General features: G+C 68.5%; 38 protein-coding genes, 1 tRNA gene and 2 pseudogenes (1 of these 41 cut by a window edge). 21 read left to right on the forward strand and 20 right to left on the reverse strand.

The window, feature by feature from the left end:
- The 5 genes from LCL61_RS34700 to LCL61_RS34720 form a co-directional block, all read left to right on the forward strand.
- Window positions 1-1,973, forward strand: partial view of an excinuclease ABC subunit UvrA gene (locus LCL61_RS34700; protein WP_340683660.1) — the 3' portion only. 289 nt of this gene lie to the left of the window's left edge; only the last 1,973 of its 2,262 coding nucleotides appear in the window; its start codon lies off the left edge, out of view; it ends in the stop codon at window positions 1,971-1,973.
- A 229-nt stretch (window positions 1,974-2,202) separates the two neighbouring features.
- Complete coding sequence (locus LCL61_RS34705) at window positions 2,203-3,336, forward strand: metallophosphoesterase (RefSeq protein WP_340683661.1); 1,134 nt, start codon at window positions 2,203-2,205, stop codon at window positions 3,334-3,336.
- A 124-nt stretch (window positions 3,337-3,460) separates the two neighbouring features.
- Window positions 3,461-4,105 (forward strand): DUF998 domain-containing protein, encoded by a 645-nt coding sequence (locus tag LCL61_RS34710; RefSeq protein WP_340683662.1) that lies wholly within the window; start codon window positions 3,461-3,463, stop codon window positions 4,103-4,105.
- Between the two features lie 23 nt (window positions 4,106-4,128).
- On the forward strand, window positions 4,129-4,926 hold the full coding sequence (locus LCL61_RS34715; protein ID WP_340683663.1) for an alpha/beta hydrolase: 798 nt from the start codon (window positions 4,129-4,131) through the stop codon (window positions 4,924-4,926).
- Between the two features lie 13 nt (window positions 4,927-4,939).
- Window positions 4,940-5,485 carry an O-acetyl-ADP-ribose deacetylase gene (locus LCL61_RS34720; RefSeq protein ID WP_340683664.1) on the forward strand — a complete coding sequence of 182 codons (546 nt, stop codon included), beginning with the start codon at window positions 4,940-4,942 and terminating at the stop codon, window positions 5,483-5,485.
- A 26-nt stretch (window positions 5,486-5,511) separates the two neighbouring features.
- On the opposite strand, the gene LCL61_RS34725 is transcribed toward LCL61_RS34720, so the two are convergent.
- The gene (locus LCL61_RS34725) at window positions 5,512-6,495 is read right to left on the reverse strand and encodes a hypothetical protein (RefSeq protein WP_340683665.1); all 984 of its coding nucleotides are present in this window, start codon (window positions 6,493-6,495) and stop codon (window positions 5,512-5,514) included.
- A gap of 42 nt (window positions 6,496-6,537) precedes the next feature.
- Between LCL61_RS34725 and eno the strand changes: the two are divergent.
- Window positions 6,538-6,954, forward strand: a pseudogene (gene eno, locus LCL61_RS34730) (phosphopyruvate hydratase); the annotation flags it as partial.
- A 6-nt stretch (window positions 6,955-6,960) separates the two neighbouring features.
- Here the strand turns inward: eno and LCL61_RS34735 are convergent.
- Window positions 6,961-8,547: a discoidin domain-containing protein gene (locus LCL61_RS34735; protein WP_340683666.1), complete on the reverse strand. Its 1,587-nt coding sequence runs from the start codon at window positions 8,545-8,547 to the stop codon at window positions 6,961-6,963.
- Window positions 8,548-8,693: 146 nt separating this feature from the next.
- Here LCL61_RS34735 and LCL61_RS34740 point away from each other — a divergent pair, with 146 nt between their 5' ends.
- A complete protein-coding gene (locus tag LCL61_RS34740; RefSeq protein WP_340683667.1) occupies window positions 8,694-9,338 on the forward strand; it encodes an HAD-IA family hydrolase in 645 nt (214 codons plus the stop codon).
- Here LCL61_RS34740 and LCL61_RS34745 read toward each other — a convergent pair.
- Window positions 9,328-9,795: an NUDIX domain-containing protein gene (locus LCL61_RS34745; protein WP_340683668.1), complete on the reverse strand. Its 468-nt coding sequence runs from the start codon at window positions 9,793-9,795 to the stop codon at window positions 9,328-9,330. The genes LCL61_RS34740 and LCL61_RS34745 overlap by 11 nt on opposite strands.
- 141 nt (window positions 9,796-9,936) lie before the next feature.
- On the opposite strand from LCL61_RS34745, the gene LCL61_RS34750 reads away from it, so the two are divergent.
- Both LCL61_RS34750 and LCL61_RS34755 read left to right on the forward strand, forming a co-directional pair.
- A complete protein-coding gene (locus LCL61_RS34750; protein ID WP_340683669.1) occupies window positions 9,937-10,377 on the forward strand; it encodes a DoxX family protein in 441 nt (146 codons plus the stop codon).
- A 196-nt stretch (window positions 10,378-10,573) separates the two neighbouring features.
- A complete protein-coding gene (locus tag LCL61_RS34755; protein WP_340683670.1) occupies window positions 10,574-10,999 on the forward strand; it encodes a DoxX family protein in 426 nt (141 codons plus the stop codon).
- 84 nt (window positions 11,000-11,083) lie between these two features.
- On the opposite strand, the gene LCL61_RS34760 is transcribed toward LCL61_RS34755, so the two are convergent.
- From LCL61_RS34760 to LCL61_RS34790, 7 genes are all read right to left on the reverse strand, one after another.
- Window positions 11,084-11,689, reverse strand: a complete 606-nt coding sequence (locus LCL61_RS34760; protein WP_026466899.1) for a GTP-binding protein — start codon at window positions 11,687-11,689, stop codon at window positions 11,084-11,086.
- Window positions 11,670-12,041, reverse strand: a complete 372-nt coding sequence (locus LCL61_RS34765; RefSeq protein WP_034315285.1) for a DUF742 domain-containing protein — start codon at window positions 12,039-12,041, stop codon at window positions 11,670-11,672. The genes LCL61_RS34760 and LCL61_RS34765 overlap by 20 nt, the downstream gene beginning before the upstream one ends.
- Window positions 12,038-12,448 (reverse strand): roadblock/LC7 domain-containing protein, encoded by a 411-nt coding sequence (locus tag LCL61_RS34770; protein WP_037341577.1) that lies wholly within the window; start codon window positions 12,446-12,448, stop codon window positions 12,038-12,040. The genes LCL61_RS34765 and LCL61_RS34770 overlap by 4 nt, the downstream gene beginning before the upstream one ends.
- Window positions 12,449-14,947, reverse strand: coding sequence for a sensor histidine kinase (locus LCL61_RS34775; protein WP_340683671.1), 2,499 nt, complete (start codon window positions 14,945-14,947; stop codon window positions 12,449-12,451). It lies immediately after the preceding gene.
- A gap of 393 nt (window positions 14,948-15,340) precedes the next feature.
- Window positions 15,341-15,670, reverse strand: coding sequence for a hypothetical protein (locus LCL61_RS34780; RefSeq protein WP_340683672.1), 330 nt, complete (start codon window positions 15,668-15,670; stop codon window positions 15,341-15,343).
- Between the two features lie 232 nt (window positions 15,671-15,902).
- The gene (locus tag LCL61_RS34785) at window positions 15,903-17,093 is read right to left on the reverse strand and encodes a kynureninase (RefSeq protein ID WP_340683673.1); all 1,191 of its coding nucleotides are present in this window, start codon (window positions 17,091-17,093) and stop codon (window positions 15,903-15,905) included.
- Window positions 17,077-17,724 (reverse strand): transcriptional regulator, encoded by a 648-nt coding sequence (locus LCL61_RS34790; RefSeq protein WP_340683674.1) that lies wholly within the window; start codon window positions 17,722-17,724, stop codon window positions 17,077-17,079. The genes LCL61_RS34785 and LCL61_RS34790 overlap by 17 nt, the downstream gene beginning before the upstream one ends.
- Before the next feature lie 149 nt (window positions 17,725-17,873).
- Between LCL61_RS34790 and LCL61_RS34795 the strand changes: the two genes are divergently transcribed.
- Both LCL61_RS34795 and LCL61_RS34800 read left to right on the forward strand, forming a co-directional pair.
- The gene (locus LCL61_RS34795) at window positions 17,874-19,736 is read left to right on the forward strand and encodes an AMP-dependent synthetase/ligase (RefSeq protein WP_340683675.1); all 1,863 of its coding nucleotides are present in this window, start codon (window positions 17,874-17,876) and stop codon (window positions 19,734-19,736) included.
- 262 nt (window positions 19,737-19,998) lie between these two features.
- Window positions 19,999-20,655, forward strand: coding sequence for a maleylpyruvate isomerase N-terminal domain-containing protein (locus LCL61_RS34800; RefSeq protein ID WP_340683676.1), 657 nt, complete (start codon window positions 19,999-20,001; stop codon window positions 20,653-20,655).
- Between the two features lie 28 nt (window positions 20,656-20,683).
- On the opposite strand, the gene LCL61_RS34805 is transcribed toward LCL61_RS34800, so the two are convergent.
- On the reverse strand, window positions 20,684-21,577 hold the full coding sequence (locus tag LCL61_RS34805) for an SDR family oxidoreductase (RefSeq protein ID WP_340683677.1): 894 nt from the start codon (window positions 21,575-21,577) through the stop codon (window positions 20,684-20,686).
- Between the two features lie 371 nt (window positions 21,578-21,948).
- Between LCL61_RS34805 and LCL61_RS34810 the strand changes: the two genes are divergently transcribed.
- The 5 genes from LCL61_RS34810 (at window position 21,949) to LCL61_RS34830 (ending at window position 29,864) form a co-directional block, all read left to right on the forward strand.
- Window positions 21,949-23,163 (forward strand): MFS transporter, encoded by a 1,215-nt coding sequence (locus LCL61_RS34810; protein WP_340683678.1) that lies wholly within the window; start codon window positions 21,949-21,951, stop codon window positions 23,161-23,163.
- A gap of 428 nt (window positions 23,164-23,591) precedes the next feature.
- Window positions 23,592-25,037, forward strand: coding sequence for a GGDEF domain-containing protein (locus tag LCL61_RS34815; RefSeq protein ID WP_340683679.1), 1,446 nt, complete (start codon window positions 23,592-23,594; stop codon window positions 25,035-25,037).
- A 151-nt stretch (window positions 25,038-25,188) separates the two neighbouring features.
- Complete coding sequence (locus LCL61_RS34820; RefSeq protein WP_340683680.1) at window positions 25,189-27,351, forward strand: phospholipase A2; 2,163 nt, start codon at window positions 25,189-25,191, stop codon at window positions 27,349-27,351.
- A gap of 378 nt (window positions 27,352-27,729) precedes the next feature.
- The gene (locus LCL61_RS34825; protein ID WP_340688745.1) at window positions 27,730-29,136 is read left to right on the forward strand and encodes an LCP family protein; all 1,407 of its coding nucleotides are present in this window, start codon (window positions 27,730-27,732) and stop codon (window positions 29,134-29,136) included.
- A gap of 257 nt (window positions 29,137-29,393) precedes the next feature.
- Entirely contained in the window at window positions 29,394-29,864 is a 471-nt protein-coding gene (locus LCL61_RS34830; protein WP_340683681.1) for a helix-turn-helix domain-containing protein, read from the forward strand.
- Window positions 29,865-30,098: 234 nt separating this feature from the next.
- Here the strand turns inward: LCL61_RS34830 and LCL61_RS34835 are convergent, their stop codons facing one another.
- On the reverse strand, window positions 30,099-31,559 hold the full coding sequence (locus LCL61_RS34835; protein WP_340683682.1) for an NAD(P)/FAD-dependent oxidoreductase: 1,461 nt from the start codon (window positions 31,557-31,559) through the stop codon (window positions 30,099-30,101).
- A gap of 122 nt (window positions 31,560-31,681) precedes the next feature.
- Here LCL61_RS34835 and LCL61_RS34840 point away from each other — a divergent pair, with 122 nt between their 5' ends.
- Window positions 31,682-32,239 carry a TetR/AcrR family transcriptional regulator gene (locus tag LCL61_RS34840; protein WP_192744090.1) on the forward strand — a complete coding sequence of 186 codons (558 nt, stop codon included), beginning with the start codon at window positions 31,682-31,684 and terminating at the stop codon, window positions 32,237-32,239.
- Between the two features lie 233 nt (window positions 32,240-32,472).
- Window positions 32,473-32,883 (forward strand): hypothetical protein, encoded by a 411-nt coding sequence (locus LCL61_RS34845; protein ID WP_199745356.1) that lies wholly within the window; start codon window positions 32,473-32,475, stop codon window positions 32,881-32,883.
- A gap of 3 nt (window positions 32,884-32,886) precedes the next feature.
- Here the strand turns inward: LCL61_RS34845 and LCL61_RS34850 are convergent, their stop codons facing one another.
- Entirely contained in the window at window positions 32,887-33,108 is a 222-nt protein-coding gene (locus LCL61_RS34850; RefSeq protein ID WP_005165704.1) for a DUF3618 domain-containing protein, read from the reverse strand.
- Window positions 33,109-33,232: 124 nt separating this feature from the next.
- On the opposite strand from LCL61_RS34850, the gene LCL61_RS34855 reads away from it, so the two are divergent.
- A tRNA-Leu gene (locus LCL61_RS34855) sits at window positions 33,233-33,306 on the forward strand.
- 63 nt (window positions 33,307-33,369) lie between these two features.
- Here the strand turns inward: LCL61_RS34855 and LCL61_RS34860 are convergent.
- The 6 genes from LCL61_RS34860 to LCL61_RS34885 are packed head-to-tail and all read right to left on the reverse strand — an operon-like array spanning window position 33,370 to window position 38,729.
- Window positions 33,370-34,809 (reverse strand): ATP-binding protein, encoded by a 1,440-nt coding sequence (locus tag LCL61_RS34860; RefSeq protein ID WP_340683683.1) that lies wholly within the window; start codon window positions 34,807-34,809, stop codon window positions 33,370-33,372.
- A 54-nt stretch (window positions 34,810-34,863) separates the two neighbouring features.
- The gene (locus LCL61_RS34865; protein ID WP_340683684.1) at window positions 34,864-35,475 is read right to left on the reverse strand and encodes a dihydrofolate reductase family protein; all 612 of its coding nucleotides are present in this window, start codon (window positions 35,473-35,475) and stop codon (window positions 34,864-34,866) included.
- Between the two features lie 5 nt (window positions 35,476-35,480).
- The gene (locus tag LCL61_RS34870) at window positions 35,481-36,281 is read right to left on the reverse strand and encodes a metalloregulator ArsR/SmtB family transcription factor (protein ID WP_340683685.1); all 801 of its coding nucleotides are present in this window, start codon (window positions 36,279-36,281) and stop codon (window positions 35,481-35,483) included.
- Window positions 36,282-36,313: 32 nt separating this feature from the next.
- On the reverse strand, window positions 36,314-37,321 hold the full coding sequence (locus tag LCL61_RS34875) for a methyltransferase (RefSeq protein WP_340683686.1): 1,008 nt from the start codon (window positions 37,319-37,321) through the stop codon (window positions 36,314-36,316).
- Between the two features lie 32 nt (window positions 37,322-37,353).
- On the reverse strand, window positions 37,354-37,941 hold the full coding sequence (locus tag LCL61_RS34880) for a short chain dehydrogenase (RefSeq protein ID WP_340683687.1): 588 nt from the start codon (window positions 37,939-37,941) through the stop codon (window positions 37,354-37,356).
- 14 nt (window positions 37,942-37,955) lie between these two features.
- Window positions 37,956-38,729, reverse strand: coding sequence for an aminotransferase class IV family protein (locus LCL61_RS34885; protein WP_340683688.1), 774 nt, complete (start codon window positions 38,727-38,729; stop codon window positions 37,956-37,958).
- Window positions 38,730-38,783: 54 nt separating this feature from the next.
- Here LCL61_RS34885 and LCL61_RS34890 point away from each other — a divergent pair, with 54 nt between their 5' ends.
- The gene (locus tag LCL61_RS34890) at window positions 38,784-39,293 is read left to right on the forward strand and encodes a DinB family protein (RefSeq protein WP_340683689.1); all 510 of its coding nucleotides are present in this window, start codon (window positions 38,784-38,786) and stop codon (window positions 39,291-39,293) included.
- On the opposite strand, the pseudogene dnaE reads toward LCL61_RS34890, so the two are convergent.
- Window positions 39,265-42,745, reverse strand: a pseudogene (gene dnaE / locus LCL61_RS34895) (DNA polymerase III subunit alpha). The gene LCL61_RS34890 and the pseudogene dnaE sit on opposite strands and share 29 nt — an antisense overlap.
- A 162-nt stretch (window positions 42,746-42,907) precedes the next feature.
- Between dnaE and LCL61_RS34900 the strand changes: the two are divergent.
- A complete protein-coding gene (locus LCL61_RS34900; protein ID WP_340683690.1) occupies window positions 42,908-43,843 on the forward strand; it encodes a LysR family transcriptional regulator in 936 nt (311 codons plus the stop codon).
- Window positions 43,844-43,899 lie beyond the last annotated feature (56 nt).

The raw sequence follows: 43,899 nt of genomic DNA on the forward strand, positions 1-43,899 counted from the left end.
TGGGCGCCAACTCCCGGTCCACGGTCGGCACCGCGACCGACGCGCACACGATGCTGCGGATCGTCTTCAGCAGGCTGGGAACGCCGCACGTGGGGACGTCGGGAGCGTTCAGCTTCAACCTTCCCGAGGGGATGTGCCCCGAATGCGAAGGGCTGGGCAAGGTCTCCAGCATCGCCATCGACCAGCTCGTCGACAAGGAACTTTCGCTCGACGAGGGAGCGATCACCGTCCCGAACTTCACGCCCGGCAGCTGGTACTGGAAGGGGCTGGCGGAGTCCGGTTTCGTCGATCCCGCGGTCAAGCTGAAGGACTACACCCCGCAGCAGTGGGAAGACTTCATGCACAAGCCCGCCACCAAGATGAAGCTCGGCGGGATGAACACCACCTACGAAGGCCTCCTGGTGAAGGTGCAGCGGCTGTTCCTGTCGAAGGACAAGGAAGCGACACAGCCGCACATCCGGGCCTTCGTGGACCGGGCGATCACCTTCCGGCGGTGCCCGGCGTGTGAAGGCGCGCGGCTCAACCAGGCGGCGCTGTCCTCGAAGATCGAGGGGCTGAACATCGCCGACTGCTCGTCGATGCAGATCAACGACCTTGCCGACTTCCTCCGCAAGATCGATGATCCGTCGGTCGGGCCGCTGATGCAGACCCTGCGCGGCACCCTCGACTCGCTCGTCGAGATCGGCCTCGGTTACCTGAGCCTCGACCGTGAATCGGGGACGCTGTCCGGCGGCGAGGCGCAGCGCGTGAAGATGGTGCGGCACCTGGGTTCCAGCCTCACCGACGTCACGTATGTCTTCGACGAACCGACCGTCGGGCTGCACCCGCACGACATCCAGCGGATGAACGGTCTCCTCCTGCTCTTGAAGGACAAGGGGAACACGGTGCTCGTGGTCGAGCACAAACCGGAGACGATCGAGATCGCCGACCACGTCGTCGACCTCGGCCCCGGCGCCGGGCCGAACGGCGGGCAGATCTGTTACACCGGTGACGTCGCCGGACTGCGCGCGTCCGGCACGCTGACCGGGCGGCACCTCGACCACCGGGCGCGGTTGCGCACCGACGTCCGCGTGGCACGCGGGCAGATCGAGATCCGGAACGCGACCCGGCACAACCTGCGCGGTGTCGACGTCGATATCCCGCTCGGGGTGCTGACGGTGGTCACCGGCGTCGCCGGTTCGGGCAAGAGCTCGCTCATCCACGGCTCACTGTCCACAAGGGACGACGTGGTGGTGCTCGACCAGTCGGCCATCCGCGGCTCGCGGCGAAGCAACCCGGCGACCTACACCGGCCTGCTCGACCCGATCCGCACCGCGTTCGCCAAGGCCAACGGCGTCAAGGCGGCCCTGTTCAGCGCGAACTCCGAAGGCGCCTGCCCGAAGTGCAAGGGCATCGGCCTGATCTACACGGACCTGGCGATGATGGCCGGCGTGGCGACGGTCTGCGAGGAATGCGAGGGCAAGCGGTTCACCGCCGAGGTGCTGACGTACAAGCTGCGGGGCAAGGACATCAGCGAGGTCCTCGCGATGCCCGTCGCCGAGGCGCGCGAGTTCTTCCCCTCGGGGCAGGCACGGACGATCCTGGACCGGCTTTCCGACGTCGGCCTCGGCTACCTCGGGCTCGGGCAGCCGCTCACGACCCTGTCCGGCGGGGAACGGCAGCGGATCAAGCTCGCCATCCGGATGGCGGAGAAGTCGGCGACGTACGTCCTCGACGAACCGACCACCGGCCTGCACCTCGCCGACGTCGACCAGCTGCTGGGCCTGCTGGACCGGCTCGTCGACGACGGGAACACGGTGGTGGTGATCGAGCATCACCAGGCGGTGATGGCGCACGCGGACTGGATCGTGGATCTCGGGCCGGGCGCGGGTTCGGACGGAGGTCAGGTGGTGTTCACGGGAACTCCGGCCGATCTGGTCGCCTCCGGTGACACGCTCACGGCGCGGCACCTTCGCGCTTACGTCGGCCGCTAGCGCGTCTGACCGGCGAGGGGCGAGGGCGGCGGGAAGCCGTCGGTTCAGGGGGTCGTGAGTGTTTTGGGTCGTTCTAACGACACTAAACACTCACGACCCCCTGAACCGACGCCGAACCGCAGCCAGGCGAGCCCCGGCACGTCCGCCGCGCGACGCCCATCTACGTACCTGAGACGCCCTCAGCGAAGACAGCGGTAGAGACCAATGGTCTGTTAGTCTGGCCGACATCATGCCCCGCATCCTTGTCCGCGTCGCCGCGCTGATCGCCGTTCTCGCCCTCCTGTTCGGAGTGCCGTGGTGGACGATCGTCGGCTCCCCCGCACTCCCGGTCGCGCTCGAAGTCCTCGGCACGGTCGTGTTCGCCACCGCTGCGATCGCCGTCCCCGCGTGCATGGTCCTCGGCCACGGCCCGTGGCAGCGTGATCTCGCGGCGAAGATCGGTGATCTCTCGCTCGGGTTGATCTGGCTGCTGTTCTCCTTGTCGATACTCGGAAACGTGCTGCGGCTCGTGCTCGTCGTGTCCGGAGTGGACAGTGCGGCGGGAATCGTGTCCGGCGTCGTCCTGGTCGTCTTCGCGGCGCTGGCGGCGTACGGGATGTTCGAGGCCCGGCGCGTGCCAAGGCTCAAAGAACTCGACGTCGTGCTCCCCCGCCTCGGCGCCGGGCTCGACGGTCTCCGCTTCGCGATCATCACCGACACCCACTTCGGCCCGCTGAACCGGACGACGTGGTCGGAGAAGGTCGTCGAAGTGGTGAACGAGCTCGACGCGGATGTCGTGGCCCACGCGGGCGACCTCGCCGACGGTACCGTCGCCAAGCGGCAGGAGCAGGTCGCGCCGCTCGGGAAGGTGCGGGCGAAGCTCGGCAAGTTCTACATCACCGGCAACCACGAGTACTTCGGCGAGGCGCAGGCCTGGCTCGACCACATGCGCGACCTCGGCTGGGAGACGCTGCACAACCGGCACGTGCCCGTCGGCCGCGGCGGGGACACGCTCGTCTTCGCCGGTATCGACGACCCGACCGGCGCCGCCTCCGGCCTGCCCGGCCACGGCCCCGACCTGCCCGCCGCGCTCGACGGCGTCCCCGCGAGCACTCCGGTCGTCCTGCTCGCCCACCAGCCGAAGCAGGTCAAGCAGGCCGCCGAAGCCGGTATCGATCTCCAGATCTCCGGGCACACCCACGGTGGCCAGATCTGGCCGTTCCATCTCCTGGTCCGGCTCGACCAGCCCGTACTGGCCGGGCTTTCGCGCCACGGCGAGCGCACGCAGCTCTACACGAGCCGCGGCACCGGCTTCTGGGGACCGCCGCTGCGCGTCTTCGCGCCGAGCGAGATCACTCTCCTGACCTTGCGAAACGGCAAGTAGTCACCGAGTCGCGACACCTCCGGCGTCGCACCATCCACCACCGACAAATTTTTTTGTCTTGACAACTGTGGCTTTCGGAGCGAAGGTTGTGCCAACGCACTCGCCGCCCCGAAAGGCCGAAACAATGACCATCACCGCCACCCGAACCCACGTCGCGCTCCCCACTCGCGCCCTGCTTGCCTGCGGCGCCGTCTCGGGCCCGCTGTACTTCCTGACCTCGCTCACCCAGGCCGCCGTGCGCGACGGCTTCGACCCGGCGAAGCACCCGGCGAGCATGCTGAGCAACGGCGACGCCGGCTGGATCCAGGTGACGAACTTCCTGGTCACCGGGGTCCTGATGATCGCGGGAGCGATCGGGCTGAGCCGGACGCTCGAATCGGGCAGAGGCAGCACGTGGGGGCCGCGGCTGCTGGGCGTCTTCGGCGTCAGCCTGCTGTTCGCCGCGGTCTTCAAGGCCGACCCCGGCAACGGCTTCCCGGTCGGCACCGGCCCCGCCACCCTCAGCACCGCGGGCGTCCTGCACATGGCCGCCGGCTCGATCGGTTTCCTGTCGCTGATCGTCGCTACCTTCGTGTTCGCGAGCCGCTTCTCCCGTGAGGGCAGCCGCGGCTGGGCCGTCTACTCCCGCGCCACCGGCATCGCGTTCTTCGCCGCCTTCGCCACGATGAGCTCCGGCAATGCGAACGCCGTCGTGATGCTCGCCTTCTGGGCCACCGTGATGCTGGCCTGGGGCTGGGTCACCGCCGTCATCCTCCGCGCCAACCGCTGAACACATCCAGGAGAATCACCACCATGAGCACCGTGACCTCGCAAGACGGCACCACCATCGCCTACACCCGCATCGGCTCCGGCCCCGCCGTCATCCTGGTCGACGGCGCGATGTGCCACCGGGAGTTCGGCCCGGCCACGCCGCTGGCCGCCGAACTGGCCGCGCACTTCACCGTCTACACCTACGACCGCCGCGGCCGCGGCGAAAGCGGCGACACCGCGCCGTTCTCCGTCGCCCGCGAGGTCGAGGACATCGCCGCGCTGATCAAGGAAGCGGGCGGGACCGCCTACGTCTACGGGATCTCGTCCGGCGCCGCGCTCGCCCTCGAAGCCGCGAAAGCCGGGCTCCCCATCACGAAACTGGCGGTCTACGAGCTCCCGCTGGTCGTCGACGACACCCGCCCGCCGGTCCCGGCCGACTACGCCGAACGGCTGGAGAAGGCCATCGCCACCGGCAAACCCGGCACCGCGATCAAGACGTTCATGCGGGAAGGCGTCCGTGTCCCGGCTCCGGTCGTCTTCATGATGCAGTTCATGCCGGCCTGGCCGAAGCTGAAGAAGGTCGCGCCGACCCTGCGCTACGACGCCGCCCTGTTCGACGGTCTGCACGACGGCACCCCGTTGCCCGAAGGCCACTGGGCGAGCGTGTCCGTGCCGACGCTGGTCATGGACGGTGGCAAGAGCCCCGCGTGGGTCCGCAACGGTGTCGCCGCGCTGGCGAAGGCGGTCCCCGGCGCCGAGCACCGCACGATCGAAGGCCAGACGCATATGCTCAAGCCGAAGGCCGTGGCCCCGGTCCTGATCGAGTACTTCACCGACTGACGGAGCGATCACGATGATCGAACTGGTCGAAGGCGACATCACCGAGCAACGGGTCGACGTCGTGGTCAACGCCGCGAACTCGTCACTGCTCGGGGGCGGCGGGGTGGACGGCGCGATCCACCGCCGCGGCGGGCCGGAGATCCTCGCCGAATGCCGGGCGCTGCGCGCGGGGCACTACGGCAAGGGACTGAAGACCGGAGAGGCGGTCGCCACCACGGCGGGCCGCCTCCCGGCGCGCTGGGTGGTGCACACCGTCGGGCCGGTGTGGTCCGATTCCGAAGACCGCTCCGCACTACTGGCGGCCTGCCACCGCAACTCCCTGCACGTGGCCGCCGATCTCGGCGCGCACACCGTGGCGTTCCCCGCGATCTCGACCGGGATCTACCGGTGGCCGGTCGAATCCGCGGCGGAGATCGCCCTCGAGACGGTGGTGAACACGCTCTCGGCCGGGTCGGGCTCCGTGGAACTGGTGCGGTTCGCGCTGTTCGGGAAGCCCGCTTACGACGTGTTCCGCGAGCAGGCGGAAGCCATGGGCCTCGTGAGTGGTAAGGACGGTTAGAACCGTCCCTACCACTCACGAGCCACCTACACACCCGCCGGCGAACTACCCTGCTCGACCACCACCCGGGCCGCCCCGCTCCCGTCCGCCGGAACCGCCCAGATCGCCGAGTCCACGCCGTACGCCACGGTCCGGTCGTCGAGCCAGGTCGCCTGGTCGTCCACGCTGCGCGTCTCGGCCAGCATGATCTCCTTCCCGGAGGCCAGATCGAGGACGGCGAGCCGCCACGGCGCCGCGAGGTCGGCGGAAACCTTCTTCTTGAAGGCGATCCGCTTCCCGTCCGGTGAGAGCGACGGGCATTCGACGTTCTCCCGGATCATCCTCGCGACGAGCTTCTCGTAGTCTGCCTCGACCAGGTACGTCTTCCCCTTCGTCCCCACGGTCGCGTAGAACCGCTTGCCGTCGGGGGTGAAGGTGATCCCCCAGTAGTTCACGTCGGACGAGTAGTACGGCTTGCCGTCGAGCAGGAGCCCCATCTCCTCGATGCTCTTCATCAGCTTCCCGGTCGTCAGGTTGAAGATCCCCGCCCTGGTCGAAAACCCGGTCTCCGCATAGGAATCCCCGTTGACGAACAGCGTCCAGTAGGCGAGCTTCCCGTCCGGCGAGACCCGGCCGCGGCTGGGGGTGCCGGGCAGTTCGATGCGGCGGATCTCCTTGAGGTCCTTGTCCAGCACGATGACGTCGGTCATCGGCGGCAGCACGCCGGGTTGCGCGGCCAGGCACAGCGCGGTCCCCGCCGAGGCGGCGAACCGGTCGCAGCTGAGGCCGGACACCTTCCTCGGCTCGCCGGGCCGGTCGACCGGGACGGTCGCCAGATGACCGAAGTCGGGGCCTTCGGCGGTGTTGCGGAACAGCAGCTGCCCCTTGGCCCGCACCGAAACCGGCTGCCCGGACACGACGGCGACGGAGTTGACGTCCGGGCCGCGGTCCCGGGAGACGACACCGTAGCCGACGGCCGCCGCGATCAGGACGACGACCGCCGCCACCACTCCCAGGATCCGCGTCCTCATGCGTGTGTCCGCAAAGGACGGAGCACGGCAGCGGCGACGACCACNGGCGGCTTCGCGCCCAGCTTGAAGAACAACCGCGAGGCGCTCGACCTGATCCTTCAGGCGATCGAGAAGGCCGGGTACGCCCCGGGCCGCGACGTCGCGCTCGCGCTCGACGTCGCCGCGACGGAGTTCTTCTCCGACGGCGCGTACACCTTCGAAGGCGCGAAGAAGAGCGCCGAGCAGATGTCGGCCTACTACGGCGAGCTCGTCCGCGACTACCCGCTCGTGTCCATCGAGGACCCGCTGAGCGAGGATGACTGGGACGGCTGGGTCCAGCTGACCACCGAGATCGGCGAGAAGGTCCAGCTGGTCGGCGACGACCTGTTCGTCACCAACCCGGACCGCCTCGAAGAGGGCATCACCCGCCGCGCCGCCAACGCGCTGCTGGTGAAGGTCAACCAGATCGGCACCCGATCGCGAGGATCAGTGGCAGGTGTAGGTGGGCGAGGAGTCGATGGTCTTGCCGTCGAGACCGATCAGCTGGGTCGAGAAGGCGTTGTCGGACATGTTCAGCTTGAGCACCCCGTAGGTCGAGATCGCCTTCGCCGTGGCCGGGTGCTCCGTCTTGACCGGGTACAGGCTCGCCCCGCCACCGCCGCCGATGATCTGCACCGGACCCGCGGGGTCCTTGTCGCCGTCGGCGTTCTGCGGGTAGAACCGCTCGTAGTGGTGGTCGTGCCCGTTGAGCACCAGGTCGACCTTGTTCTGGACCAGGGTCTCCCAGAGCGTGGCCATCTTGTCGTTGTCGCCGTGGTCGCCCGAGGTATAGCGCGGGTGATGGTAGTACGCGGCGACGCAGGGCTTCGTGTTGTTCTTCAGGTCCTGCTTGATCCAGTTCAGCTGCTCGTCGCTGATCGCGTTCGTGGCGAGGCCGGGCGAGAACTCCGTGCTGTCGATGGCGACGAAGTGCCAGTTGCCCATTTCCCAGCTGTAGTAGGTCTTCCCGTTCGGCGTCGCGATCTTGCCGAAGTACTGCTTGTAGGCGCCCAGCGGGGTGTGGTCGTAGGTCTCGTGGTTGCCGGGGACCGGGTGCATGATGTTCTTGTACTTGCCCCAGGTCTTGTCGAAGTACTTCGTGAAGTCCTCGATGTGGGCGTCGTCGTACTGGTTGTCGCCCATGGTGATGACCGCGGCCGGGTTCATCTGGCCGACCAGCGCGGCCGTCTTCGGGTGGACGCACGAAGACGACGAAGCGGTGCACTGTTCGGCGATGTCGCCGGAGGCGGCGAGGACGAACGACGAACCGCCCGCCTGTGTGGTCGCCTGGATCTGGTTGCTGGCCGCCGAGGTGTTGCCGGCGGCGTCCTTCGCGCGGACGGTGTACGTATACGCGGTCGACGCGCTCAGCCCGCTGTCGGTATAGGAAGCGCTTTCCGTAGTGCCGACGACCTGGCCGTTCCGCAGCACCTCGTAGCCGCTGACACCGACGTTGTCCGTCGAGCCGGTCCACGTCAGATCCACAGTGGACGAAGTGACCGAACCCGCCTTGAGATTCGTCGGCGCGGTGGGCGCCTGCGTGTCGCCGGAGGAGTCCGACGTCCCGTAAACCTGCATCTCCCAAAGGGAGTAGCCGTAGCTGGTGGCGCGTTTGGTGCCGACGAGGCGCAGGTATCGGCCGCGTGCGGCCAGCCCGGTGAGGTCGTCGGTCCCGCCGTTGCCGTTGGTGACGGACTTGATCGAGGTCCACGCCGAGCCGTCGCTGGAGACTTCCAGCCGGTACGCGGTGGCGTACGCCGCTTCCCAGTTCAGCTTGACCCGGTTGATGGCCGAGGGGCCGCCGAGATCGACGCGGATGAACTGCGGGTCCACGCCTTCCGCGCTCGCCCAGCGGGTGGTGCTCTTGCCGTCGACGGCGAGCGGACCGCCGTAGGAGGAGTTCTCCACCGAGGAGACGAGGACGGGTTTACCTTGGGACAAAAGGACATCAGCGGCTTGGGCGTTACCGCTGAGCAGCGTCGGCAACAGGATGACGGCCGCGCCTAGTGGCAGTAGTCGGGTTCGGGCCTTCACATCGATCTCCCCGGGAATCCGTGGCGGCGGGTTGAGAGGGACGGGTGCGCGGCGCTGCACTTCAAGCACTGTTCGTTTGGTAAGTTTCCTAACGAATGCGTACGGTAATCCGTGCCACTCAGTGAGTCAAGACGTAGACTCGTCCCATGACCGGCGCATTGATCTTCGACTTCGACGGGACGCTGGTCGACACCGAGGCGGCCGTCCTCGCGGCCTGGCAGGAGACCTTCCGCGCTCGCGGCGGCGAGCTCCCCCTCGACGTCTGGCACACCGTGATCGGGACGCAGAACACCGCCGTCGCGATGTTCGAACTGCTGGAGAAGAACGACGAGAACCTGGACAGGGTCGCGGTCCGCACCGGCGTCCGCGCCAGGGTCACCGAGCTGCTGGAGTCGGTGGGGCCACGTCCCGGCGTCGTGGAGTACCTCGCGGACGCGAAGGAGCACGGCCTGCGGCTGGCCATCGCGTCCAGTTCGACCGGCGACTGGGTCACCACGCACCTGAACCGCCTGGGCCTCGCGGACGCGTTCGAGGCCGTCCTCACCGGTGACCTCCACGAGGCGAAGCCGAGCCCGGACCTCTACCTTGCCGCGCTCGCCGCGCTGGACCTGCCCGCGGCCGAGGCGATCGCGTTCGAGGACTCACCGCACGGCGTCACCGCGGCGAAGGCCGCCGGGCTCGAATGCGTCGCCGTGCCGAACGCGATCACCGCGGTGCTGAACTTCGACCACGCCGACCTCGTACTGGGTTCGCTGGCCGACAAACCACTCGGCGAGTTACTCAGCCGTTGAGCAGTTCACCCAGCCGGACGAGGAACGGGCGCTGGCCTTTGAGCAGCTTCTCCTCCGCTTCGGCCAGCGCGAACCAGGCGACCCTGTCGACCTCCGGGAACTCCTGCGTCCGGCCCGACCGCGGCGGCCACTCCATCTCGAAGGTGCCCGGCACCACCTGAGCCGGGTCGAGGTCGCCCTCCACCGCCCAGACCGTCACGACCTTGCCGCCGGACTGCTTCACGACGCCGAGCGGGAGGTACTCCCCCTCGGGCGCCGGCAACCCCAGTTCCTCCTGGAACTCGCGCCGCGCCGCGGCCTCCGGTGCCTCGTCCGGCTCGTACTCGCCTTTGGGCACCGACCAGCCGCCCGCGTCCTTCTTCGCCCAGAACGGCCCGCCCATATGCCCGAGCAGCACCTCGGTCACCTCGCCCGACCTGCGGAAGAGCAGGATCCCGGCACTCGTCTTACCCGCCATGCCGTCCAGTCTGGCCTTGCTCCGACCGGGTGAGGTGACCGGCCCGCGAAAAAAATTTCCGTGAGGATGTCGATTCGCGCCGGGCTTGTCCGACGCGTTGTCAGAAGCCGCCCGACAGACACTCCCGGAAGGACCGGAACCATGACGCAGACCATCACCCCCGCCGAGACCACCGCCACCACCACCCCGCGTGCCGCCAAGGCACAGGGCGCGATCCAGTCCGCCGTCCGGATCGTCGTCTCGTTCCTCTTCCTCTGCCACGGTTTGCAGGGATTCGGCTTCTTCGGTGGCGTCGACGGCGCGGGCGGCTCGGTCGAGCTCGGTTCCTGGCCCGGCTGGTACGGCAGCGTGATCGAACTCGTCGGCGCCGCCTTCGTGCTGGTCGGCCTGTTCACCCGGCCGGTCGCGGTGCTCCTCTCCGGAGTCATGGCCTACGCCTACTTCACCGTGCACGCGCCGGAAGGCCTGCTGCCGCTGCAGAACATGGGCGAGCTGTCGACCCTCTACTGCTGGATCTTCCTGCTGATCGCCGCGATCGGCCCGGGCACCTACGCCCTCGACACCCTGCGCCGCCGCCGCTGAACGGAAAACGCGAGGCCCCTTTCCTGGAACCATTCCAGGAAAGGGGCCTTTTTATCGCGAACCTGTCGATTCGCTGTCAATAAACGGGGGCATACCATGGAATTACCCCCCGAAAGAAAGTTCCCTGCCGATGGGGGTATCCGGCATCCTCTATCGCATCAATGGTTTAGACCACCTTGAGCCGGAAGGATGCGTCATGACCCAGACAGCCGCCGCCACGACCACGGAAGTCGGCCCGGCCTCTCCCAAGTGGCAGGGACTGGCCCTCTCCGTCGTCCGCGTTGTGGTCTCGTTCCTCTTCCTCTGCCACGGTCTGCAGAAGATGGGCCTGTTCGACAAGCCCGCCGTACCGTTCGCCACCTGGCCGGGCTGGTACGCCGGGGTGATCGAAACGGTCGGCTCGCTGCTGATCCTGGCGGGCCTGTTCACCCGCCCGGTCGCGGTGCTGCTCTCGGGCACGATGGCGTACGCGTACTTCGTCGTACACCAGCCCGACGCGCTGCTGCCGTTGCAGAACAAGGGCGAGACGGCCGCGCTGTACTCCTGGATCTTCCTGCTGTTCGCGGTGGTGGGACCGGGCACCTACGCGCTCGACACCCTGCTCCGCCGCCGCAAATCCTGAGCCCCCGCCTCGGATGACATGAAGGACGCTTTCATCGCGAGATTCGCGATGAAAGCGTCCTTCATTGCACAACGGCGAGGGGCGTCAGCGGCCCTGTGGCAGCCCCGCGGCCAGGTCCGACAGCGCCAGCACGTGCTCCATCAGCACGGTCAGCACCTGCTTCGTCGACTCGCGTTCCCGCGCGTCGCACAGCAGCAGCGGGACGTCCATGCCGACGTCGAGCGCCTGCCGGACCTCCTCGGTGCCGTAACGGTAGGCGTTGTCGAAGCAGTTGACGGCGACGACGAACGGCAGTCCGCGGCGCTCGAAGAAGTCCACGGCCGCGAAGCAGCTGTCGAGCCGCCTAGTGTCGGCCAGCACGACCGCGCCCAGCGCGCCTTCGGCCAGCTCGTCCCACATGAACCAGAACCGGTCCTGTCCGGGCGTGCCGAACAGGTAAAGGATCAGCTCGGGGTTGATGGTGATCCGGCCGAAGTCGAGCGCCACCGTGGTGGTCGTCTTCTTCTCGACACCGGTGAGGTCGTCGACGCCCTCGGACGCCGCGGTGATGACCTCCTCGGTGCGCAGCGGGGGAACCTCGCTGACCGAACCGACCATCGTGGTCTTACCGACCCCGAACCCGCCGGCGATGAGGACCTTGACCGCGTTCGCGGTCAAGGATCGCCGGGGCTCAGAGTTTCCGGATGCCATCAAGAACCGCCTGGAGTACGTGTTTGTTGGGGGTGTCGGTGACCGGGGTCGCGGTGCGGAACAGCACGAGGTTCTGTTCGATGAGGTCGCTCAGCAGCACCTTCACCACCGGCAGCGGCAGGTCTATGCGCGCGGCGACCTCCGCGACGGAAGTCGGTCTCTGGCACAGGTTGAGGATCCGCCCGTACTCCGGCTCGAAGCCCGCCACCTCCTGCGAGGAGCGCATCGCGACCACCAGGGTGATCAGGTCGAGGCCGATCGTGTCCGAGCGGGTGCGCCCGCCCGTGACGGCGTACGACCGGACCAGCGGCCCGGCCTCCTCTTCGAACCACGACTCGTGCCGCCCGCTCATGGCGACGTGGGAGTCGCGGCGCGGGGCGCTGAGGTGAGCACCGCGCCGACCCGTTTGACCATCAGGTTCATCTCGTAGGCCACGAGGCCCATGTCCGCGTCCTCCTTCGCCAGCAGCGCGAGGCAGGCACCGCGGCCCGCCGCGGTGACGAACAGGAAGGCGTGGTCCATCTCGACCATGGTCTGGCGGACGTTGCCGCCACCGAAATGCCGTCCCGTGCCCCGCGCGAGGCTCTGGAACGCCGACGCGACCGCGGACAGGTGCTCACCGTCCTGCTCCGACAGGTTCCCGGACCGACCGATGAGCAGGCCGTCGGAGGACAGGACTACCGCCCTGTCGGCACCGCTGACGCGCTTGACCAGGTCATCCAGCAACCAGTCGAGTTCACTGACTCCCGCGTTGGCCATCTAGTCACGATCTCCGTACATGTCGAGGTCGGTGTAATCGTCGGTCGGTTCGGCGTCCCGCGCGCGGCGCGTGCCCTGCTGGAACGCGGCGAGGCGGTTCCTCGCCAGCTCGGGGGTGTCCTCGCGGACGTCCTCGCGCTGGGCGGCGGGCCGGTCCTCCATCAGCTGGGGGACCAGGTTCGCCTGACGGCGGCGCTGCGGCAGCGGTGGCCTGCCGGGCGCCTCGGGGCCGGGCCGCCGAGTCTGCGGCGGACGGCCGTCCTGCGGCCGGGTGTCGGCGGGCGGCCACGCCGGCGGCTGCGCCGGCTGCGGACGACCCTCGGCACGCACGGGCTCGGGGCGGATCGGCTCGGGCCGCGGAGTCTCCGGCCGGGGAACCCGTGGCGGACGTGGGGGCAACGGCGGCAACGCGGACCCGGGCTGTTCCGGGGCCTGCTGCTGGGGCTGCGGCGCGACCGGCATCGGCACGGGCAGCTCGGGCCGCTCCGCGGGGATCTCGGTGCGGTGGCGGGCACGACGGCCCGGAAGCAGCGGCGCGGCTTCCGGCACCTCGGTGCTCTCGGGGTCCACCTCGTCCTCCGGCTGATCAGACGGGACCGGCGCGAGCAGGTCGGTGCGGACGAGCACGATGGCCCTGGTGCCGCCGTACGCGGATTCGCGCAGGTGCACGGAGATCCCGTGCCGCGCGGCGAGGCGCGCGACCACGAACAGGCCCAGCCGTGGCTCGGCTGACAGGGCCATGATGCCGAAGTCCGGCGGATCGGCCAACATCGCGTTCAGCTCGGCGGCCTGTTCGGGCTCGATGCCGAGGCCCTGGTCCTCGACCTCGATCACGACACCCTTGCCGACCACGTTGCCCCGTAGCTCGACGCGCGACTGCGGCGGCGAGAAGGACGTCGCGTTGTCGATCAGCTCGGCGAGCAGGTGCACGAGGTCGCCGACGACCGGGCCCTGCACCGCCATCGCGGGCATCTTCGCCGTCTTCACCCTGGCGAAGTCCTCGGTCTCGGCCGAGGCGCCGCGGGTCAGCTCGGCCAGCGTCACCGGCTTGCGCCACTGACGGCCGGGCTGCCCGCCACCGAGGATGATCAGGTTCTCCGCGTTGCGGCGGGCGCGGGTGGAGAGGTGGTCCAGCTGGAAGAGCGTGTCCAGCTGCTCCGGGTCCTCCTGCTTGCGCTCGGCCTGGTCGAGCACCTTGAGCTGACGGTGCACGATGACCTGGCTGCGGTGCGCGATGTTGAGGAACACCGTCTTGGTGCCCTCACGGGTCCTGGCCTCTTCGACGGCGGCCGCGATGGCGGTCTGCTGCGCCTTGTTGAAGGCCTCGGCGACCTGGCCGATCTCGTCGTCGCCGTGGTCGAGGAAGTGGCCCTTGTCGTCGAGGTCGACGGGTTCACCCGCCCGCACGCGGTCCACCAGTTCCGGCAGCCGGATCTCGGCGACGTCGAGGGTGTCCTCGCGCAGCCGCGCCAGCCGTCCGATGAGCCGGTTCGACAGCCGCAGGGCGATGACGAACACGCCGATGGCCACCAGCAGCGCGAGGGCCGCAGCGATGGCCGAGGTGATCAGCGTCCGGTCGGCGTCGTCGACCGCCTGCGTCGTGGCCGTACCACTCTGCTCGACGAAGCCGCGCATCATCGCGTCGCTGACGCCGCGCGCGGCCTGCAGCCACGTCTGCTCGGGGATGGGGAGCGTGGCCTTGCTGTTCTGCAGGAAGGTGTTCTCGACCGTGGTGACGGCCTTCCACGGATCGCTCGCGACGAGCTGGTCGAACTTCGCCTTGACGTCCGGGAGCATCCGCGAGACCGACGACTCCAGCTGCGAACGGTAGGAACCGACCTCGGTCACGTAGGCGCGGTAGGTCTCGTCGGTGAAGCCGCCGCCGGCGACGGCCGCGGCGGCGAGGGCGTTCGCGCGCTGCATCTGGTCGATGGCGGTGAACAACGGGACCGCGGTGATCCGCTGATAGGCGTTCTCGGCGTTCGGCGCGTCCTGCGCCAGCCCGGTGAGGCCCTCGACGAACTGGTCGAGGATCTGGTTGTAGAAGGTGAAGGCGTCCAGCAGCGGAAGCTGGCCGGAGTCGGCCGACTGCCGGATCTGCGGCGTCTTCTGGAGAAGCCCGTTCAGCGTGGCGATGTTGCGCTGCACGCTGTCCGGCGAGTCACCGACGAACTTCTGAAGGTGCGCGGCGACGCCCTGGGCGGCGGCGTCGGTCTTGGCGCGCTGCTCGACGAGCGTGGCGTGCTGCGACCGGTCGCCGGCGAGCTCGCGCAGGGTCAGGCGCCGCTCTTCCTGCACCTGGACGAAGAAGGGGAGAGAGGGGGCTTCCGAGTCACGGATTCGCTGCGCGTAGTCACGGCCGTCGACCGCGTCGAAGATCAGGTACCCGCCGATCGCCAGACCGACCAGCATCAGCGCGATGCTCGGAATGAGCGCGATCGTCAGAACGCGCGAACGAATCGAAGAGCCGCGGCCTCGTCGAAGGGAATTCTGCTTCACCGTGGTCCGTTTTCCTTCCGGCAGTTTTTGGTGTCGGGTCGCCGGGGATTCCTACCCGCGGGATCCGATAGCCGGATCAACACAGCGTGGTCCGCTCCGCCCGCGAAGACGCTAGGAGACCCAAACGGGTGAGTCAAGTCCGGACGCGAAGGGTAGTCGCGTATGGCCGTGACCTGCTGACAAGAGGCAGCCGGACCAGGAAAGTCCACCACGTGGGACGGGGCACCCGGCTAAGTGACTCACCAGTAGATCACCTGGCGGTTTACCGCAGGCAGCGGCTTGATCGGCACTCTTCGGACTCGATCAAGTCACACCTCGGCGCGTTCGTGTCCGAGCCGGAAAGTCCACGAAAACTACACGCCGTGACCTCGCTCACGCTTTCGGACCAGAGCTTCACATACCGTTCGGTTTGCGAACGACATCACCGCGGAGCAACGCTGTCGTAACGCCCTTCGCGCCACGAAATCGAGAATTCCCGCCGCCCATTGCCGTCGATTCGACGAAATGATCTTCGTGGGCACCGCCGAGCTCGTCGTCGAGGAGCGCGTCGACCCTCCCGGAGGCGTCGCGAAGGATCCGGGCGCCCGCCCAGCACAAGGTCGCCACCCCGCAGACGAGGATCACGACGAGAGCGGTCTCGACCGGATACCGGGTACCGAATTCGTTGAGCAGAAAACCGGAGGCGGCACCGGACACGGCGACGGCGACATAGGTGAACGACATGGTCCCCTCCTTCTCCCGGCGCCGCGGTCCGCGCCTCGCCGGTAAGACGGGCGACGCGGATTTCCCTTACGCCACAGAGGAAGGATCTACGTCACACGCGCGGCGAGCGAATGTCGAGATTAACAGCGGATTCGCGAAAGATCGCGCGTTCTCCCCCGCCGGGGCGAGGTGATCACCTATTTGCCACGAATTCCCGAACAAGGTTCACCCTTTTCGCCACCGCCAGTATCACCTACCCGGCTCGGCTCCGGAGGTCCCGAAGCGTCTTCACGGCGCGAAGCACCTCGCCGTAGGTGGTGTAGAGCGGCGCCAGCCCGAACCGCAGCACATTGGGCGGACGGAAGTCGCCGATCACGCCGCGGTCGATCAAGGCCGCCATCGTCTTGGCCGCGTCGTCGTCGACGACCGAGATCTGGTGGCCGCGGTCTTCACCGCGCGGGGTCCGGATCGTCACGCCGTCGAGGAGTTCGTCCGCGCACCGGAAGAAGAACTCCCCGAGCGCGAGGCCCTTCTCCCGGAGCAGCCCGCGGTCCACGCCGTCCCAGACGTCGAGGGCCGCGTCCAGTGCCAGCAGCGAAAGGATGTCCGGCGTGCCCGCGCGGCCTCGCGCGATGCCCGCGTCCGCCTCGTACGCGCCCCGCATCGCGAACGGGTCGCGGTCGCCGGCCCAGCCCGCCAGCGGCTGCTCGAACCTGTCCAGCCACTTCGTTGCCACGTAAAGAAAAGCGGGCGAGCCCGGGCCACCGTTGAGGAATTTGTAGGTGCAGCCGACGGCGAGATCCACGCCCGCCGCGTCGAGCTCGACCGGCAGCGCGCCGACGCTGTGGCAGAGGTCCCAGAGCGCCAGTACCCCGGCGCGGTGAAGCGCCGCGGTCAGCCCGGCCATGTCGTGGGCGCGCCCGGTGACGTAGTCGACGTGGTTGATCAGCGCGACGGCCGTCCGTTCGCAGGCCTGGGCGGGCATGTCCTCGGCGACGACCCGGCGCACCGTGCGCCCGGTCAGCCGGGCGACCTCGTCGGCGATGTAGCCGTCGGTCGGGAAGGTGTCCGCGTCGACGAGGATCTCGTCGCGGCCGGGCTGGAGACGGGTGGCGGCGACCAGCGCCTTGAACAGGTTCACGCTGGTCGAATCCGCCACGACGAGCTGCCCCGGCGCGGCGCCCACCAGCGGCGCGATCCGTTCACCGACCCGCACCGGCGCCTCCCACCAGCCCTCCGACCAGGACCGGATGAGCCGCCCGCCCCATTGCTCGCGGACGACCGCGGCGACGCGTTCGGCCACGTGCTTCGGCGGGGCCCCCAGCGAGTTGCCGTCGAAATAGGCGATGTCCGCGTCGAGGTCGAATTCGTTTCGCTTGTGCGCCAAGGGATCGGCCGCGTCCAGCGCCGCGGCCTCGGCTACGAGGTCAGTCACGGCGACCATCGTCGGCGAGAGTGTTCCAGAAGTCCAGCTCGTACGCCTGGAACAGCCGCGCGTGGGTCCGAGCGTCCTTTTCGGACAGATCACCGGCGTCGAGCGCGGTCTGCACCGCTTGGACAGCCAGGTCTTCGAGCTCCGGTGACGGCGTGCCGAAGAAGTCGAAGAAGGCGCATGCCTCGTCGTCGAAGCCGTATCGCTCGCGCATCGCGGCGGCGATCGCGGCGCAGTACCGGCCGAAGGCGGCGAAGTTGGCGACGATCGCCACGATGACGTCCGCCGGCTCGCCGTTGAGCGCGAGCCAGGCGACGAACGACGGGTACGCCTGGCATCCCGCGCGCGGCTCGAAACCGGGCGGCTCTTCGGCGAGCGCCGCCAGCTTGCCGAGCGCCAGCCCCTCGCCGGAGGCCAACGCCGTGAAGAACTCCCGTGCCCGCTGCTCCCGGGAACGCGACGCGAGATGGAGGAAACTGCGCCAGTCGCTGCGGACGATCCGGTACTCCTCCGCGGCGATCGCGGCGAAGACCTCGCGCGGCGCCTCACCCGCCTCGACCAACGGGATGAGCCTGTTCTCGTCGTCGCGGGGCGCCAGCTCCGCCTGGACCGCGTCGATCAACTCGCGTGCCGAACCGGTCATCGTCGAGGCTCCTCCTGGTGCGGGACTGACGCGGTGAAAACGGGAAAGGTGGACATTTCGCGGAGCACGACCGTGGCCGCGATTCTCTATCCAGCACTGCCGACAGCCCTTACAGTGTGCCTGATCAGGCAGCATCGAGGAGGCCAGCGTTGACCACCCAGCCGACCGTCGCCGAGCAGATCGAAGGCCAGACCATCCCCGCCCTGCTTCACCGCAACGCCCAGGAGTTCGGTGACCTGCCGGCGGTCACGTCACTCGACATCGAGGGCAAGCCGACCCTGAACTGGGCCGAATTCCGCACCGCCATCGCGGAGGTTTCCCGAGGACTCGCCGGCCTCGGGCTCGGCGTCCGCGACCGGATGCTGATCATGGCGCCGAGCAGTCCGGACCACCTGATCGCCGATCTCGCCGCGGCCCATCTCGGCGCGATCCCCTGCACCGCGTACGCGACGCTCAGCCCGGAGCAGATCGGGTTCGTCGCCCGGCACAGCGCCGCCGGCGTCGTCGTCCTCGCCGGTGCCGACGAACTCGGCCGCTGGTCGCAGGTCCTTGACGACCTGCCAGCGCTGCGGCACGTCGTCCTGCTCGACGCGTCCGTGGTCCCCAAGGACGACAAGCGGTTCCTGTCGTTCGCCGAGCTGCGCGCGGCCGGCGCCGAAGCGCACGCGGCGGACCCGCAGGCGTTCGAGACCGCGTGGTCCGCGATCACCCCGGACGATCCGCTGTCGATGATCTACACCTCCGGCACCACCGGCGACCCCAAGGGTGTCGTGCTGTCGCACCGCAACGCGATCTACCAGGCCGTCGCCGTGCAGAAACTGCACGACTCCCCGATGCACGCCACGAACATCGCGTACCTGCCGCTCGCCCATATCGCCGAACGGGAACTGTCGATCTACATGCCGATCGTGTGGGCCGGGCACGTGCACACCGTCGCCGACCCGACGGGCGTCGTCGGCGCGCTGGGCCAGGTGCACCCGAAGAGCTTCTTCGGGGTCCCGCGGGTGTGGGAAAAGATGGTGGCCGGCCTCAAGAACCTGCTCGGCTCGCTGCCGGAGGACAAGCGGAACGGCCTGATCGCCGCGAACGAACTGCTGCAGCAGGGCTACAAACTGCGCAGTGACGGCAAGGAGTTGCCGCCGGAACTCGCCGAAAAGATCGCACGGACCGACGCGGCCGCGCTCGCGCCGGTGCGGGCGATGCTGGGCCTCGACCAGATCGAGGTCGCCTCCAGCGGTGCCGCCGCGCTGCCGGTGGAGATCCTGTACTTCATCGCCGGGCTCGGCGTCGAGATCCAGGAGGTCTGGGGGCTGTCCGAGACCACCGGCGCGGTCACCTCGAACACGCCGTCGGCGTTCAAGGCCGGTTCCGTCGGCCGTCCGCTGGAAGGCATCGAGGTGAAGGTCGCCGAAGACGGCGAGCTGCTCGTCCGCGGCGCGATCGTGTTCCTCGGCTACCTGCAGGCGGACGGCACGATCAAACCGGACGTCGACGCCGACGGCTGGCTCGCCACCGGCGACATCGGGACGATCGACGAACGCGGCTTCGTCACGATCACCGACCGCAAGAAGGAACTGATCATCACTTCGAGCGGCAAGAACATCGCCCCGACGAAGATCGAAGGTCTCCTGAAGGAACACCCGCTGATCGGGCAGGCCGTCGCGATCGGCGAGAAACGGCCGTACGTCACGGCGCTGATCGTCATCGACGACGAGATCGCGCCGGGCTGGGCGACCGCGAACGGCATCCAGCCGGCGGAAGGCGAATCGCTCGCCGACAACGCGGAGGTCCGCGCGGAGATCGAGAAGGCCGTCGAGGCGGCGAACGCGCGGCTGGCCAGGATCGAGCAGATCAAGCGGTACCACGTGATCCCCAAGGCGTGGACGCCGGAAAGCGGCGAGGTGACCCCGACCTTGAAGCTGAAGCGGCGGATCATCAACGACCGGTACGCGCCGACGATCGCGGACTTGTACGCGGCCGCTCCGGAACCCGCCCCCGCCGCCGGTTCCTGACGCGCGTGAAGGGCCCCTTCCCTCGGCTCAGCCGAGGGAAGGGGCCCTTCACGCGCCTTGAGCGGTAAGTCGTACGACAGGTGTACCTGGCCGGATCACGCGTGTCTGAAGCCGAAACTCGCGTGTCTCCCGCCGGAAGACACGGTGCGGCTCCGGCCTCGGCGTGATCGCCCTCCAAACACGCGAGTTCGCCCTCCAATCACGTGACGGAGAGCGCCGAAAGGAGTCGCGACCGGCGAGCGACCGCTGCTAACTTGCCGCCGTGGATCTCTTCTCCCGCTCCTGGGCGGCGCTCCTCGCCGCCGTCGCCGAAATCCCCGACGAAGACTTCGCCAAACCGTCCGGCTGCGCCGGCTGGCTGGTGCAGGACCTGGTGTGTCACCTGGTGATCGACGCCCAGGACGTCCTGATCACCCTCGCCACTCCCGCCGAGACGGATCCCACTCGCGACGCGGTCACCTACTGGGAGGTCGCCGAGAAGCCGCCCACCGGCGAAGACGACCTCGACGCACTGATCGTGCGGCTCGCCGCCGCCTACCAAGAGCCGCGGCTGCTCAAGTTCCACCTCGACGACGTCGGCTCCGCCGCGGGCCGCGCCGCCGGCCTGGCCGACCCGGCGACGCCGGTCGCCACCCGCGACATCGTCCTGACCGCGGGTGACTTCCTCTCCGCGTACGTCCTGGAGTGGACGCTGCACCACCTCGACCTGGTCGCGCATCTTCCGCACCTCGACGGCCCCTCCGCCGACAGCCTCGCCAGGACACGGCAGATCCTGGAGCAGCGCACCGGCGAAACGTTCCCGGCGTCGTTCTCCGACACGGACGCGCTGCTGGTCGGCACCGGCCGCCGTCAGCCGACGGACGCCGAGAAGGCCGAACTAGGCGACCTGGCCGCGAAGCTGCCGTTCGTCGTCGGCTAAGTCTCAGGTCAGCGGCCGACTCGCGTGATCAGGCCGTCCGGGTCGACTCCGTCCACTTGCGCAGCCGGGGCGGGACACGCTTTTCGAGGCCGTAGTTCTCCAGGTGCGCGCTGAAGACCTCGTCGAAGGCGCGCTGCACGGTCTCGGTGTCCCACACCGGCCGCTCGAGGATGGGCTGCTTCAGATACGGCTGCCCCATGACGTGCAGCTGCGGCCCGTTGCAGCGGATCATCTGCCCGGTGATCCCCTCGGATCCGGAGCCGAGCAGGAAGAGCACGACGGGCGCGATCCGCGACGGCGTCCGGTCCGGCGGGCAGGCCCGCAGCGACCGTTCGGATTTCCACACCATCCGGGTATGCGCGAGCGGGCAGACCGCGTTCACCCGGATCCCGCTCTCCTCCAGGTCGAGCGCCCACGAGTAGGTCAGCGAAGCGACGGCTCCCTTGCTGGCGGCGTACACGCCGAGCTTGCGCTGCCCGAGCGACGCCCCCGAAGAGATGTTGACGATCGAGCCCGGCTTGCCCCGCGCCACCATCGCCTTGATCGCGGCGAGCCCGGTGTACATGACGCCGAGGACGTTCACCTCGACCAGTTCGCGGGCCTGCTCGAAGTCGTCCTCCCACGGCAGCGCCTCGTAGTTCAGGCCCGCGTTGTTGACCAGCCCGTCGATCGCGCCGAACTCGGCGAGGCACAGGTCGACGATCTCCTGTGCCTGCTTCGGATCCGCGACGCTGTGCCCGCTGGCGACCGCCCTGCCCCCGAACCGGCGGATGTTCTCCGTCGTCCGTTCGGCCAGTTCGGCGTCGATGTCGTTGACCACGACGGCCCCGCCCGCCCTCGCGACGTGCACAGCGAACGCCTCGCCGAGGCCTCGCCCCGCCCCGGTCACGACGACGGCCTTGTCTTCGAGCAATCCGTTCATCGCCTTCACCCCTTTGACCCAGCCGGCCTCCACCTCCAGACCGGTCTCTACTCAGTGTTGGACCATTCGGCCCAACCGGAACGCCGGCGGCGGCGAACGGCGGCCCGGCTGCGCCGAGCGAGGGCGGGGCGATCGGCGCGCAGATACCCGCGGGCGAGTCAGGCCGACGTCACCCACCGGTCAGACGGCGTAGCCCGATCAGCTCAACAGGCGAAGGATTCAGCGGTCTTCTGTTGGCCTCCCTGTAGCCGGAGGCATACTGAACGTTGTCCGGCGGGACGAAAACTGTGACTCCCTCGGCGACCGCGTAACACGGCAGGCAAGAATGCGAGGGACGTAAGTTCACCCGATCGGGGGGAGGTGGTCACGCAGTGAAGACGAACGCGGCGCCGCGGATGACCGCCGCCCTGGCGAACCGCGAGTTCCGCGCACTCTGGCTCGCCGAGGTGCAGTCCCTCATCGGGGACCAGCTCACCATTGTCGCGCTGGCGATCCTCGTCTACGACCGGACAGGCTCCGCACTGCTTTCCGCGGTGGTCTACTCCCTCACCTTCCTTCCCGCGCTGGCCGGCGGTCTCGGCCTCTCCCAGCTGGCCGACCGGTACCCGAGGCGCACCGTCCTCGTCGTCTCGTCACTGATCCAAGGCGTGCTGATCGCGATCATGGCGATCCCCGGCACCCCGCTCGCCCTGCTGTGCGGGCTGGTGGTGCTGGCGCGGCTCGTGAACGCTCCCGGCAACGCGGCGCAGAACGCGCTGACCCGCGAGGTGTTCACCGACGACGACCTCTATCTCAAGAGCCAGGACATCAGGGGCATCTCGACCAACACCGCCATGCTGCTCGGCCTGGCGGGCGGCGGCCTGCTGGTGTCTCAGGTCGGGGCGAGCTGGGCACTGGCGCTGGACGCCGCGACGTTCTTGCTGAGCGCGGCCGTGGTCCGCTTCTCGGTCTCCCGGCGGGCGGCGGCGTCCGACGGCAACGGCAGCTGGTTCGGCGCGGTGAAGCAGGTTTTCGGCAACCGTCACCTGCGGGTGCTGGTCTGGTTCTCGTGGCTGGTCGGCCTGGCCGTCGTCCCCGAGGGGCTGGCCGCGCCGCTCGCCGCGGAGCTGGGCGTGGGGAAACAGGCCGTCGGCTGGCTGCTGGCCGCCGATCCGCTGGGCTTCGTCATCGGCGCGTTCCTGCTGTCCCGGTTCGTCTCGGCGGAACAGCGACGAAAGCTGCTCGGCGTGCTGGCGGCACTACCGATGGTCGCCCTGATCGCCTTCGCGCTCGAACCCGGGCTGATCCCGGCGTTGCTCTTGCTGGCGGCGGCGGGTGCCGCGGGGGCGTACCTGATCACGGTGAGCGCCACGTTCATCACGTGGGTCCCGAACGAACTCAGGGGCGGTGCGGGTGGGGTGTACCGCACGGGGTTGCGGGTGGCTCAAGGAATAGGGGCGGGACTCGGCGGGTTCGCCGCCGATCGGCTCGGGTCGGCGACCTCGGCCATCGCGCTGGCGGGCGTGGTCGGCCTGCTGCTGGCCGTACTGGTCGCACTCAGCTGGGGACACATCAACGGATCCAGCCCGGAACCGCTGCTGTCATGAGGAATCCACACTGGACGACCCCTGGGGCGGCACGGCCGCCCGGCGGGTTCGTACTCGGAAATCTCGACACGACACTGCTTCGGCACCTCAGTGAAAAGAAACGGCTTCTGATCAGAAGTCACGGCTCGACACGGTCACACACCTCCCGGCCACCTCGTTGCTGCGAACTAATACCTTGTCCGGGCTCAGAAGTCACGACTGGACACTATCCGTCACCCCTTCCGCGTCACGTCTCGAAAAACATTCAGTTGCCAAGATCAGAAATCACGGGACACGATTGGCACCTCCGGTCCGTGTTCGCGGGCACCCTTGCCGGTGTCGGACAACCGATGCGATGGGATGATACCGGCCGTGGAATACGAACGGTGTATCAGTCGGTACCGGTGAGATTACTCAGCCGTGCCGTCCGCGCGGAAAAGAGGTAGCAATTGCCAGCCGAGACCGGTGACCGCCGCCAGCACGGTGACGGCACCGGCGACCTTGACGACGCGACGGCGACACCCGCCGCCCAGAGCGGTGTACCGGTGACCGAACGCGGGCAGGCGAGTCCGGAAGGTGACCAGGCCGCGCCACCGGAACGTCATCCCTACGATCCCAGGGCGTGGGCGCTGTGGCAGCGGCCGAAGCGATTCATCGCGTTCCTTTTCGCGATGGAGGTCGTCGGAATCGCGATCATGGTCGTCGCGACGATGAATTCCACGAATCCGGGAAGAACTGACTGGGTTCGTTTCGCCATTCTCGCGGTCGGCGCCACGGCACATATTCAGCTCACCCAGCGACAAGAGGAAAGGCGGCGCGATCGGAGCCGCACCGTCCTCATCGACCTCACCGCGGTATGGACATTTCCCGCCGCGGTGATCCTGCCGCTTTCGCTCACGCTTTCCATCATCGCGATCGTCCGGATCCAGCATTGGTTCATCGCCCGCCGTCCCGCGCACAACTTCGTGTTCTCGTCGGTCACCCACGGCGTTTCGGTGACACTGGCATCGCTCACCTTCGCGGCGTTCGGGCCGCATGAATGGGGACGGATCTCCGGCTGGGACACCCTCGGCGAGTTCGGTGTCCTGATCGTCACCGGAATGGTCTTCGAAGCGGTGCAGATCGCCTACATCGGCGGCATCCTCGCGCTCGGCTCGCCGAAGCGGCCGTCGATCTCCACAGTGCTCGGCAACGCGGCGGACAACCTGCTGGAGGCCATCACGATCGGCCTCGGCGCGGTCACCGCGGTACTGCTGTTGATCATGCCACCGATGGTGATCGTGATGGCCGTGGTGACGGTGGTGTTCAATCGCCTCGCCGAGATCGACCAACTGCAAAACGACGCGCGGACGGACCCGAAAACCGGTGTTCTCAACATGCGCGGATGGTCGGAGTCGGCCGATCGGGCGCTCGGACGGACTGCCCGATCGGACGACAACCTGGCCCTTCTGATGATTGATCTCGACCACTTCAAGTGGATTAACGACACATATGGACATCCGGCGGGCGACGACGTCCTCCGCGATGTGGCGCGGAAATTGGACGAGGTCACCCGGCCCGCCGACGTCATCGGCCGCTTCGGCGGTGAGGAATTCCTCGTACTCCTGCCGGATATCGACGAAACGGCGGCCAAACTCGCCGCCGAGCGAGTGCGCAGTGCTATCGCCGAACTGCATATAGTGACTACCGACAAAAGGGGCAGCCGGGTGACCATCTCGGGCCGCACCGCCTCGATCGGGGCAGCCTTGTTCCCTCGTCACGGTGAATCCCTGGAGGAACTCCTGCACGCCTCCGACGCCGCCGTCTACGTGGCCAAGGAGAACGGCCGCAACCAGGTGCGCTTCGCCCAGGACGTGGACCGGCCCACCCCTCCGCCACCCACCGACGAGGGCTGAAAGCGTCCTTCACCTCATCCCAAGTGGTGAAAGGGCCCTTCGCCGCGTCGCATGCGGGTATAGCGTCCTTCAGCCCCTGGTCACCCATCCGGGGGCGACTCGGGGGTTATCCGGATGTCGGCCTTGATCGGCGGATGGCACCCTGGACGCCATGCCAGCGACAGCCGAAGCCGCCGCTCGTCCTGCCCGGATCCGGCGGCCGTGGTCGACTTCGGGCTGGTTGCTGCTGGTCACCGTGCTGGTGTTCGGCTTCGGGCTGATCGCGTCACGGCCCGCCTCGCCGCCGGACCAGGGGCCACCGACGGGAGACATCCTCGCCGCGCAGAACGCGGTCGACGCGCTGGTGCGGCCGGGCCCGGTCGAGAACGCGATCGCCGCACTGCCCGCCGACTTCACCGCGGTCAGCGGGATCACCCCGGGGGTGATGACGGCACGCGACGGCACCGTGCGCGCCGTCCACACCGACGGTGGATGCTCGGCGCCCTGGGGCGACGACAACACCAAGTGGGACTACGCGGTCCCCTGCAAGGCGCACGACCTGGGCTACGACATCCTCCGCTACGCCGAACGCAAGGGGCACCCGCTCGGTCAGGAGGCCAGGGCCTCGCTCGACGACCGGCTCTCGGCGGACATGCACAACGCCTGCGTCCTCAACCCGATGGACTCGCGCGGCACCTGCGACGTCGTCGCCTCCCTCTATACGGCCGGTCTCGTGCTCAACTCCTGGCATCAGCGCTGGGGGCCGCCGGTCGGCGACCCGCTCGGCCCGATGATCGTCGGCGTGCTGGTGATCGGCGCCCTGCTGGTGTTCCGGCTGCGCGGCTGGGTTCGCAACCGCCGGGCAGCCGTCACGCTCCCGGCCGAGCCGCGGCCGGTCGTCCCGGTCGGCCGGTGGGCGTTGCTCGGGGTCACCGGTGTCGTCCTCATGCTGCTCGGCGAATCCGCCGTCGCGCTCGCGCACTGGGCGGGGGCGCCGGAGCGGTCGTTGTGGCCGTTCACCTGGCTCGCCCAGCTCTGCCCGCTCATCTTCTTCGCGGTCGGCCGGATCAACGAGGCCGGCTGGCGGTCGATCCGCGCGACCGGCGGCCGCTACCCGCAGTACCTCGCCGACCGCGCGAGCCCGTTGCTGCGCCCGGCGCTGATCTTCGCTGTCGTCGCGCTGGTCGTGCCCCTCGCGCTGGAGGTACTGGGGATCCCGACGGGCACGAACGCCACCGTCATGCGGATCGCGCTGCATCCGCTCTGGCTGCTCGGGGTCTTCCTGCTGACCGTCGTCCTCGCCCCGGCGCTGCTGACTCTGTATCGCCGGACGCGGACCGCCTCCGTCGCCGGGCTACTGGCCTTGACCTTGGCGAGCGAGGCCGCCGCGCAGTGGTCCGGTTCGGCCGTCCCGCGCTACGCGGAGACGTTGTTCCTCGCCCTGTTCGTCCAGCAACTGGCGTTCGCCCACGCCGACGGCGTCCGCCTGCCGCGTGCCGCCCTCGTGGTGACGGCGTTCACCGGCGCGGCCGGGCTGGGTCTCGCGGTCGCCGTCCGCGGCGAAGGGCCGATGCTGCTCGGCGGGCCCGGCGCCCCGGCGGCCCTGTCGGGTCCGCCGTGGGGAGTGCTCTTGCTCGGCCTGGTGCAGCTCGCGCTCCTCGGCCTGCTCGCGCGGCCGCTGGCCCGGCTCGGCGGCCGTCCCGCGGTCGCCGCCACCGCCCGCCTCGTGCTGCGCGCCCCGATGAGCCTGTACCTCGGCTTCCTGTCCGCGATGCTGCTGCTCGTGGCGGTCGTCTACCTGCCGGGGCCGTTCGTGGACGGGCTCAGCTGGCTGGCGCGCCCGAGGGTCCTGCTCGCGATGGCGCTGCTGGCCGTGCCCGCCGTGCTCGTCTTCTGGTGGTTCGAGCGGCATTCGGGGCCGCAACAGCGGACGGTCGACGAGCCGGGCCTGCGGGCCACGGTCTTCTGCCGCGCGGCGGCCACGGTCGGGATGGCGTACGCGATGCTCGGCGTGTTCGGGTTCGCCCTGACCCGTTTCGGTGGCGCGTCCGCCGACGCCGACCTCCTCGGGATTCGGTTCGGCCCGGTCCAGAGCCTGGTCAACCTGCTGCTCGGGGTGTACCTGCTGCACACCGTGCGGAACGGCACCAGCCGGATGACCGGGACCTGGCTCGTCTGCGCGGTCGCGTGCGCGCCGCCCTTGATGACCGCCCTCGATGGGAAGCAGGTGAGCGCCGCGTCCGTCGCCCTGCCGGTCGCGACGATCGTCGTCGCGATGCTCGCGGCGGCCGCCACACTGGTCCCGGCCCGCGCGGCCCGGCGTGTCCTCCCCTGATCCATACGGCGCTGACCAGGCATTCTCCGTACCATTACGAGGAAACCGGTGGTGCGTGCCACATCTTCGGGGGGATGTGTAATCCTGCGACAACCCGCAACAGGCACCATGCGTCCCTTGAAGAGACCGTCGAACCGGTAACGACCAGAAGGAGCAGACCGCGTGGAGTACCCGCCTCGGAATGGGCATGGGGATCGACGTCCCGCCCGGCCTAGGCAGGACGCGCCCGGACGCGTTCCTTCCCGACCGGCCCCGCCCCGGGGTGCCCGCCCGGCGCCCGCCCGTCAGGCCGCGGGCATGCCGCCCCGGCGCCCGGCACCGCGCCGGCGGTCGTTCCGCGGCCCCAAGATCGCTCTCGGGCTGGTCTCGCTGCTGGTGATGGGCCTGACCGGGTACGCGTGGGCCGCGATGGACGGCCTGACCTTCGCGAACGTCGGCATCGGCGCGGACGAAGGCGAGAAGCCCGCCGACGGCGCCCGCGACATCCTGCTCGTCGGTCTCGACAGCCGCACGGACGCGCAGGGCAACCCGCTGTCGAAGGAAGTGCTGGCCCAGCTGCGCGCCGGGCAGGCCGACGGCGAGCTGAACACCGACTCGCTGATCTTCGTGCACATCCCGAACGACGGCTCCAAGGCCGTCGCGATCTCGCTGCCGCGCGACTCCTACGTCGACATCCCCGGCGGCTACGGGAAGCACAAGATCAACTCGGCCTACGCCCGCGCGATGCTCGACGAGCGCAAGAAGCAGCAGGAGAACGGCGTCTCCGACCCGAAGGAACTCGACCAGAAGGCCAACGAGGCCGGGGCGAAGACCCTGATCAAGACGGTCGAGCAGCTGACCGGCTCGACCATCGACAACTACGCCGCCATCAACCTGCTGGGCTTCAGCGAGATCACGCAGGCCATCGGCGGGGTCGACGTCTGCCTCAACAACGACGTCAACGACCAGTTCTCCGGCGCGAAGTTCACCAAGGGCCCGCACACCATCTCCGGCGTCGAGGCGCTCGGCTTCGTCCGGCAGCGGCACGGGCTGCCGCGCGGCGACCTCGACCGCGTCGTCCGGCAGCAGGTGTTCATGGCCGGGATGGCGCGGAAGGTGCTGTCGGCGGGCACGCTCGCGAACCCCGGCAAGCTCAACGACCTGATCACGGCCATCAAGAAGTCGGTCGTGCTCAACCAGAACTGGGACGTCTTCGGCTTCGCGCAGCAGATGAAGAGCCTGACCGGCGGCCAGCTCGAGTTCCGGACGATCCCGATCGTCAACATCGAGTACAAGACCCCGAACGACGGCGTCGCCATCCAGGTCGACCCGAAGCAGGTGAAGAACTTCGTCCAGGGGCTCGCGGGCCCGCAGCCGGGCGAACAGCAGCAAGCTCCGCCCGCCGAGTCGCCCAACAAGGCGACCACGGTCGACGTCCGCAACTCGACGAACCGCGACGGGCTGGCCTCGTCGGTGCTGAAGCAGCTCGTCGACAAGGGCTTCACCGCGGGCGACACGGCCACCGCGAGCGCGCGCAAGAAGACGGTGGTCTGGGTCGCCAAGGGCGAGAAGGCGGCGGGCCAGGCGGTCGCCGACGCGCTCGGCGGCAACCCGACCGTCCAGGAGGACAAGAGCGTCGAGGCCGGGCACGTGATGGTCTTCCTCGGCTCGGACTTCAAGGCGCCGAGCGGCGCCGAGGGCTCCGGCTCCTCGCAGAACGCCGCCGGTTCGTCGGCCGCCGCACCCCCGCCCGAGCAGTCCGACGAGAAGCCGATCACCGCCGAAGGCGTGCCCTGCGTCAACTGACGCGCTCCTACTCCGGCGGCGCCACCTCGGGAACGTGTCGTACACCACTGACGCCCCCTGAGGCCCACCGAAACACCCTGTCCACACCCCATTCCTTCACCCATTCGGCCCAGCGAGCCAAAATCGACAGGAAAACCACCCCCGAAATCGCGTAAGAGCGACGGCCCCGCCGACTTTCATACACGTGAGCGCGCTCGTCCCCGGTTTTGTCACACGGGGCGAGCGGTGGAGAAGGTTGGCAAGGCAGGGGATGGGGAGTGCTGATCGACGCTGAGAGCTATCAGCGGATACTCGGAGACGAGCTCCGCAAGCTCCGCCGCAAACGTGGCTGGACACGCAAGGAACTGAACCAGCATCTGCAAAGCGAGATCTCGCTCCAGACGCTGGCCACCTACGAGCTGGGCACCCGGCACTGTTCCGTGGTGCGACTGGTCGAACTGTGCGTCGCGATGGACGAGCTGCCACAGGACCTGCTGGCCAAGGTGCATCGCCGGGTGTTCGTGGACGAACCGGGCCGGGTCCGGGTCGACCTGCGCCAGGTGATCAAGGACGAGCAAGAAGAACTGCTCCCGCTGCGGCGGTGGGCGAACGACCGGCTCAAACGGTCGAGCGACAACGGCTCCGCCGAGGTCCATCTCGACCTCGCGGCACTGGAACGGATGGCCGAACTCTGCGGCATCCCCACCGTCGATCTCATCGGAAGGCTTCGCCGGCTCAACCCCTCATGAGCGCGGCATTCCCCGGGTCCGTGAAGGCCATGCCCCCCATCTTGGCTTTCACGGACCCTTCCCCTCTTCGCGTGAAGGCCCCCTTCCCTCGGCTGAGCCGAGGGAAGGTGAAGCTGCGCACCTTGCTGGCGAAGGTGCNCCCGCCGTCGGTTTCTTCATCCCGGCGAGCAGATGCAGCAGCGTGGTCTTCCCTCGGCTGAGCCGAGGGAAGGGGGCCTTCACGCGCGTTCCGGCTCAGCCGAGGAGTTCGTAGTCCTCGCGGCGCACCTTGCGGGTGTCGAGCCAGTACCGCCAGGTGAAGCCCGGCCAGATCGTGCGGTTGACGCCCTTCGCGTCGAGGTACCAGCTCTTGCAGCCGCCCTGGGTCCAGATGCCCTTGGCGAGTTTGCGCTGGATCTCGCCGTTGAAGCGCTCCTGCGCCTCCGGCCGCGGGTCGAGCGCCTTGCCACGCGCGAGCCGCAGCGCCTGCGCGACGTACGAGATCTGCGCTTCGATCATGAACACCACGGAGTTGTGCCCCAGCCCGGTGTTCGGGCCGAGCAGGAAGAACAGGTTCGGGAAGCCGGACACCGTGATGCCCTGATACGTCCGCATCCCCTCGGTCGCCCACTCCTTGCCGAGGTTGCGCCCGTCGCGGCCGATGATCTCCAGGTCGTCGAAGGCGTCGGTGACGTGGAATCCGGTGCCGTAGATGATCGCGTCGACCTCGTGCTCGACACCGGCGCCGTCGACGACGCTGTGCTCGCGGACCTCCTTCACGCCGTCGGTGACGACGTCGACGTTGTCCCGCGCGAGCGCCGGGTAGTAGTCGTTGGAGACCAGGACCCGCTTGCATCCCATGGTGTAGTCCGGCGTCAGCTTCCGGCGCAGCTCCGGGTCCTTGACGCTCTTGTGGATGTTGCGCTTCGCGATGCGCTGGCCGATCTTCATCACCCACGGCTGCCCATTGAAGCCGATCGCGCGGGCTTCGAGGCCCCAGTAGAGGACATTGCGGAAGGCACGCTGCAGCAGCGGCACCGAGCTGAACGTCTTCCGGAGGGCTTCCGGCATCTCGCGGTCCGGCTTCGGCATGATCCACGGCGGCGTCCGCTGGAAGAGCGTCAGCTCGGCGACGTCCTTGGCGATCCGAGGCACGAACTGGATCGCGCTCGCGCCGGTGCCGACCACGGCGACGCGTTTGCCGGTGAGGTCGTAGTCGTGTTCCCACTGCGCCGAGTGGAAGGCGCGGCCCTTGAAGCGCTCGATACCGGGCAGCTTTGGAATCTGCGGCAGGTGCAGCGCGCCGACCCCGGCGACCAGCGCGGGAGCGACGAATTCGTCCCCCGACTTCGAGGCGACGTGCCAGCGGTTCTCGTCCGCGTCCCAGCGGGCGCCGGTCATCTCCTGGCCGAAGCGGATGAAGCGGTGCAGGTCGTACTTCGCGGCGACGTCGCGCATGTACTGCCAGATCTCCGGCTGCGGCGAGTACGCGCGGGACCAGCCGGGGTTCTGCTCGAACGAGAACGAGTACATATGCGAGGGGATGTCGCAGGCGCAGCCGGGGTAGGTGTTGTCCCGCCACGTGCCGCCCACGTCGTCGGCCTTCTCCAGGATGACGAAGTCCTCGCGGCCCTCTTTGCGCAGCTGAATGGCCATGCCCAGCCCGGAGAAGCCGGTCCCGACGATGACGACACCGGTCTCGGTGCGGTTGCCCATGACCCCGGCCTCTCGTTCGTTTTACCTGTTACCGGGAGTTCACCTTACTCGAAGTAGGTTACCTTCGGTAGAGTGTTGTGGTGACGACGGCGAAGCGCAAACGCATGCCACGAGCAGAGCGGATGCGGCAGATGATCGAAATCGCCGAAGAGGTCTTCGCCGAACGCGGCTACAGCGCGGCCTCGATGGACGACATCGCGGAACGCGTCGGGGTCTCCAAGCCGATGCTCTACGAGTACTTCAACTCGAAAGAGGGGCTGCTGCTGGCCTGCATCCAGCAGTCGCGGGCGGCGCTGCGCGAGGTCACCGAACGGGCGACCGTCGGCGCGACGTCCGCCGAGGACGCGCTGCGGCGCGGACTGCTCGCCTTCTTCGTCTTCATCCGGGAACGACGGCAGGCCTGGTCGCTGCTCCGCCACGAGATGGCACTGATCGGGACCGGCGCCGCCGACGAGATCGAGCAGACCCGGCGCCAGCAGACCGACCTGATCGCCGCACTGATGGGTGACTACTTCGACGCGGGAGACGACCTCCGCGCCGAGGCGTCCGCGGAGTTCGTCGTCGGCGCGTGCGAGCGGCTCGCGATCTGGTGCGAACGACACGAGGACGTCAGCCCCGAAACCGCGACCGGATACGCCATGGATGTCCTCTGGTCAGGCCTGTCCGCGCGGGCCCGCTGAAACGACTGTGAAGATGCTCGTGCATTAGGCCATTCGGTCGTCACTCAGAGCACATTGCCGCCAGTGTCTTGTGACACAGAGTTGTCCTACTGTATCGATGACACTGTAGAAAGTCTGATGGACAGTCGCGGCCTCCGTCAGGAGGGGGCGCCACCACCCGAAAGTGGCGTCATGACGGCGGCGTGACGAAGTCCATTGAGTGACGCTTGCTCGCGAGGAGAGGGGTGAGGCGGATGACCGAACCGATCACCGCGTCGTACGTCCAGGAGGACGACGACTGGAAGATAACGGTCAGCGGCTCCGGCAAGGAACTGACCGGTCGTGCGCCGGGCATCATCGCGGCACGGGACCGGGCCGACCAGCTGGTCGAGAAACTGTCCCCGCCGGAACATTCGACGGTGGTGCACCTGCTCAACGGCAGCGCGCTCGAGTTCACCGCCGCCTACATGACGGCGAGGCTCACGCTTCCGGAGATCGAACCACTCGAGGTTCCTCCGCCGGCGAACGGCAAAGCCAAGGAGAAGACCGGCGGCAAGCCCCCGGTGCCGCAGGGCAAGGAACTCCCGAAGGCCGTCGACGAGGCGAAGTCCAAGGAGAAGTCCGAGCCTGCCAAGACACCCGCCAAGGCGGCTCAGACCTCCTGAGACCTACTTCAGGAGTTTGCGGATCAGCAGCACGCCGATCAGCACCGCCCCGCCGATGAGCGGGTACTTCACCTTGGGCTCGTCCAGCTTCGCGCGCAGACCGGTCTTCGCGGAATCCACCAGCTTCGCGGGGTTCGCCTTCGTGCCCAGCTGGTCGAGCGTGGCGACCAGCGCGTTCCTGGCCTGCTCGATCTCACGCTCGATGGTCTCGGGATCGCGAGCCACGTGTCCTCCTCGCCGCGACGGACTTGCTGGAAGCCCACGTTAGAGGACACCTCCCCTCGCCGTGGCACCGGCCACGCCGAGAAACGCCGATCGTGTCGCACGCTACGATTTCGGGGCAGTGCTGGGGCCCGTAGCCCAATTGGCAGAGGCACACGGTTTAGGTCCGTGCCAGTGAGAGTTCGAGTCTCTCCGGGCCCACTCAACCTCACTCCCTCGCGAGCGGCCGAGGACGGTTCCAAGCGTCGTCACCACTCACGAGCTTCAACGCCGCCACGCCTTGATGAGCTCATCCGGACCGAAAGTCGCAGCCAGCGGCAGACCTTCTTCAACACCCGCGCGAGAGACGGCAATCAGCGGAGTGGTGTGGTCGCGCCCTGGGATCGACATGGATCCGGCGATGAGGTTCTCCAGCTCGCGCTTCCCGAAGAAGTCGTTTTCCAGCCACTTGATGGATCCGGTGAACGCGATGCGGGTCGCCGCGGGTCGCTCACGATCGGCGCCGACCAGGTCGATCTCCGGGTTGTTCTGCCGGTTCCACCAACCGCCGACGAACTCGGCTCCAGGGAGCCGCTCGTCAGGCAACAGCCGGGCAAGCGCGGTACGAACGACCGGCTCGACGGCTCGGCCACGCCAAGAGGTCCATGATCGCTCGATCCGCGCGGCCACCAGATCGCCGCGGCCACGTTCGACCTCGGCGATTCCCCGCTGCAAGAAGGTGAGCCAGAACCGCAGGTACGAGTCTTCGATCCGGTAGCGCTTGTTCTTGGTGTCGGGGCGAACGGCCAAGGGGGTGTCGACGGCGACGATGCGTTTGGCCGTCAGCACGCTGAGGATCGGCGCGAGAGTGCCTGAAGGGATCGGATCGCCGGCGCCGATCCGGTTGGCGATCGTGCTGAACGTGCGTTCGCCGGTTCCGATCGCCTCCAAGGCCGAGCGGCTGTGTGACGGCTCGGGAACTTCGCCGAGCAGGGAAAGCTCGCCGGCCATCAACAAGGGCGAGAGCGGGTCCGCGAGCTGGTCGCGCAAGAACGCCACTCGATCGGTGGCCGGTTTCCAGCGTTGGACGATCTCGGGAAAACCCCCGGTGATCAGAAAGGCGTCGATCGCCTCAGCCGAATCGAGCGCGGTCATCTCCTGGACGTCACCAGGATCGAGGGGGCGGACGAGCATGCGGGCGGCACGGCCGTGGAACGGGCGGCCATACTCCTGGAGGGCCTCCATCGTCGACAGATCACTGCCGACGAGCAGCAAAAGCACCGGCTTCGCGGACAGGTACCGATCCCATACGGTCTGAAGGGCGCCTTCGAACTCACTGTCCTGCTCGACAAGCCAGGGCACCTCATCGAGGACGACGATGCTCGGCTCGTGCTCGGGAACGGCGACCGCCAGGCCACGCAAGGCCTGGTTCCAATCGGCACCGGTCGCGCCGGCGACGAGATCCGCGCCAGGCAGTCCGGACTGGGCGAGCGCGGCGGCGAAGTCGACGCGCTCGGCCGCCGGATTACGTCCACGAGAGGCTTGAAACACGACGTACGGCACGCCCGAGCGGTCGCAGAACTCTTGGACCAGCCGCGACTTCCCCACTCGACGACGGCCGGTGACGATTACGGCCTGCCCAGGAGTGGTGGCGAGCGCGTCACGGACCACCCGCAGCTGCCTGTCCAGCAGAGCGAGATCGGTCGTACGTCCTTGAAACCTCATGAAACCTTGACCTCATCTAAGTATGATCGAATCTTACTTAGATTGAATCTTACTTCACTGTGAGCAACTGAGCACCCGGTCGTAGACCAGCGCCATCTCCCCCAGTTCCCCGGCCTCCTGGTAAGCGAGCGCCCACTTCGACGCGGGCAGGCCGTCGACGAACAGCCGCTGCCCGCCGCCGGTGATCTCGGGGCAGATCATCAGGTACAGCCGGTCGATCAGGTCGTCCGCGAGCAGGGCCTTGATGACGCTGGCGCTGCTGTTGACCAGGATGTCGCCTTCCCCGTTCGCCTTCAGGCCGGCGATGACGTCGGCGACGGGGGCGTTCACGACGCGGGCGCGGTCCCAGGGCGCTTCGGTCAGTGTCGTGGAGAAGACGACCTTTTCGGCGTCCACCAGCCACTTCGCGTAGGCGCGGTCGCGCGGGTCGGCGTTCTCGTCGGCGGCGATGGTGGGCCAGAAGCCCAGGAATCCTTCGGCGTTCAGCCTGCCGAGCACCGCGGTGGTCGCCTTTTCGTGGATGCGGGCGAGGTGGGCACGGGCGACGTCGGTCGTGGCGTACGAGACGATCGCGCCCATGTCGCCCGGTCCGCCGGGGCCGCTGTAGTGGCCGTCGAGGGTGAGGCTGATGTTCGCGGTGACGCGGCGGCCGGTCGGGTTCGTCATGTCGTTCAGTCCTTTTCGTGAGTGAGCCGAGCTGCGAGGTTGTCGAGCACCTGACCCCAGCCGGTTTCGATCCCGGCGATGAAGGGGACCGCCTCGACGGCCGTTTCGGTGATGCGCAGATCGAGCCGGAGCCGGGTCCCGCCCGGCGCCTCGGCGAACTTCACGTCGTAGTGACCGGTGAAGAAGACGTCCCCCTTGGCGTCCAGTACCGAGAGGCCGAATTCGAGGTGTTCGGGTTCGGTCGCGGCGCGGACCTCGCCCGCGGAGCGGTATCGCCCTTCCGCGTCGCGGTAGTCGAGTACGGCCCGGCCCCCGGCCCGCGGCTCGATGACGCAGTCGGTGACGGTCATCGAAGGCGGCGCCCACCAGGACGCGAGCAGCGCGGGCTCGATCCAATGCCGCCAGACTGCGTCCGGCGAAGCGGCGAGCAGACGGTCGAACGAGAACGCCCGCCCGTCCGCCCACCGGTCCTGCTTCGCGGAGGCGGCGTCCGCGGAGATCGCGGCCTGATAGCGCGTGAGGACGTCTCGCTCGCCCTCGTTCGCCTCGATGGTCGCGATCAGCGTCCGCAGCCGCTCATCGAAGTCCTTCAGCGGGCCCGCTTCGGCCGCGTAGACCCGGCGCTGCCCCAGCGGGAAAACCGTCACGAGGCCGGCGCGGGCGAGGGTCTGCAGGTGCTTGGTGGTCTGCGGCTGCCGCAGACCGGTCAGCTCGGCGAGCTCACCGACGGACCGGGGCCGCTCGGCGAGAAGCTCGACGATGCGCCGCCTCGCCCCGTCTCCCAGTGCTGCTGCGATCTGCTCCATGCCGGAAGTATTCATGCAGTCGAATATTCTTGTCAAGGAATATCTTCGCGATGGAACTCCAGCAGGCTTCGCTCCTCGGTCAGCGTGGTGATGGAGTCGAAGACCAGTCCGTGCGCGGCGGCGAGCTCGCGAAGTTCGTCGAGGCGCCGCTCGCGGCCGCCGTAGAGCACGAGCATCACCAGGTCCCACTCGGTCTGCGCCCCGATCCCGCCGACCGCCTCGATGACGAGGACCCGGCCTCCGGGCTCGGCCGCCTCGGCACAGCGGGCCAGGATGTGCTGGGCGTGCTCGTCGTCCCAGTCGTGGAGGATGTCGGAGAGCAGGTAGGCGTCCGCGCCGGCCGGGAGCGGGTCGAAGAAGCTGCCCGCGGTGACCTCGACGCGGTCTTCGAGGCCCTGCGCGCGCAGTTCCTGTTCCGCGGCCGTCGCGGTCGGCGCGAGGTCGACGAGATGGCCGCGCATCGAGGGGTTGGCCTTCAGGATCGCGGCGAGCAGGCTGCCGTGACCCCCGCCGACGTCGACGAGCGTGCCGAACCGGGACCAGTCGAACCCGGAGACGAACCTCGGCACCTGCGTCAGGAACCGCTGGGTCATCTGCCGGTCGAACGTCTCCCGGAGATGGGGCTGCTCGGCGAGATCGGTCCAGAAGTCCTTGCCGTAGCGGCGGACGTACCCCGCCTGACCGGTGGCGATGCTGTGCGCGAGTTCGACGAACGCCAGCTCGCCCCGCCCGCCGGCGGCGTTCATGTCCAGGAGCCCGGCCAGACCGTTTCCGGCGTCGGCGCGGAGTTTCGCTCCATAGTCGGTGGTGCGGTAGCCGGTCGGAGTCGCCTCGACGACGCCGAGGGTCGCGAGATGTCCGAGCAACAGGCCGAGAGCGAGCGGAGATTGGCCCAGCTCCGCCGCCAGATCGTCGACGGCCGCGCCTTGCCCGGACAACCTGTCCGGTAGTCCCAAGGTCACGGCGACCCGCAACGCCATCGGCGTCGCGAGCCCGGTCAGCCGGAGGAATTCCTGTCTGTCCTTGTCATGGGTGGTCACGACTGTCCACTGTGGCAGCGCGGTCAAGCGAGTTACGGCACCAGCGTGCGCCCCGTGAGGTCCGCGTTCTCCACGGCCTCGACGTAGCTCCGCGCGACGTCGGCCGCCGGGGTGCCGCCTTCCGGTTCGCCGAGTGCGGCGAGGGTTTCCCTCACCCAGCCGGGGCTGACGGCGTTGACCCGGAGACCGCGGGGCAGCTCGCGGGCTGCCGCGGCGATGAACGCTTCGAGACCGGCGTTGGTCAGGACTCCGAAAGCGCTGCCGCGCAACGTCTCGGGGATCCGGCCGGCGGTCAGGGTGATCGAGCCGCCGTCCGGCAGACGCGGGATCGCGCGCCGCAGCAGTAATACCTGCCCCAGCAGTTTTCCTTGCAGCCCTTGGGTGAACTCTTCGTCGGTGCCGTCGTCGACCGGCACCAGCGAGCCGCTCCCCGCACAGCATACGACGTGCTCGATCCCCGGCTCGGCGGCGAAGAGCGCGTCGAACGTGGCGGGCTGCTCGACGTCCACCTTGATCTCACCGGAGCGGGACGCGGGGAGCACGGTGTGGCCGCGCGCGGTGAGCGCTTCGGTGACCGCGGTCCCGATCGTCCCGGTGGCACCGACCACGAGGATCTTCATCGGCGTATTTCCCTTCAAGGTCGCGTGAGAGGTTCGGATTCGTAAGCCTGGCGCAGCGCCGCGACGAACGCCGGGGCGGAGGGCAGCGGCGCCGCACCGATCCGGCGCACCGCGATCCCCGGCGTCCACGAGTTCATGACCACCGCGCCGCCGAGGCCCGGCAGGTCCGCGAGCGTGACCTCCTGGATCCGTTGCGGCACGCCGAGTGCGCCCAGCCGCCGCTGGACGATGCCCATCGTCGTTCCCCGTAGCAGGCCGGCGTCGGGCCACACCACCGTATCGCCGTCCCAGAACGCGAGGTTCCAGATCGTCGCCTCGCTCAGCCTTCCCCGGCGGTCGACGAACGCCGCGTCGTCGAATCCTTCGCCGATGGCCTGCCGCCGGAAGTACGTCTTCGCCATCTCGCCGGTGTGCTTGATGGCCGGGAGGACGCGCTCGTGGTCCACGGCCGTCAGCGCCAGCGGCCCCGCCGGACCGGACGCCGGCGGCCGGGTGCGCACCAGGACTTCGAGGTCCCCCGGCTGGTGGATCGTCACGGTGAGGGAGACATCGGCCGGGCCGGGCTCCAGCGCCTCGCGCACGTACGAACGGATCCGGTCGTCGGGCAGGGCGTCGCCGAACAGCTCCAGCGAGGCGGTCCGGAGCCGGTCCAGGTGCAGGTCGAGACCGCGCACGCGGCCGTCACGCACCTGCATGGCCGTGAAGTGCGCGAAACCGGCGAAGGCGAGCGGCGCCAGCTCTTCGGCGGTCGCCGTCCGGCCGTTCAGCCGCGCGACATGAGGAGTCATGCCCGCACGGTAAACCGGTTGCGGCCGCCCTGTCCCGGAGGAAGGATCCCGCGGGTGTCCGCATCGCGTACCGAACTGTCGCGCTGGCAGTTCGATCTGACCTGGTCGTTGTTCGAATACCACCTCGCCGACCTCGAACCGGCGGACTTCCGTTGGGAGCCGTCGGCGCTTTGCTGGACGATCCGGCCGGACGGCACTCCCGACTGGGCCGACACCGAACCCGACCCCATCCCGGTCCCCACGATCGCCTGGCTCACCTGGCATATCGGCTGGTGGTGGAGTGTCGCGCTGGATCACGCGAACGGGCGGACTCCGCGCGAGCGCGAGGAGATCACCTGGCCCGGTGAAGAATCCACCGTCGAATGGCTGCGCGGGCTTCACGAAGAATGGCTGGCCGTCTTGGATCGCTTGACCGACGCCGACCTCGAAGCGCCCTCCGCCTATCCGTGGGGCGAGGAGGCCGGGCTGACCTTCGCCCACACTGTCGCCTGGGTGAACTCCGAACTGATGAAGAACGTATCCGAGATCGGACAGCTCAGGTTGCTGCGGCGCAGCTCGGTGTGATGCCGGGGATGGACTTCAGCTCGCCAAGGAGCATCGAACTGACGGTGACCGGGTAGTCGTCGAGCGCGTACGCCGTCTCGGCGAGTTTCACCCGGACCGGCGTTCGTCCTTTGTGTGCCAGCAAAGTCCGCTTCAGTTCGAGGACCGCGTCCTCGGTCAGTCGCTGGGCGGTCGCGTGCAGGATCAGCGGCGGTTCCCCGTCGTCCGCCGCGGAAAGATCGAGCGGCACGAGACCGCCGCCGAACACGGACATCTTGTCCTCCCGCCAGTTCACCCGCCCGCTGACGCGGACGGCGTTGTCCTCGGCGAGATCCGCCGCGAACAGCGCATACGCCTTGGGGAAAGAACAGCACTTCGAGCGCCGCGTCGAGGTCCTCGATCGTGCAGATCGCCCACGGCTCGCCCTTCTTGTTCACCCGGCGCTCCAGGGATGTGATGAGCCCGGCGACGACCAGTTCCCCCTCGCGCGGCGGATTGTCGAGGATCGCCGCGATCGGGCGGGGCGCGTGACCGCGCAGAACGCGTTCCGCCCCGTCGAGCGGATGCGCCGACACGTATAAGCCGAGCATTTCCCGTTCGTGCGCGAGCAGTTCCCTGCGCGGCCACTCCTCGACGCCGAGCTTGAGGTGCGCGAGCGGAGAGGTGCCCTCGTCACTCTTCTCGCCTGGGCCGAAGAGGTCGAACTGGCCCATCGCCTGCTTGCGCTTCAACGGCACCACGGCGTCCACCGCCTCCTCGTGCGCCCTCAGTATCGACAGCCGGGTATGCCCGAGCGAGTCGAACGCACCCGCCTTGGCCAGGGACTCGATGATGCGTTTGTTGCAGGCCACCAGTTCCGACTTGTCGAGGAAGTCGGTGAACGACGCGTACTTCCCCTTCTCCCGCCGGGTCTTGATGATCGAGTCGGCGACATTCGCCCCGACGTTGCGCACCGCGCCCAGCCCGAACCGGATCGCGTCCCCCACCGCCGAGAACCGGAGCCCCGATTCGTTGACGTCCGGCGGCAGCACCTTGATTCCCAGCCGACGGCATTCCGAGAGGTAGACCGCCGACTTGTCCTTGTTGTCCCCCACCGAAGTCAGCAGGCCCGCCATGTACTCGGCGGGGTAGTTCGCCTTCAGATAAGCGGTCCAGTAGCCGACCAAGCCATAGCCGGCGGCGTGGGACTTGTTGAACGCGTAGCCGGCGAACGGCAGGATCGCGTCCCAGAGTGCCTGCACGGCCTCGCGCGAGAAGCCGTTGGCGACCATGCCGTCGCGGAAACCCTTGAACTCCTTCTCCAGTACCTCTTTCTTCTTCTTGCCCATCGCCTTGCGCAGCACGTCGGCCCGGCCCATGGAATATCCCGCGACGTCACGCGCGATCCGCATGATCTGTTCCTGGTACACGATCAGGCCGTGCGTCTCGGCCAGGATCTCGCGCAGCGGCCCGGCCAGTTCGGGATGGATCGACTCGATCGGCTGCCTGCCGTTCTTGCGGTCCGCGTAGTTGTTGTGCGTGTTCATCGCGATCGGACCCGGCCGGTACAACGCGTTCACCGCGATGATGTCGCCGAAACCGGTCGGCCTCAGCCTGCGCAGCAGATCCCGCATCGCGCCGCCGTCGAGCTGGAAGACGCCGAGACTGTCTCCGCGGGCGAGCAGTTCGTAGGTCGCCGGATCGTCGACGCCGAGCGTGTCGAGGTCGATCTCCTCGCCGCGGTTGGCCTTGATGTCGTCGAGCGCGTCACCGATGACGGTGAGGTTCCGCAGGCCGAGGAAGTCCATCTTCAGCAGGCCGATGGCCTCGCACGACGGGTAGTCCCAGCCGGTGATGACCGCGCCGTCGTCCCGCCGCCACAACGGGATCGCGTCGAGCAGCGGTTCACTCGACATGATGACGGCGCAGGCGTGGACGCCGGCGTTGCGGATCAGGCCTTCGAGCCCGCGCGCGGTCTCGAAGATCTTGGCCGCCTCGCCGTCGCCTTCCAGCAGCGCGCGGACCTCCGCCGCCTCGGCGTACCGCTCGTGGTCCGGCTCGACGATCCCGGCGAGCGGGATGTCCTTCGCCGCGACGGGCGGCGGGAGCGCTTTGGAGATCCGGTCCGCGATCGCGTACCCACTCTGTCCATAGTGGACACGAGCGGAGTCCTTGATGGCCGCCTTCGTCTTGATGGTGCCGAAGGTGATCACCTGGGCGACGTGCTCGGCACCGTACTTTTCGGTGGCGTACCTGATCATCTCGCCGCGGCGCCGGTCGTCGAAGTCCATGTCGATATCCGGCATGGAGACCCGCTCGGGATTGAGGAACCGTTCGAAGAGCAGCCCGAGGTCGATCGGGTCCAGATTGGTGATGCCGAGCGCGTACGCCACGAGCGAGCCCGCCGCCGAACCGCGGCCGGGCCCGACCCGGATGCCGACGCGACGGGCGTGGTTCATCAGGTCGGCGGTGATCAGGAAGTACGCCGGGAAACCCTTGCCGGCGATCACACCGATCTCGAAGTCGGCGCGGGCGAGGTACGCCTCCGGGACCCCGTCCGGCAGACGGCGGCGAAGCCCTGCCGCGACCTCCTCGCGCAGCCAGGACTCCTCGTCGTGTCCGTCGGGAACCTCGAAGACCGGCATGCGGTCGACGTGCCGGTAGACGTCGTCGTAGGGCCGGATCCGTTCGGCGATGAGCAGCGTGGAATCCGCCGCTCCCGGCACTTCCGTGTCCCAGTACTCCCGCATCTCCTCCGCGGATTTGAGGTAGTAGCCGTCGCCGTCGAACTTGAACCGGCCGGGATCGTCGAGGGTCTTGCCGGACTGGACGCACAGCAACGCCGAATGCGCGGCCGCCTGATCCCGCGTGACGTAATGCGAATCGTTGGTGGCCAAGGGTTTCAGCCCGAGTCTGCGCCCGATGTCCAGCAGCCCGTCCCGCACGGACCGCTCGATCGGGAGGCCGTGGTCCATCAACTCGAGGAAGAAGTCGTCCGCGCCGAAGATGTCGCGGTAGTCCGACGCCGCCTGGATCGCCGCCTCCGGCTGGCCTAGCCTGAGCCTGGTCTGCACTTCGCCCGACGGGCATCCGGTGGTGGCGATGACGCCTTCGTGGTGCCGGGCGAGGAGTTCCCGGTCCATCCGGGGTTTGCGGTAGTAGCCCTCCAGGCTGGCCAGCGAAGACAGCTTGAACAGGTTCCGCAATCCGGTCGCGTTCTCCGCCAGCATGGTCAGGTGCGTGTAGGCGCCGCCACCGGAGACGTCGCCACCGTCGCCACGCCGTCCCCAGAACACCGGCTTCTTGTGGAAACGGGACTCCGGCGCGAGGTAGGCCTCGATGCCGATCACCGGTTTGAGCCCCGCCTGGACGGACTGCCGGTAGAACTCGTCCGCTCCGTACAGGTTCCCGTGGTCGGTCATGCCCACCGCGGGCATGCCGAGCCGCTGGGCCTCCGCGAACAGGGGCGCGATCTTGGCCGCGCCGTCGAGCATCGAGTACTCGGTATGAACGTGCAGGTGCACGAAGGAGTCCACCGGCCACTCCCCACGGTTGTACGATTCCGGTCCGACGCGGCGATTGGACCCAAGCCGTGCCGGTGTTGTCCAACAAGCGACACGCGGCCGTCGACAACCAGACGTTGTAAGGAGTGCGCAGTGGAGCTGGACCTGGGCGCGGTGCGCGCGTTCGTCGCGGTGGCCGACGACCGGTACTTCAGCGAGGCGGCGATCCGGCTGGAGGTCAGCCAGCAGGCGATCTCCAAACGCGTCGCGAAACTCGAGTCGGATCTCGGCGTGCGGCTGCTGTCGCGGACACGCGGCGGGGCCGAGCCGACCGAAGACGGCGAGGAGTTCCTCAAGCACGCCCGTGCGCTGATCAGCCTCGCGGACCAGGCCGTCGAGCGCCTTCACGGCAGGCGGCGGGCGCTGCGCGTCGACGTCCTCGGCACGCGGCTGGCGACCATGGAGGTCATCCGGGCCTTCCACGCCGAACACGACGACGAACTGGAGCTCGTCACGCCCGGCCTGGGCGCGGTACGCAGGTCCCTGCTGCCCGAGTCCGTCGATGCCGCCTTCGCCCGCGTCAGCACCGTGCCGTCCCCGGGGATCGACCGCACGCCCGCCTATCTGGAACCGGCGAACCTGCTGGTCGGACGGCGGCATCCGCTCGCACGGCGGCGCCGGGTCGCGATGGCGGAACTCGACGGCCTGACGGCGTGGATGCCCTACAACGCGCGGGCCAGCGAATGGGCGGAGTTCTGGCAGGAACTGTGCCCCGAGTTCGGCATCCTGGTCGACACCGACGGCCCGAATTTCGGGCTCGAACACCACATCGAGGTGCTGAGCGGGTCGAAGGACAGGCTGGGTTTCGTCGGCGCGAAGATGCACGTGCCCTGGCATCCGGACGTCGTCCAGATCCCGCTCGTCGACCCGACGCCGGTGTACCCGTTCTCCCTGCTGTGGCGGCTCGAGAACCGGCACCCCACGCTGCGGCTGCTGATCGAGCACGTCCGCTCCGCTTACCGGCCCTTCGATCCGGAGCGGCACTGGCTCCCGGCGTCGGATCGGGAGGCCATGAGCGCGGATCAGTGAGGGCGGCCGGAAGTCCGTGAAGGCCTCCTTGCCTACCCTGAGGGTAGGCAAGGAGA

Origin of the sequence: Amycolatopsis coloradensis, from assembly GCF_037997115.1 — a bacterium.
Taxonomy (GTDB): domain Bacteria; phylum Actinomycetota; class Actinomycetes; order Mycobacteriales; family Pseudonocardiaceae; genus Amycolatopsis; species Amycolatopsis coloradensis_A.

Bases quoted from the DNA above. Each gene is read 5' to 3' on its own strand.
- LCL61_RS34705 (WP_340683661.1), top strand. From the start codon at position 2,203: ATGCCCCGCATCCTTGTCCGCGTCGCCGCGCTGATCGCCGTTCTCGCC.
- LCL61_RS34710 (WP_340683662.1), top strand. From the start codon at position 3,461: ATGACCATCACCGCCACCCGAACCCACGTCGCGCTCCCCACTCGCGCC.
- LCL61_RS34715 (WP_340683663.1), top strand. From the start codon at position 4,129: ATGAGCACCGTGACCTCGCAAGACGGCACCACCATCGCCTACACCCGC.
- LCL61_RS34720 (WP_340683664.1), top strand. From the start codon at position 4,940: ATGATCGAACTGGTCGAAGGCGACATCACCGAGCAACGGGTCGACGTC.
- LCL61_RS34725 (WP_340683665.1), bottom strand. From the start codon at position 6,495: ATGAGGACGCGGATCCTGGGAGTGGTGGCGGCGGTCGTCGTCCTGATC.
- LCL61_RS34740 (WP_340683667.1), top strand. From the start codon at position 8,694: ATGACCGGCGCATTGATCTTCGACTTCGACGGGACGCTGGTCGACACC.
- LCL61_RS34745 (WP_340683668.1), bottom strand. From the start codon at position 9,795: ATGGCGGGTAAGACGAGTGCCGGGATCCTGCTCTTCCGCAGGTCGGGC.
- LCL61_RS34750 (WP_340683669.1), top strand. From the start codon at position 9,937: ATGACGCAGACCATCACCCCCGCCGAGACCACCGCCACCACCACCCCG.
- LCL61_RS34755 (WP_340683670.1), top strand. From the start codon at position 10,574: ATGACCCAGACAGCCGCCGCCACGACCACGGAAGTCGGCCCGGCCTCT.
- LCL61_RS34760 (WP_026466899.1), bottom strand. From the start codon at position 11,689: ATGGCATCCGGAAACTCTGAGCCCCGGCGATCCTTGACCGCGAACGCG.
- LCL61_RS34765 (WP_034315285.1), bottom strand. From the start codon at position 12,041: ATGAGCGGGCGGCACGAGTCGTGGTTCGAAGAGGAGGCCGGGCCGCTG.
- LCL61_RS34770 (WP_037341577.1), bottom strand. From the start codon at position 12,448: ATGGCCAACGCGGGAGTCAGTGAACTCGACTGGTTGCTGGATGACCTG.
- LCL61_RS34780 (WP_340683672.1), bottom strand. From the start codon at position 15,670: ATGTCGTTCACCTATGTCGCCGTCGCCGTGTCCGGTGCCGCCTCCGGT.
- LCL61_RS34785 (WP_340683673.1), bottom strand. From the start codon at position 17,093: ATGGTCGCCGTGACTGACCTCGTAGCCGAGGCCGCGGCGCTGGACGCG.
- LCL61_RS34790 (WP_340683674.1), bottom strand. From the start codon at position 17,724: ATGACCGGTTCGGCACGCGAGTTGATCGACGCGGTCCAGGCGGAGCTG.
- LCL61_RS34805 (WP_340683677.1), bottom strand. From the start codon at position 21,577: ATGAACGGATTGCTCGAAGACAAGGCCGTCGTCGTGACCGGGGCGGGG.
- LCL61_RS34820 (WP_340683680.1), top strand. From the start codon at position 25,189: ATGCCAGCGACAGCCGAAGCCGCCGCTCGTCCTGCCCGGATCCGGCGG.
- LCL61_RS34825 (WP_340688745.1), top strand. From the start codon at position 27,730: ATGGGCCTGACCGGGTACGCGTGGGCCGCGATGGACGGCCTGACCTTC.
- LCL61_RS34835 (WP_340683682.1), bottom strand. From the start codon at position 31,559: ATGGGCAACCGCACCGAGACCGGTGTCGTCATCGTCGGGACCGGCTTC.
- LCL61_RS34840 (WP_192744090.1), top strand. From the start codon at position 31,682: ATGCGGCAGATGATCGAAATCGCCGAAGAGGTCTTCGCCGAACGCGGC.
- LCL61_RS34845 (WP_199745356.1), top strand. From the start codon at position 32,473: ATGACCGAACCGATCACCGCGTCGTACGTCCAGGAGGACGACGACTGG.
- LCL61_RS34860 (WP_340683683.1), bottom strand. From the start codon at position 34,809: ATGAGGTTTCAAGGACGTACGACCGATCTCGCTCTGCTGGACAGGCAG.
- LCL61_RS34865 (WP_340683684.1), bottom strand. From the start codon at position 35,475: ATGACGAACCCGACCGGCCGCCGCGTCACCGCGAACATCAGCCTCACC.
- LCL61_RS34870 (WP_340683685.1), bottom strand. From the start codon at position 36,281: ATGGAGCAGATCGCAGCAGCACTGGGAGACGGGGCGAGGCGGCGCATC.
- LCL61_RS34880 (WP_340683687.1), bottom strand. From the start codon at position 37,941: ATGAAGATCCTCGTGGTCGGTGCCACCGGGACGATCGGGACCGCGGTC.
- LCL61_RS34885 (WP_340683688.1), bottom strand. From the start codon at position 38,729: ATGACTCCTCATGTCGCGCGGCTGAACGGCCGGACGGCGACCGCCGAA.